The sequence below is a fragment of the Pseudonocardia sp. TRM90224 genome, from assembly GCF_021245725.1.
Taxonomy (GTDB): Bacteria; Actinomycetota; Actinomycetes; order Mycobacteriales; family Pseudonocardiaceae; genus Pseudonocardia.
Map to the genome: position 1 here is coordinate 169,644 of NZ_JAJGSX010000015.1, position 55,677 is coordinate 225,320.

The window sequence follows — 55,677 nt, forward strand, 5'->3', positions numbered from 1 at the left end:
CTGACGGCGCTCGCCAACGACGTCGGCTTCGAGACTGTGTTCGCGCGGCCGCTCGCCGCCGCCGGCCGCGAGGGGGACATCGCGTTCGGGCTCTCCACCAGCGGCGGCTCCGCGAACGTCCTGCGCGGGCTGGCGGTGGCGCACGAGCGCGGGCTGCTCACCGTCGCGCTCGCCGGATACTCGGGTGGTGCGATGGCCGAGGCGGCCGCCCGCGGCGGGATCGACCACCTATTCGTGATGCCGTCGGCGTCGGTGCACCGCATCCAGGAGGCCCAGACGACGACGTACCACGTGCTGTGGGAGCTGGTGCAGCGCGCGCTCGGCCCAGGCTGAAGGCATGGTTGAGACGGCCGTCAGGGCACGCATCCGGGTCAGCGGGATCGTGCAGGGTGTCGGGTTCCGGCCGTTCGTGCACGGGCTCGCCGAGGAGCTGGGCCTCGCGGGATTCGTCGGCAACGACGAACTCGGGGTGATCATCGAGGCCGAGGGCTCCGGCGCCGCGCTGGCCGCGCTGCTCGTCGCGCTGCGGGAACGGCCGCCGCCGCTCGCGCTGGTCAGCGCGGTCGCCGCCACCGACATCCCGGCCGTCGGCGACACCGCCTTCGCGATCGCGGCCAGCTCGGCGGGCGGGCGGCGGGTCGCGCTGGTCCCTGCCGACACCGCCACCTGCGCCGACTGCCTTGCCGAGCTGCGCGACCCGGCCGACCGGCGCTACCGGCACCCGTTCATCACCTGCACGAACTGCGGACCGCGGTTCACGATCATCACCGATGTGCCCTACGACCGGGCCGCGACGACGATGGCTGCGTTCCCGATGTGCGCGGCCTGCGCCGCGGAGTACCACGACCCGCGCGACCGGCGGTTCCACGCACAGCCGGTGAGCTGCCACGAGTGCGGCCCGCGGCTGCGGTGCAGTGTTCCCGGTGACGATCCCGGTGACGATCCTGTTGCGGCGGCCGCCGGTGCGCTGCGCGCCGGCGCCGTGCTCGCGGTGAAGGGGATCGGCGGGTTCCACCTGGCCGCACTCGCCGGCGACGAGACCGCGGTGGCCGCGCTGCGGGCGCGCAAGCACCGGGAGGACAAGCCGTTCGCGGTGCTGGCGCCCAGCGTCTCGGCGGCCGGTGAGCTGGGTGAGGTCGGGCCGGTCGAGGCGGCGGAGCTGGTGTCGCGGCGGGCACCGATCGTCCTGCTGCGCCGCCGGAACCGTGCACGGCTCGCGGCGGCGGTCGCACCGGGCAACCGGCACGTCGGCGTGCTGCTCCCCTACACCCCGATCCACCACATGCTGCTTGACGAGGTGCGTGAGCCCATCGTCCTCACCAGCGGGAACGTCTCCGACGAGCCCATCGTCCACCGCGACGGCGACCTCGGGCGCCTCGCCGGGATCGCCGATGCCGTGCTCACCCACGACCGTCCGATCCGGACCCGCGCCGACGACTCGGTGGTGCGGATCGTGCGCGGAGCCCCGTACCTTGCACGCCGGTCGCGCGGGTTCGCGCCGGAACCGGTCGAGCTCGCCGTCGCCGCCGATCGGACGGTGCTGGGGTGCGGCGCCGAGCTGAAGAACACGTTCTGCCTGCTGCGCGGCAGCACCGCGGTGCCGTCGCACCACATCGGCGACCTGGAGAACGTCGAGACGCTCCGGGCCTTCACCGACGGGATCGCGCACCTGTCGCGGCTGCTCGACGTCACGCCGGAGGTCGTCGCGCACGACCTGCATCCCGAGTACCTCTCCACGAAGTGGGCGCACGACCAGGAGGGCGTCGAACTGGTCGGGGTGCAGCACCACCACGCGCACCTCGCGTCGTGCCTCGCCGAGCACGGCGTTGCCGGCCCGGTGATCGGGATCGCCTGCGACGGGCTCGGCTACGGCACCGACGGGGCGCTCTGGGGCTGCGAGGTCATGGACGTTTCGCTGGCCGCGTTCACCCGGCTCGTCCATCTGGAGCCGGTCGCGCTGCCCGGCGGCACGACGGCGATCCGGCAGCCGTGGCGGATGGCCGTCGCGTGGCTGCGGGCCGCCGGTGTCTCGCTGCCCGCCTTCGACGCGCGACTCGGAACCCGGACGGACCCGGTGCGGCGGCTGCTCGACTCCGACGTGCCCGTCCCGTCGACGACCAGCGCGGGCCGGCTGTTCGACGCGGTGGCGGCGCTGGTCGGCGTGCGCGACGCGGTGACGTACGAGGGGCAGGCGGCGATCGAGCTGGAGCAGCTCGCCGACCCGTCGGTGCCCTCGGGCTACCCCACGGCGGGGCTGTGCGGCGCGGACCTGATCCGCGGGGTCGTCGCCGACCTGCGCACGGACGTCCCCGCCGCGGTCGTGGCGGCCAGGTTCCACAACGGGCTCGCCGCGGCGCTGGTCACGTCGGCGACGGGCGCGGCCCGCTCGCACGGCCGGGACACGGTCGCGCTCTCCGGCGGGGTGTTCCAGAACCTCCTGCTGCTGGAACGCGTCCGCACCGGGCTGGAGGCCACGGGGCTGCGGGTGCTCGTGCACTCCCGCATGCCCTGCAACGACGGGGGCATCAGCCTGGGGCAGGTGGCGGTAGCGGCGTCGAGGTGACACGCGACCCAACTTCCCCACCGTTTTGGGCACATGCGCGCTCCGCGGGCGCGCAGCCACCCAAAACGGTGGGGAAGTTGGACGACGTGTCGAACGTCCCCACCGTTTTGCCTACCTACAGGCCCTCCAGGGCGTGCAGGTTGGCAAAACGGTGGGGAAGTTCGGGGTCGCTTCATCTCGAGCGCAAAGCGTCCCGGATCGTCGTGGCGATGCGGTCGGGGTCGCTCCAGATGTCCCGCTTCGTGAAGCGGTACATGCGCCAGCCTGCGGCGACGAGCCGCGTGTAGCGGCCCGTGTCACTCAGCACCGCGTTCGGGTTCGTGTGGACGGCGCCTTCGTACTCGATCCCGATGCGCTCCTCCGGATAGGCCAGGTCGAGCCATACCGCACGGCGTTCCTCGTCGTCGAGCACGGCATGCTGCACGGCCGGCGTGGGCAGCCCTCGCAGGACGAGCACCAGCCGCAACCGCGTCTCCATCGGAGAGCCCGCCCGAGCGTCCGCGAGCGCTACGGCGTCGCCGATCCTCCGGCGGTGCCGGGCGCCCGGGTAGCGGTCCGAGAATTGAAGGATCTTCGCAGGATCGAACCGGCCGTGGTTGGCGAGCGCGTCGATCGCCACGACGCGCTCGACCACATCCGGACGCCATCTGCCGAGGTCGAACGCCGTCCGCAGCGGCGTGGTCACGACAACACCGGAGCATCTCTGCATCTCGTCGGCTGCGAGGCGGGAGTGGTGAACGATCAGCCCACGCGTGGACGTGCGCGGGCCGCCACTCGTCACGACGACTTCAGCGGGAGCACCGGGCGGTGCGCACGACGCGCCCAACAGCTCCGCCGCGGACAACCCGCAGAGCACACCCCGCTGGTCCGTGAGCAGGAACGCGGCCCGCGAGCGCAGGGCCAGATCGGGCGGCGCTGTTGAGCGCGGCACGTACGTATCGGTGCAGAGGCGCACGAACCGCGGCCCGCGCAACGCGCGCCGTGTGACCAGGCCGGCCGCGACCGCTCGGCTTCCACGGAACACAGCCGGCCAACCCGGCACCGACGTGGCGGCCCGCTCGACGGTCGACATGGGACTCAGAATCGCGGCCGCGGCTCTGCCGCGGGCCCGATTCGACACAATGGGCCGCCGAGATTGACCTCAGAGCCGGATCGGCAAGATCAAAGGGCGCTGTGGTTCATCTCGGCGCGCAGCCAGTCGTACCACGCCCCGAGCCCTTCCTCCGCTGTTGCGCTGAGCTGCAGCACCTCCACCCCCGCCCGCGCCCGCCGGGCGCACTCGACGAAGAACCCCACGTCGAAGGGGACGTACGGCAGCAGGTCGGTCTTGGTCAGCACGACGAGGTCGGCGGTGCGGAACATGTGCGGGTACTTGAGCGGCTTGTCTGCTCCTTCCGTCACCGACATGATCACGACCCGGGCGGCTTCGCCCAGGTCGAAGAGGGCGGGGCAGACGAGGTTGCCGACGTTCTCCACGAACAGCAGGGAGCCCTGTTCGGGGGCGAGCGCGCGCAGCCCGGCGGCCACCATGTCGGCGTCGAGGTGGCAGCCGGCGCCGGTGTTGATCTGGATCGCCCGCGCGCCGGCGGCGCGGATGCGTTCGGCGTCGAGCAGCGTCTCCTGGTCGCCCTCCAGCACGGCACACGGCAGGTCGGCGCCCAGATCGCGGATCGTGCGTTCCAGCAGCGTCGTCTTGCCCGCGCCGGGCGAGCTCATCAGGTTCAGCGCCGTGACGCCCCGCGCCGCCAGCCACTGCCGGTTGCGGGCGGCGAGGTCGTCGTTCTTCGCCAGCAGGTCGACCTCGATCGCGACGGTGGTGGTCGGGTGCGGATGCGCATGCCCGTGACCGTGCCCATCACCGGGCCCGTGCCCGTGTGCCGGGTCGATCACCCGCACGCCTGGCCCGTCGGAGCATCCGCAGGTAGCGCACATGCCCGGTCCACCTCCACTTCCACGATCCGCAGGTCCGTCCCACCCGTCACGGCGACGTCGGCGCTCCCGCAGTCGCACAGCGGTAGCACCTCGGCCGTCGTGAAGTCGGCCCCGCACGCCCTGCAGTGCGCGCGCCCGGTCGGCTCGTCGATCTCCAGCTCGGCGTCCTCGCAGGTGGTGCCGGCCGCGATCATCTCGAAGCAGAACCGCACGGCGTCCGGCACCAACCCGGAGAGCTTCCCGACCTCCAGCCGGATCCGCCGCACCTTCGCCGCGCCCATCCGCTGTGTGATGGTCGAGACGACGGTCCCGGTGATCGCCAGCTCGTGCATCAGCAGATCCGCGGCAGCGGGTCGCCCACCAGCAGGTCGACGATGCGCGTGCCGCCGAACGCCGTGCGCAGCAGCACCAACCCCGGCGGGTCGTCCTTCACCGTCCCGATGACGGCGGCGCCGGTGCCCAGCGGGTGCGCCCGCATCGCGGCGAGCGCGGCGACGGCGTGCGCCGGATCCACGACGGTGACGAACCGGCCCTCGCACGCCACGTAGAGCGGGTCGATGCCCAGCAGCTCCGACGCCCCGTTGACGACCGGTCGCACCGGCAGCGCCGCCTCGTCCAGCACCACCGCCACCTGCGCGGCGACGGCCACCTCGTTGCAGATCGTCGCGACCCCGCCACGCGTGGCGTCGCGCATCAGCCGCACCCCACCGCCGGCGGCGTCGAGCACGGCGGCGCTGATCTCGTGCAGCGGCGCGGTGTCCGACTCGATGTCGGCGGAGATGTCCAGCTCGCCGCGGGCCAGCATGACGGTCACGCCGTGGTCGCCGATCGGGCCGGAGACCAGCACGGTGTCGCCGGGCTGCGCGGCCGCGGCGCTGAGCACCACCTCGCGCTCCAGCGCCCCGACGCCGGCCGTCGTGATGTAGCAGCCGTCGGCCTTGCCGCGCTCGACGACCTTCGTGTCGCCCGTGACGATCTGGACGCCCGCCGCCCCCGCGGCTGCGGCCATCGACGCGACGATCCGCTGCAGGTCGGCGACCGGGAACCCTTCTTCGAGGATGAACCCGCACGACAGGTACAGCGGGCGGGCCCCGCACATCGCGAGGTCGTTCACGGTGCCGTTGACGGCCAGGTCGCCGATGTCGCCGCCGGGGAAGAACAGCGGCGAGACGACGTACGAGTCGGTCGTGAAGGCCAACCGACCGGCGGCGGTGGCCAGCTGCGCGCCGTCCTCCAGCAGTTCCAGGGTCGGGTTGCGGAACGCGTCGAGGAACACCGCTTCGATCAACGTCTGGCTCGCCTTGCCGCCCGCGCCGTGCGAGAGCGTGATCCGCTGCTCCTTCATCTTCGGTTTGCGGGCGCGCGCCTTCGCGATCCTGGCGAGCACCTGCTCCTCGCGGGTCAGGTGCTCGGCGCCGGCGTGCGCGGCCACGGCCTCCTCGGCCCAGTTCGCCCGCGTCGGGATGCTGGACCCGAGATCCTGGCTCATGTCCGGGTCGCCTCCTTCACCCGGTCGCGGCTGAACCGGCCGAAGTTGTAGTAGGCGGCGCAGGCGCCCTCGGACGACACCATGCAGGTGCCGATCGGCGTCTCCGGCGTGCACGCCGTGCCGAACACCTTGCACTCCCACGGCTTCAGCACGCCCTTGAGCACCTCGCCGCACTGGCACGCCTTCGGGTCGGCGACCCGCACACCCGGCAGCGCGAAGATCCGCTCGGCGTCGAACCGCGCGTACTTCTCGTTGATCCGCAGCGCCGAGTGCGAGATGAACCCGAGCCCGCGCCACTCGAAGTGCGGCCGCAGCTCCATCACCTCGTTGATCACCTGCAGCGCCTTGGTGTTGCCGTCCCACGGCACCACGCGCGCGTACTGGTTCTCCACCTCGCAGCGGGCCTCGGCGAGTTGGCGCAGCAGCTGGTACACCGACTGCAGGATGTCGAGCGGCTCGAACCCGGCGCAGACCAGCGGCTTGCCGGCGTCCCGCGCGATCCACTCGTACGGCCGGCAGCCGATAACCGTGGAGACGTGGCCGGGACCGATGAACCCGTCGAGGCGCAGGTCGGGCGAGTCGAGGATCGCCTTGATCGCCGGGATGATCGTGACGTGGTTGCAGAACACCGAGAAGTTGTCGAGGTGCTCCGCGGCCGCACGCAGCACCGTCATGGCGGTGGACGGCGCGGTGGTCTCGAACCCGATCGCCATGAACACGACCCGCTTGTCCGGGTTCTTGCGAGCGATCTTCAACGCGTCGAGCGGCGAGTAGACCATCCGGATGTCCGAACCGGCCGCCTTCGAGTCGAAGAACGACCCGCGACCACCGGGCACGCGCAGCATGTCGCCGAACGTCGTGAGGATGACGTCGTCGCGCTCGGCGATCGCGATGGCGTCGTCGACGCGCCCCATCGGGATCACGCAGACCGGGCAGCCGGGGCCGTGCACCAGCGACACCGTCTCGGGCAGGTAGTCCTCCAGCCCGTGCTTGTAGATGGTGTGCGTGTGCCCGCCGCAGACCTCCATGAACTTGTAGTGGCGGCCCGGTTCGCACAGCTCGGCGATCTTCGTGGAGAGCACGCGGGCCATGCCGGCGTCGCGGAACTCGTCGACGAACCTCACGTGATGTCACTGGCCGCGAGGGCCTCCAGCTCGTCGGTGTAGGCGTCGCCGAGGCCCATCAGGAACTCCAGCGACGCCTTCGCCTCCTTCTCGTCGATCTTCGAGAGGGCGAAGCCGACGTGGATCAGGATCCAGTCCCCCGGCTCCAGGTCGAGCTGCCCGTCCTCCCGCAGCAGCCCGATGTTCACGGCCCGCTTCACACCTTCGACGCTGACCATCGCGAGGTCCGACTCCTGCCCGGACGGGTCCGCCATCAGCTCGATCACCTCGCCCGGTATGCCCAGACACATGGCGCCTCCCCCTACATCTCGCTGAGTTCCCGGTACCGGGTGATCTCGCCGCGCGACGCGACCGCCATCCCGACGGCCGCCGCGGCGACGACCAGCAGCACGAGCAGGGCAACCTTGCGCATCATCGGACCGCTCCTTCGGAGAGCAACGACGTGACCAGCTCCTGCACCGTGATGACGGCGGTCGCCACGGCGTCGGACACGGGCGGGCTGAGCCCCATGCCCTCCCCCAGCTCCGCCGGCTCGCAGCCGACGACGAGCACCCGCCCGACGGGCCGCTCCGCGATGCCCATCGCGGCGGCCAGGCCGTCGAGCAGGTCGAGCACGGCCGCGGGGTGCATGCCGTGCCCGTCGAGCTGTGCCGTTCCTTCATGAGGCGCGTCGAGGTCGTGTTCGAGCGCGTAGACGGTGCCGGGGGCGCCGCCGCGCTGCGTGACGTCGACGATCACCAGCGCCGCGTAGCCGTCGAGCAGCTGGTAGGCGAGGTCGAGGCCGCGGATGCCGGTGTCGACGACCTCAACGTCGGCGGGCAGCCCGCCCTCCGCGCGCAGGGCCCGCACCACCTCGACGCCGAACCCGTCGTCGGAGTTGAAGACGTTGCCGATCCCGGCCACGAGCACCGTCACGGGAGCACCTCCGCCCCACACTGCGCCCAACTCTCCCGCGCACTCTCCGTGACCGGTGGCGAGTTCAGGAAAGCCACTTTCCTGTCCTGAGAGTTCAGGAAAGTGGCTTTCCTGAACCCCCACGCAGCATGGAAGGTCACGGTGGGTGACGAGCGGAGGTCGTGCGTCATTGGACGACCTCCAGCTCGTCGGGCCGGAAGTAGCGGAAGCGCCCGTGCGCGAGCTGCAGCTCCGCGGCGGGGTCGCCGTCGATCGAGACGGCGACGTGCACGCCGCCGTCGACGTCGTGCACCACGGCCTGGACGGTGGCCGCCATGCCGTCGAGGAAGCGGTCCTGCGCGTCGACGCTGCGCCCCGGCCGCAGCAGCACGTGGCTGCCCTTGGCCACCGGAACACCGTCGACCAGCACCGAGTCGGTCTCCGGGTCCACCGACGCGTCCTGGCCGGGGTCCCACCACGGCAGCTGCTCCGGCGGTCGGACGCCCGGTGCGTCACCGCCGAAGACGGGCACCTCGCAGGACGATCCGGCCGGGCGCAACGAGCGGATCGCGCCGTGCAGCCGTTCCAGGATCTCCGGCGGCATCGCGTCGATCGCGTCGATGATCCCGGCGGCGCGCGGGTCGGTCGCGCGGGCCTCGGCCTTCTCGTCGTCGGTGAGGACCATCGTGCGCAACGTGAGGATCTCGTCGTTCTCCAGGCCGTCGAACAGGTTGGTCGGGCTCTCCGGCGCGATCTGCGGGTGGTCGGCCAGGATGATCGGCGAGGAGAGCACGAGGTCGGTGCGCTCCTCGGGGCCGGCCAGCACCGGCCAGGTGTGCTCGTTGACGCACTCGGCGACGGCGGGGCGGGCCCATTCCGGCGGGTCTGTCGGCGAGAGGAACGCGCCCGGCCGCGCCGCGATGATCGTGTGCGCGGCGATCAGCGACCGGCGCAGCACCTCCTCCCGCGGCGCGCCGGCAGCCCCCGGGCTGTCGTTGACGACGTCGACACGAAGCCGGTGCACCAGGTAGGGACCGGGCAGGTCGGTGCAGGAGACGACGATGCGGCCGGTGACCGGCCAGGTCTCGCGGACGATCACCCCGGCCCCGTCGGGCAGCAGCTCGGTCTTCGTGCCGCCGGGCAGCGAGATCGGCACCGTCACCCGCCCGGTCAGCAGGTCGGCGACCGCCAGCTCGGTGTCGATCTCCCGCGGCAGGCCTTCCTCGAACCGCAGGTGGCGGGTGCCGTCGACGATCAGCGCGTCCACCGCGTGCCCGGCGGCGGTCCGCGGCGACCGGGTCTGCAGCTGCAGGCAGCGCAGCCGCACGAAGAGCCGCGCGTTGCCGCCTCCGGGTTCGAGCAGGCACTCCGTCCGGTTGCGGGTGGGTTCGCTCTCGTCGGCCGCGGGCGTCAGCACCCCGAACTGCCAGCGCACGCGGTTCTTCTGCGCCGAGGCCCGGTACGGGTAGAGCAGGTAGCCCTCGAAGAGCACGGCGTCGGCGACGGCTTCCACGTCGGCCACGTCGGGATCGGTGATCATGCCCCGGCCTCCTTCAGCAGCCGTTCAATCGTGTCGTCCCAGTTCGGGATGGTGCGCTCGGAGCGGTAAGCGGCCAGCGCGTCGAGCGTGCTGCGGCTGATCCGCACCCAGGTGCTGTCGGGGAAGTGCTCGTCCATCGCGGCCCGCCAGGTCGCCACCGGCAGCCGGAACGTCGCGTCCTCGTGCCACGACACCAGCCCGACCTGCACACCGGACGGCCCCGCGTAGAACACCGTCCCCGAGAAGAGCAGCCGCAGCGGGACGGCCTCGCCGGGCTCCAGCGCGTGGAAGTACTTGGTCGCGGAGATGTCCAGGTCGTAGGTCAGCGGGACGGGCACGGCCGTCGACGTCGAGCCGGTGAATCCCGCGACGGTCGTACCGACCGTGGCCAGCTGCAGCGGGTTGAGCGTCTCGCCCCAGCGGTCGCGTTCACCGAACAGGTCGACGAGCCGGGCCGCCTCGGCCGAGGTGTACGCGCGGCCGCGCGGCTCGATCCGGATCTGGGTGCGCAAGGCGATCGAGTGCACCTGGCGGCCGGGTTCGTCGTCGATCCCGATCCCGAACACGAGCGTCGGCCCGGCTGCGTACGGCTCGGGCGCGGCGTCGAGGCAGGCGAAACGCAGCACGTCAGGCCTCCCGGGTGAGGGATCTGGCCTGGTCGTGCAGATCGGCGAAGAACGCGTCGATCGCCGCCCACGCCTCGCTGCCGCCGTCGAACCCCTTCCAGTGCAGCCGGACCAGCCCGACCAGCCGGTAGCAGGCGTCGATCGGGACGAGCAGGCACGTGTAGGACCGGTCCGCGTCGCGACGGACCAGCAGCGCCTCGACATCGGGCGCCATCCGCGCGGCGAGCCGCCCCGCGCCGACCCCCGACCCCCACGCGTCGAGCCCCAGCTCGCTCTCGGTCGCACCGGCCGGGCTCGGGTAGCACGCGATGATCGCGTCCTGCGCCGAGTTGCGCAGGAAGAACGCCATCCCCACGGGGATCTGCAGCTCGTCCCACTGCGCGTCGGTGAGCGTGAAGTCGGGGTCGGACAGGTACCGGTCGGGGACGCGCCGGTACTCGCCCGCCCCCGCGCCCGGGTTGTCGAACAGGAACCCGCAGGGACCGCAGGCGCAGAGCATCCTGCGGTCCGTGACGTGCACCAGGTGCGGATGCACCCCCGGGATCGGCGTCGCGCACAGCTCGCAGACCTCCGGCGCCGGCCCGCTGTCGGCCGGCTCCTGCAGGAACCTGCGCAGCCCCGCGAGCCCGCCCGTCACCCCGCCGGTCACGTGGTCCGCACCCCGATCTGCAGCAGCGGCTTCCCGGCCGGCACCGCGTCGAACACCACGCCGGCGACCTCCGGCGCCAGCTCGGAGATCGCCGTCGCCACGACGTCCTTCACGGTGTCGGTGCCGCAGCCGCCACCGGCGATCTCGACGTGCACCTGGCCGGCGGGGTCGATGCCGGTCAGGCGCAGGCCGCCGCCGTGCGAGCCGAGCCGGCGCACGGCGGTGTCCATCGCGTGCGCCAACCGCTGCTCGACGGGTACGGGATGCAGCTCGTGCAGCGCCAGCAGGCCCGCGACCAGCGGATCCGCCGCCATGCGGTGCACGAGCGTCTCCCCACCACCGGCCTTCACGATCGAGACGATCTGCTCCAGCCCGGTGCCGTAGAACCGCATCAGCACACGCACCAGCTCCTCGGCGGCATGCCCGACGGCCGGGCCGCCTTCGGTGCTGATCCCGTCCAGCAGCTCCTCGATGCGCCCGGCCAGCCCCTGCGGGTCCAGGTCGGTGGACGCCATCTCAGATGGTGTTGAGCATGGACGGCGATGTCATGCGGTGCAGCGGTTTGCCCTGGCCCGTGTACATGTGCACGCCGCACGGCAGGCACGGGTCGAAGCTGCGGACCGCCCGCATGATGTCGATGCCCTTGAAGTCGTCGCCCCTGCTCTCCTCGAAGATCGGGGTGTTCTGGACGGCGTCCTCGTAGGGCCCCGGCGTGCCGAAGGAGTCGCGCACGCTGCTGTTCCACGGTGTCGGCGGGTACGGGTGGTAGTTCGCGATCTTCCCGCCGCGGATCACCATGTGGTGCGAGAGCACCCCGCGCACGGCCTCCGTCCAGCCGCAGGACAGCGCCTCGTCGGGCACCGTGAACTTCTCCCACGTCTTCGTGTTGCCGGCCCTGACCTCGGCGAGCGCCTTCTCGATGAAGAAGAGGGCACAGCCGGCCGCGTAGGCCTGGAAGTACGTGCGGGCCCGATTGCGCTCGATCGCGTTGGACAGCGGCTGCCCCTGGCGGTCGTGCGGGATCTTCCACTCGAAGCTCACCTCGGGACGCAGCACTGTGCGCGGCAGGTTGATCTGCACGCTGTGCCCGGTCGCCTTGACGAACTCGATGTCGACGAGCCCGGCGAGCGCCGTCGCCCAGAGCCGCGCCAGCGGGCCACCGCCGGTGTCGAGCGCGAGGTGGTCGGTGCCGTCGAACCAGCGCGGCGACATCGTCCAGCTGTACTTGTCGTCGAAGTCGCGCTTCTGCGGCGCGGGGATCGTGTGCTGGTTCCACGGGTGGCGACGGTCGACCTGGTTGCCCAGCGGGTCGTGCGTCGCGAACATCTCCTGGTCTTCCCAGTCGCGGTAGAACGAGCTGCCGAGCAGGATCCGCAGCCCCAGGTTGATCTCCACGAGGTCGTTGGTGACGAGCTGCCCGTCGACGACGACGCCGGGCGTCACGAACATCTTGCGGCCCCAGCCGGTCATGTTCCGGTAGGTGAAGTCGCAGTGGTCGGGGTCGTTGAACGCACCCCAGCAGCCCAGCAGCACGCGGCGGCGGCCGACGTCCTCGTAGCCGGGCAGCGCCTCGTACATGAAGTCGAAGAGGTCGTCGTGCATCGGCACGACCCGCTTCATGAACTCCACGTACCGCATGAGCCGGGTGTAGTAGTCGGTGAACAGCTGGATGGTCGCGACCGTGCCGACGCCGCCCGGGTAGAGCGTGGAGGGGTGCACGTGGCGGCCCTCCATCAGGCAGAACATCTCGCGCGTGTACCGGCTGACCTGCAGCGCCTCGCGGTAGAAGTCGCCGGTGAACGGGTTGAGGGCCCGCATGATGTCGCCGATGGTCTTGTACCCGTGGTCGGCGCCGTGCGGGGCCTCGGTGCGGTTGGCCTGCTCCAGCACGCCCGGGTTGGTCTCCGCGATCATGCGCTCGCAGTAGTCCACCCCGACCAGGTTCTCCTGGAAGATGTTGTGGTCGAACATGTACTCGGCGGCCTCGCCGAGGTTGATGATCCACTCACCGAGGTGCGGCGGACGTACCCCGTAGGCCATGTTCTGGTTGTAGACCGAGCACGTCGCGTGGTTGTCGCCGCAGATGCCGCAGATGCGGCTGGTGATGAAGTGCGCGTCCCGCGGGTCCTTGCCCTTCATGAAGATCGAGTAGCCGCGGAAGATCGACGAGGTCGAGTGGCACTCGACCACGCGCTGCTGCGGGAAGTCGATCTTCGTGTAGATCCCGAGGCTCCCGACGATGCGGGTGATCGGGTCCCACGACATCTCGGTGAGGCCGGCCTTGTCGGTGTTGGAGCTTGCGGACTTCGGCGCTGTGGTGGTCATCGACGCGTCCCCCTACCAGGACTTCTTGTAGCCGGTCGTCAGCTCCCGGCCCGTCTTGCGCCAGGTCGGTTCCTTGTCGAGCTTCCGTTCCGTGATCGCGCGCAGCCGGCGGATGATGCCGCCGTACGCGCCGCTCGCAGCGCCGGAGACCATGCTGCCGGGCGGGGCGTCCATGAACGGCATGAACTTGTCCGGGAAGCCCGGCATCGTGCAGCCGATGCAGATTCCGCCGACGTTCGGACAGCCACCGACGCCGTTGATCCAGCCGCGCTTGGGCACGTTGCACTTGACGACCGGCCCCCAGCAGCCGAGCTTGACCAGGCACTTCGGCGAGCCGTACTCGCTCGCGAACTGGCCCTGCTCGTAGTAGCCGCCGCGGTCGCAACCCTCGTGGACGGTGGCACCGAAGAGCCAGGTCGGACGGCCGGCCTCGTCGAGCGGGATCATCGGCGCCGCGCCGGTGGCCTGGTAGAGCAGGTAGAGGATCGTCTCCGACAGGTTGTCGGGGTGGATCGGGCAGCCCGGCACGTTGACGATCGGGATGCCGGCGCCGGTGGTGAAGTCCCAGCCGAGGTAGTCGCGCACGCCCATCGCGCCGGTCGGGTTGCCCGCCATCGCGTGGATGCCGCCGTAGGTGGCGCAGGTGCCCACCGCGAGGACGACCAGGGCTTTCGGGGCGAGGCGGTCGAGCCACTCGCTCGTCGTCATCGGCTGGCCGGTCTCGGGGTTGTTCCCGAAGCCGCACCAGTACCCCTCCGGCTTGATCTTCTCGTTCGGGATCGACCCCTCCACGACCAGCACGAACGGGTCGAGCTCACCCCGCTCGGCGCGGAAGAACCACTCGATGAAGTCGTTGTTGCCCCCGACCGGCCCGTTGTCGAAGTCGATCAGCGGCCAGTGCACGGCGATCTTCGGCAGGCCCGGGAGCGCGCCGAGCGCGATCTCCTCGATGCTCGGCTGGGTCGCCGCCGTGAGCGCGACGGAGTCGCCGTCGCAGCTCAGTCCGGCGTTGATCCAGAGGATGTGGACGGTTGGCGCCTCGGCCTCGGTGGTGGACATCGGCGGACCCCTCGGAGGCGTCGCCCCGTAGGACGACGCCGGTCGGCGTGGTGGTCCGCCTTTGATAACGGCGGGCGCTGAACGAGGTAAGTGACGGCGGCTAGGTGCGCGCGACACCCAGCGCACCGTCGACAACGACGTTCTGGCTGTTGTGAGCGCTAACAAACAGCCAGAAGGTCGTTGTCGACGGTCGACCCGGGGCCGGCGGTACCTTGGTGCCGAAGCGATCGTGCTGAAGCGATCATGCTGAAGCGATCGTTCGGAGGCGGGGTAGCCCTGTGAGCAACGTAGAGGTCCGTCCGCAGGTGGTTGCGTGCACAACCGACGCCGAGCGGTCGGCGCCGGAGGTCCTCGTGCCGCGACTGGTGCCGCTCGGCGGTCCGCGCGCCCAGCCCGTGCGGCGCACGCTGCCGCAGCGGGCGCGCTCGCTGATCGGGGCGTGGTGCTTCGCCGACCACTACGGCCCGACGGTGATCACCCCGGAGACCCGGATGGACCTGCCGGGCCACCCGCACACCGGGCTGCAGACGGTGTCGTGGCTGTTCGCGGGCGAGCTGGAGCACCTCGACACGATCGGCACCCGCTCGGTGATCAAGGCCGGCGAGATGAACCTGATGACGAGCGGGCGTGGCATCGCCCACTCCGAGTTCACGACGCCCGGGACCACGACGCTGCACGGTGTGCAGCTGTGGGTCGCGCTGCCCGACCACGACCGGTTCACCGAGCCGCAGTTCGAGCACTACACGCCCCCGGCCGTCGAGGTGGGCGGCGCGCGGCTGCGCGTCTTCCTCGGCTCGTTGATGGGTTCGACGTCGCCGGTGCGCACGAGCACTCCCCTGCTCGGCGCCGAGATGATCATCCCGGCCGGATCGACGGCGACGATCACCGTCGCCCCCTCCTTCGAGCACGGGATCCTCCTCGACACCGGCGAGGTCGCCGTCGACGGCGTGCCGGCCACCGCACCGGAGCTGCTCTACGTGCCGTGCGGCACCGACACCCTGTCGATCACAACGGGGAACGAGCAGGTCAGAGCGCTGCTGCTGGGCGGCGAGCCGCTCAACGAGCGGATCATCATGTGGTGGAACTTCGTGGGCCGCACGCACGACGAGATCGTGCGGTTCCGTGCGGAATGGCAGGAGCAAGTCCGGGGCGACCATCGCGCCGACGGGCCGTACGGGCTCTTCCCCGAGCGGTGGGCGGACGTGCTTGCCGATGTCCTGCCGGCGCCGGAGCTGCCGAACGCCCAGTTGAAGCCGCGCCCTTGACCCGGCAAGAGAGTAACTGATTTAGTCAGTAGGTGACTCGAACCGAGCCGACACTCTCCGAGCGTCTCGCCGACGACATCGTCGAGATCATCAGGACCGAGAACCTCTCCACCGGCGACGTGCTGGCGTCGTCGCGCGACCTCGCCCGCCGCTTCTCCGTCACCACCCCGACGGTGCGCGAGGCGCTGCGCAGGCTCGAGGCGACCGGCGTCGTGGAGTTCCGGCACGGTTCCGGCACCTACGTCGGCCCGGGGATCGACCGCAGGCTGCTCGCCAACCCGCACCGCCCGCAGGTCGACAGCGCGGCGGTGCTGGAGCTCGTCGAGGCCCGGCTCGTGCTCGAGCCGTCGATCGCGGCCGCTGCGGCCCGTGCGCGCGACGCCGACGGGCTCGTCCAGCTGGAGGCCGCGGCGTCCAACGCGCTGCACCCGCCGGACGGCGACCTGCGCCCCGCCGTGCACTTCCACGTCGCGCTCGCCGCCACCAGCGGCAACGCGCTGCTGCGCGAGACGGTCGAGGCGCTGCTGCACGTCCGCGTCCAGGAGCAGATCGAGATCCGGCACCGCTACGACAACCGCACGCGCGACCACGCCGAGCACCTGGAGATCCTCGACGCCGTCCGCGCCGGTGACGCCGATCGCGCACAGCGGCTCACGCAGGAGCACCTCACCGCGATCCGCGAGGCGATCACGTCATGAGCACGCCGACCCTCGCGCCGCTCACCCTCGCGACCATGACGACCGTCGAGGCGGCCGCCGCGGTCACCGCCAGCCCGCTGGTGATCCTGCCCGCCGGCGCGTTGGAGCAGCACGGCACCGGGCTGCCGCTCGGCACCGACACCGTCCGCGCCGAGCACGTCGCGCAGCTGGTCGCGCAGCGCCTCGACGGCGGCGCGGTGATCGGCCCGACGATCCCGGTCGGCGTCTCACCCCACCACATGGGCTTCGCCGGCACAGTCACCCTTACCACCAGCACGTTCGCCACACTGGTCCGCGAGTACGTCGACAGCCTCCACGCGCACGGCTGGCGCCGGTTCCTCGTGATCACCGGGCACGGCGGCAACGGCGCGGCGCTCTCGACCGTTGCGCAGGACCTGCTCACCGCCCGCCCCGACGTCGAGTTCGCCTGGACCCCGCTGACCCCGCTCGCCGCCGGCGTCGTCGCCGACATGGCCGTCAGCGAGGTGCACGGCCACTCCGGCGAGGCCGAGACCGCGCAGATGCTCGCGCTCGCCCCGCACCTCGTACACCCCGACCGGCTCACCGCCGGCACCACCCGCCGCGCCGAGCTCGACCCGCTCAGCGCGCTCGCCCGCCGGCCCGGTGCACCCAACCTGACGGTGCGCTACGACCGGCTCGCACCCACCGGCGTCCTCGGCGATCCGCGCCGCGCGACCGCCACCGACGGGCTCGCGATCGTCGAGGCGATCGTCGAGGCCATCACCGCATTCGCCACGGACTGGCTCAAGACCTAACCGCACGACGGATATCTGCACGAAGGCGGTGGCGCGGGGGCGCCGTCGCCCGCTCGAACCTGCCCTCTTCCGGCTTCCGCAAAGGAACAACGATGTCCCTCCCCCGCCCGGTAATGCGCGCAACGATCGCGCTGGTCGGCGCGGCAGTCGCCGCCACGCTGGTCGCCGCCCCGGCCGCGGCCGACACCCCAGCCCAGGTCGCAGCCCAGGCCGCGAAGCGCCCCGCAGGCTGCGGCCAGGCCGCGCCGCAGCAGCCCGGCACGAGTGCCCGCCACACCATCCAGAGCGGCGGCCGCGACCGCACCTACCAGCTGCACCTGCCGGCCGACTACAACCCGCACCGCCCGTACCCGCTGATCGTCGCCTACCACGGGCGCGGCAACACCGGTGCCGGCACCGAGGAGTTCTCGAAGCTCTCCACGCTGCCCGCCGTCGTCGCCTACCCGGACGGTGTGATCGGGACGGGCGACGGCGACCGGCAGGCCTGGCAGGGGGCGCCATACTCGGCGCCCGGTGTCGACGACGTCGCCTTCACCAACGACCTGCTCGACCGCCTGGAGGCGACCGTTTGCGTCGACGACCGGCGCGTCTACGCGACCGGCAAGTCGAACGGGGCCGGCTTCACCGGAATCCTCGCCTGCCGGCTCGCCGACCGGATCGCCGCGATCGCGCCGGTCGCGGGCGCGTTCTACCCGACGGGCGAGGACTGCCGCCCGTCCCGCCCGGTGCCGGTGATCGAGCTGCACGGCACGGCCGACGCCACCATCCCGTACCCCGGCGACGCCGACCGCGGGCTGCCGGCGATCCCCGACTGGGTCGCCGCATGGGCGAAGCGCGACGGCTGCCGCGTCCAGACGCCTCCGAAGCGGATCGAGCCGGACATCACGACGACCCGCTGGGTCGGCTGCTCGCGCGGCGCCGAGGTGCAGCACGTCGCGGTCGACAACGGCGGCCACACCTGGCCCGGCGCCGACATCTACAGCGGCGGCGGGGTCACCACCCAGACCATCGAAGCGCACGAGGTCATCTGGGACTTCCTGCGCAGCCACGTTCTCGTCCGGCCGTGAACGAGCGAGGAGGAACCGTGACCAGCACAGAACCTGAAGTGCCCACGAAAGACACGGACCGGCTGCCGCGCATCGTGCGCGCGATGGCCGTCGTCGAGCGGTGGGGCAACGCGCTCCCCCATCCGTTCTGGCTGTTCTGGCTGCTCTCGGCGGTGCTCGCGGTGATCAGCGCCGTGCTCGCCGGCATCGGCGTCTCGGTGGTGTCGCCGAGCGACAACGAGGTTGTCGCCGTCCGCAGCCTGCTCAGCGGCGACGGGCTGGCGATGGCGGTCTCGACGATGGTCGAGAACTTCGCCGAGTTCCCGCCGATGGCCACGATCGTCGTGGTGATCATGGGCGTCGCCGTCGCCGAGCGCAGCGGGTTCCTCGCCGCGTCGATGCGGGTCGGGGTCGCGCGGGTGCCGGCGGGCTGGGTGGTGTTCGCCGTGGCGTTCGCGGGGACGGTCGCGCACGTCGCCTCCGCCGCCGCGTACATCATCCTGGTGCCGCTGGGCGGGCTCGCGTTCCGCGCGGTGGGCCGGTCGCCGATCCTGGGCATCGTCGTCGCGTACACGGCGATCGCGTCGGGCTACGACGCCAGCCCGATCCCCACGCCAAACGACGCGATCTTCGCGGGGATCACGACGGCCGCGGCGCAGATCGTCGACCCGAGCGTCGTCGTCACGCCGGTCAGCAACTGGTTCTTCAACATCGCGTCGTCGGTGGTGCTCGCTGCGGTGATCACCGTCATGACGCGGCTGGTGCTGAGCAAACGGCCCGACCTCGACCCCGACCCCGACGCGCCCGACGACGACCTCACGCAGCTCACCCTCGCGCCGCGCGAGCGCACGGCGCTGCGGCTGGCCGGGATCGCACTGCTCGTCGCCGTGCTCGTGGTGGTGGCGATCGTGCTGCCGGAGTCGTCGCCGCTGCGCGGTGAGGGCGGGAGCATCGTCGACTCGCCGCTGCTCGACGGCATCGCCGCCGTGGTGGCGTTCCTGTTCGGACTGACCGGCATCGTCTACGGCCTGCGATCGGGCTCGATCGCCAGCCTGCGCGACGTGCCCCGGCTGATGCTCGAAGGCATCAAGCAGATGGCGCCCGTGCTGGTGCTGTTCTTCGCGATCGCGCAGTTCCTCGCCTACTTCGACTGGACGCACGTCGGCGACGTGCTCGCGGTCTCGGCGGCCGAGCTGATCCGGACCACCGGCGCACCGATCGTCGTGGTGTTCCTGCTGGTGCTGGTGCTGCTGACGCTCGTCAACATCATGGTCACCAGCGGTTCGGCGATGTGGTCGATCGCGGCACCCGTGCTCGTGCCCATGCTGATGCTCGTGGCGATCCCGGCGGAGACGACCCAGGCGCTGTTCCGGATCGCCGACTCCGGCTCGACCGCGATCACGCCGATGAGCCCGTACTTCATCATGGCGCTCGGGTTCCTGCAGCGTTATCGCAAGTCGGCGGGCATCGGCACGCTCGCGTCGTACACGCTGCCGCTGGCCGTCGCGATGACCGTGGTGTGGACGGCGCTGTTCCTCGTGTGGTGGGCACTGGGTATTCCCCTCGGCCCGGGCGCCCCCGTGCGCTGAGCGCGCGCGATCCCCCACGGGCGGGACGCGGCTCCCCCGAAATCGGGGAGCCGTGTCCCCGCCCGATGACCATGATGGTCCGATGCCCGACATCGGCCCCTTCCTAGTCAGTGCACGATCGTTCGACGAGTACCGCGCGATGTTCGCGCTGACCGATGCCGACCTCACAGGCCGCGTGCTCGACTGCCCCGGCGGCGCGGCCGCGTTCGTCGCAGGCGCGGGCGAGCGCGGCATCGACGCCGTCGCCGTCGACCCGGTCTACGCGGGCGACCGCTCCGGGCTGGGCGAGCAGGCGGTCGCCGACGCCGGCCGCGGCAACCGGTTCATGCTCGACCACGCGCACCGGTTCGTCTGGACGTGGTTCCGCGACCCGGACGACCACCGGCGCCGCCGCGAGGAGGCGGCCACGGCCTTCGCGGCCGACCTGCGAGCACGTCCGGAGCGGTACGTCGCGGGCGCGCTGCCCGCCCTGCCGTTCCCGGACCGGGCGTTCGATCTGGTGCTCAGCTCGCACCTGCTGTTCACCTACGGTGAGCGGTTCGACGACGAGTTCCACCTCGCGGCGCTGTGCGAGCTGGTCAGAGTGTCACGCGTGGAGGTCCGGCTCTTCCCGCTGCTCGGCCACGTCGACGGCGAACCCCACCCCGGGCTGGACGCGCTCCTCGGCCGGCTCGCCGAGCGCGGCATCCGGTCGGACGTGCGGCGCGTCGAGTACGAGTTCCAACGCGGCGGCGACGAGATGCTCGTCCTCACCCGGCCTTGACCCACCCCGCCCCGCCGCCCACCCCCGCAACTTGCCCACCGTTTTGCCAACCTGCACGCCCTGCAGGGTCTGCAGGTTGGCAAAACGGTGGGGAAGTTCTGCCGGCACGACCCGCTGAACAGGTGCCGACCTGCACTGACAGTGAGTGGACAGAGTCCTAACAGTGGGCATCTTCATCCTTGACCCATGTACGCATCCGGACCGTCACGAAAGCCGGCTGACGGGGTCCCACGAGCGAGGAGCATGTCGACGATGCCGGAGCTTTTCGGACAGAAGATCCGGGCCCGTCGCCAGCACCTGGGCTGGACGCAGGCCGAGCTGGCCACGCACACGGGGTTGAGCCAGCGCTCGATCCGCAACATCGAGCTCGGCGCCGTGGCGCCGCACGCGGCTTCGGTCCGCAGGTTGACGGCTGCGCTCGGGATGGACGGCACGCCGCGGTTCCAGATCAACATCCTGGGCCACCTGCAGCTGCTCGGCGCGGCCGGGGAGATCCGGCTGACCTCACCGATGCTGCACTCGCTGCTCTGCCTCTTCGCCCTGCAGGGCAACCAGAAGGTCGGCCGGGGCGAGATCGTCGACACGCTCTGGGCCGACCACCCACCGCCCAGCGTGATCAACCTCGTGCACACCTACATCACGCGCCTGCGCAGGCTCTTCGACGCCGAGCGCCGCTCCACCACCGCAACCCCGACACTCGACGTCCTCTCCGGCGGCTACATGCTCACCGTCGCCCCGGAGTGCATCGACGCCGGGCGCAGCGCGGCGGCCACCGATGTGGCGTGCCGCCACCAGGCGCGGGGCGATCACGCCGCGGCGGCCGCCGCCTACGCCGACGCGCTCGACGCGTGGCGCGGACCGGTGCTGGCCGACGCGCCCTCGGCGCTGCGCAGCCACCCGGCAGCGGTGGCGCTCTCCGAACGCCGGCTCACCGTCGCACTGCGCTACGCCGACGCCGCGCACGCCGCGGGCGACTGCGGGGCGGCCATCTCGCGGCTGCGGTCGGTGATCGCCGACGAGCCGCTGCACGAGGCCCTCATCGCCAAGCTGATGATCGCGCTCGCCTGCAGCGGCCGCCGGGCCAACGCGCTGACGCTGTTCGAGAGCATCCGCACCGAGCTGGCCGAGAACCTCGGCGTGCGGCCGGGCCAGGAACTCCAGTCGGCGCACATGCACGTGCTCGGCGCGTAGCCGAGCACGTGCACCGACTCAGCCGGTGATCGAGGGGCACACTCCGATGTCGGTGGTGTCGTACTGGCTGCTGCCCCGCAGGTCGTTCCACTGGTCGCCGGGGAAGGCATACACATTGCCCTCGTGGCCCTGGAAATAGCAGCCGGTGAATCCGCCGTTGTTGAACAACGCGACGAGCTTCAGGTAGACCTTGTCGTCGAGCTGCACCTTCACGCCGTCGGCCGGCTCCCACGTCATGTCCGGCGGCAGGCTGGTGTCGACGGTCGCCCACATGCAGAGCTTGCCTTCCGGGCAGTTCCACGGTTCGGCAGCTGATGCCGGCGCCGCAAATGCCAAAGCACAAAAAGCAAGCGCGCCCGCCAACAAAAAAGACACGGAGCGCCCAGCGCGAGAAAGCACGTCAAATCCCCCCGAATTGCTTCGACAACCAATTCGGACGCTACTACGCGCCGTAGGACCTCGCAACACGGCGGATCTCCGCAGCTCCACGGATGTCCGGCCGGGGTGCGGCTCGTACGGTGTGCGCGTGCAGCCCCTCCTGACCGGCGATCCCACCGAGGTCGGCGGGTTCGTCCTCGACGGCCGGCTCGGCGCCGGCGGGATGGGGGTGGTGTTCCGCGGGCACGCCGCCGACGGCACGCGGGTCGCGGTCAAGCTGATCCGAGAGGAGATCGCGGCCGAGCCCGACTTCCGCGCCCGCTTCCGCCGCGAGGTGCGCGCTGCGCGGGCGGTCGGGAGCGGCTGCACCGCGAAGCTGCTCGCCGCCGACGCCGACGCGCCCCGTCCGTGGCTCGCCGTCGAATTCGTCGACGGCCCCTCGCTCTCCGACGCCGTCGCGCTGCACGGCCCGCTCGCGCCACCTGCCGTGCACGCGCTGGCGGCCGGGCTCGCCGAGTCGCTCGCCGCCATCCACGCCGCCGGGGTGGTGCACCGCGACCTCAAACCGGCCAACGTCATCCTCGGCCCGGACGGGCCCAAGGTCATCGACTTCGGCATCGCTGCCGTGCCCGCCGCCACCAGCGCGACCCGCAGCGGGCTCGTGATCGGCAGCCCCGGCTACATGTCCCCCGAACAGATCACCGGGGCGGGCACCGGGCCGCCGTCCGACGTCTTCTCGTGGGGCCTCACGATCGCCTTCGCCGCGACCGGCCGCCCGCCGTACGGCACGGCCGACCAGCCGGAGTCGCTGCTCTACCGGGTCGTGCACGGCACGCCCGACCTCGACGGGATGCCGGCCACGGTCGACGTCGCGGTGCGGGCCGCCGTCGCCCACGAGCCGTCGCAGCGCCCGACACCCGACGGCCTGCTGCGCCTCCTGCTGCCCGGCGCGCGCGATCCGTACGCCGCGGCGACGACCGTGCTGCGCGACGTCTGGCCGAACGCGGTACCGCTGCACGCGCCCAGGCCTCGGACGTCGCGGCGGCGGCTCCTCGCCTCCGCGGCCGCCGTCGTGCTCGTCGCCGCGGCCGCCACCGGTGGCTACGCGATCGCAACCGGCTCACCGGCGACGCCGCAACCGCAACCGACCGCTGCGCCCGCGCCTGCGCCTGAAGTTCCCCGCTTCACCGGCCCGATCGACACCGCCGCCGAGGCCAGTGCTTTCGGCGAGTTCCTGTTCCAGCACGACGGGTCGGTCGTCTACGCGGACGTCCAGCGCGTCGAGGACGGCCCCACCGAGCAGGACCACCTCACGCTGGAGGACGAGTGCCCGCTTGGCGAGCCGCGCCCGGCAGGCGGCTGCGGAGGGACGAACGTCGTGCTCGCCGACGTGGGACCCGCGACCGACAGCATCCACGCCTCGGACGGCGGGTTCCGCACCCTGCGCGGCCACTTCGCGGTGACCGCCCTGCCCGGGATCCAGATGGGCTACCTGTCCGTTCGGCTACGCGCGGTGCCGGCTACCGAAGTTCGGTGAACCGCCGGCGGCTCCGATACGTGTAGGAAGTGCGGACGCACCCGGAGATCACCCGGAGGTCATCATGACATCGATATCGCGGTCGAGCGGCTCACACCGAACCGGTCCCGAACACAGCAGCCCGGCGTTCATCTGGAAAGCGCTCAGCGCGCTCCTGCTGCTCGCCATGGCCGTGATCCACGTCTACCTCGTGTTCGACGGGGTAGGCGGCATCCTCGGCGTGCTGTTCATCCTGAACGGGATCGGCGGGCTCGTGCTCGCGATCGCGATGCTCGCCACCCGCGGCACGCTGCTCACGATCTCCAGCGTGCTGAGCCTGCTGTTCATGGCAGGCACGCTGCTGTCGCTCGTGCTCGCGCTGACCGTCGGCCTGTTCGGGATCACCGAGACGCTCGACTTCACCCTCGTCCCCACGACGCTCGTCGTCGAGACCGTCGGCACGCTCGTCCTCGCCGTCACGACCGCGCTCACGATGCGGGCTCGGCGGACGTAGCACCCCCGAGGGCGCGACGCACGCGTTGCCAGGAAAGCCACTTTCCTGTCCAGTGGCGCCAGGAAAGTGGCTTTCCTGGCAACGTCTGCGTTGCGCGTGCGGCTCAGGTGCGCCGCCGTGGACGAGCAACCCCGCGGCCGGCCCGGGCCGTGGGGGCCAGCTGGAGTGTGTGCGATGCGCCAGCGAGGGCAGGAAAGCCACTTTCCTGCCTTGTGAGGGCCGGAAAGTGGCTTTCCTGCCCTCCCCTGGGGTGCACGGGGAGGGCGGGGCGCCCTTGCCGAGGCGTCAGCGGGCGAGCGCGTCTTCCATCCCCCGCAGCACCAGCCGCGCCGCGATGGGGCCGGCGTTGAGGTACCACGCGTCGTCGTCGACCCGCACCGCGCGGCCCTCGGCGACGGCGGGGATGCGCTTCCAGAGCTCGCTGCCCATGATCTCCGGCGCGTCACCTTGCACGCCGTAGAACAGGCGGCCGCCGTCGCCCTTCGCCAGCTCCTCGGTGCTGATGTCCTGCGACGTCGACGTGAAGGTCTGCGCCGGCGGCCGCGGCAGGCCGGCGTCCTGCGCGATCGAGCCCGTGAACGACGGCACGCCGTACACGCGGATGCGGTCGCCGGTGATCCGGAGGAAGGAGACGGTCGTGGCGCCGCCGGCGCGGTCGCCGAGCGCGGCGGCGTCGGTCGCGAACGTGTCGAGGATCTGCTGCGCCTGCTGCGCGCGCCCCAGCGCGTGCGCGACCAGCAGGAAGTCCTGCTTCCAGTTCACGCCGGTGCCTTGGGTGAGGACGGTGGGCGCGATCGCGGAGAGCGCCGGGTAGAACTCCTCGACGCCGGCCTTGTTGCCCAGGATCAGGTCGGGATCGACGCGGGCGATCGCCTCGAGGTTCGGCGAGTCGCGCAGCCCTAGCACCGTCATCGTCGCGAGCGCGTCGGCGCGGTCGGGGAAGGCCTCGGAGAGGTAGCGCGGCGTGGGTGTGACGACGTCGGCGGCGATCGTGGTGCCGACGGGTGTGACGCCGAGCGCGAGCAGGCCGTCGAGCTGACCGGTGCTGAGCACGACGACCCGCAGCGGCGCCGCCGGGATCTCGGTGACACCACCGAAGTGCGTGACGGTGCGCGGGAACACCCCGTCGGGGGCGGGGCTGCCCATCCCGGCCGGGACGGTGCGTGGCGCAACCCACTGCTGATCGCCGGTGGCCGGGGCGGGGGTGGGTGGGGTCGACGGCGCGGCGGCGGGAGCTCCACACGCAGCGAGCACGACCGCGATCGATAACAGGACAGGAAGGAAGGTGAGCCTCACCTGCATATTCCATCAGGTGCCTGCGCGGCTCAGTCGTCCGCATCCCTCAGCTTCAGCACCATCCGCACGACGTACTCCACAGCCGACTCGAACACGCCTCCGCGCAGCTCGTCGCGCACCGCGAGGTTCTGCGACGCCAGCTGGAGCACCTCGTCCGGGCCCGCCCTGCGCACGACGAGCGCGGCGATCTCCTCCAGCTCCAGGCCCGGGTGGTCGATCCGGGTCAACGCGAAGGCGACCACCAGCTCCTCGTCGGTCACCGCACCCCCGCGGCGCCCGCTTCGGCCTCGATGAAGGCGATCAAGGCATCGACCGCTGCGGCGTACACGCCGTCGTCGGTCACCCCGACCAGCGCGCTCGCGTGCTCACGCGTCGCGGGGAAGTCGGCGTGCGGCATCCCGGCGTAGACGCGCGACCACGCGGTCTCGTCCTTCTCTACGATCTCCGGCGGCAGCGTCCGCACCGTGGCCGCCATGCCCCCGAGCGAGAGCAGCGTGTCGACGAACAGCCGGTACAGCAGCGCGGCGCGCTCCGTCGGGAGGCCCAGCGGCGCCAGCGCTGCGAGGATCAGCTCGACGACCTTGCGCTCGGCCGGACCGCCCGTGACGCGCGCGAAGATCATGCTGAACACCGCGGGCCGCACCTCGACCTGACGCTGGAACGCTGCGGCGACGGCCCGCAGCACGTCGCGCCAGTCCCCCTGCGCGGAGCGCACCTGCTCCAGCACCGACCCGATCATGCGGTCGCCGACGGCGAGCACCAGCTCGTCCTTGTCGCGGAAGTACCGGTAGAACGCCGTCGCGTCGACGCCCATCTCCTTGCCGAGCCTGCGCAATGTGAGCGCGGCGGGGCCCTCGCGTTCGGCAAGATCGAGTGCGGCCGTGACGATGGTGTCCGCGCTCAAGGTCGGCGCTCTGCGTCCGGCGTTCTCCACCCCCGCATCGTCCCACCACCACGCTCTACCCCTCGGGAGGGATCCACGTGACCGACACCGCCGTGACCAGGGTGTTCCGCGGAGGGCCGATCTTCACTGCCGACGCCGCCGGCACGATCGCCAGCGCGGTCGCCGTGCGGGACGGGCAGATCGTCGCGGTGGGCGGCGATCGCACGGTCGAGCCGTACCTGGGCGCAGCCGACGAGGTCGTCGAGCTGGACGGCCGGCTGCTCGTGCCCGGTTTCGTCGACGCGCACGTGCATCCCGTGATGGGCGGGCTGGAGCGGATCCGCTGCGACCTCGCGGAAGCCGCGACCCTGCGCGACTACCAACGGATCATCCGCGACCACGTCCGTCGACACCCCGACGAGGAGTGGGTGCTGGGCGGCGGCTGGTCGATGGACGCCTTCCCCGGCGGCCGCCCGGCGCGCGACCTGCTCGACGCCGTCGTCGGCGACCGGCCCGCGCTGCTGCCCAACCGCGACCACCACTCCAGCTGGGTGAGCACCGCGGCGCTCCGCAAAGCAGGTGTCGACCGGCTCACCCCGGACCCGCCCGACGGCCGCATCGAGCGCGACGCCGACGGCGAGCCGACCGGGCTGCTGCACGAGGGCGCCGCCGAGCTGGTGCGCGCGGTCGCGCCGCCGGACACCCAGGAGGACTTCGACGCGGCGCTGATCGAGGGCCAGCGCTACCTGCATGCGCACGGCGTGACGGCGTGGCAGGACGCGTGGGTCGAGGTCCTGGCCGCCGGGCCCGGCGTGCACGAGGCCTACCTGCGCGCCGAGCGGGACGGGCGGCTCACCGCCACCGTCTCGGCAGCGATGTGGTGGGAGCGCGGCTGCGCGCCGGAGGGCGTCGCCGAGCAGGTCGCGCGGCTGGTCGCGGCAGGCCGGACGGGCCCGGCCTACCGCGCCGGCACCGTCAAGGTCATGCAGGACGGCGTGGTCGAGACGTTCACGGCGTCGATGCTGGAGCCCTACCTCGACCGCTGCGGCCACCCGACGGGCGATCGCGGCATCGGGTTCCTCGACGCCGAGCTGCTCTCCGCGGTCACGACCGCGCTCGACGCAGCCGGCCTGCAGGTGCACTTCCACGCGATCGGCGACCGCGCCGTGCGCGACGTGCTCGACGCCGTCGAGGCGGCCGGGCGGGCCAACGGCACGGGCGGGCTGCGCCACCACGTCGCGCACCTGCAGGTCGTGCACCCCGACGACCTCCCGCGCTTCCACCGGCTCGGCGTCACCGCCACCATCCAGGCGCTTTGGGCCGCGCACGAGCCGCAGATGGACGAGCTCACGCTGCCGTTCCTCGGGGAGCCGCGCGCGACGTGGCAGTACCCGTTCGGCGATCTGCACCGCAGCGGGGCGCCGCTCGCGATGGGCAGCGACTGGCCGGTCAGCACCCCCGACCCGATGGCGGCGATCCACGTCGCGGTCAATCGGATCGACGGCGCCGCCCCGGCCGGGACGCCCCCGCTCGGACCCGAGCAGGCGCTGCCGCTGGCCGTGGCGCTGCGGGCCTACACCGCCGGGTCCGCGGCCGTGGCGGGGTTCCCGGACACCGGATCGATCGTCGTCGGGCGCACCGCCGACCTCACGCTGCTCGACCGCGACCCGTTCACCCTCCCGGTCGGCGAGATCGCCACGACGGGGGTGGAGCGCACCTACGCGCGTGGGGTCGAGGTGCACCGCGCGGGGTAGCGGAGCCACACCCGCGTCGACCGGTGGCCGGGTGACTGCCTGGAAAGCCACTTTCCCGGCGTGTGGGGCCGGGAAAGCCACTTTCCCGGCACTCTGTGCGCCCCGCATCCGTCGCCCGCCCACGCGACCGGTGAGCAGGCCCGGATTCACCGGCGCGCCGCGGGCCGCGGTGCACGGAAGGGCAGGAAAGCCACTTTCCGGCCCTCACAGGGCAGGAAAGTGGCTTTCCTGCCCTCACCCCGACGCGCCCCGGACGCACGCACGGCCCTCACACCCTGTGCAGCTCCACGTGCGCGGCATGCAGCGCCGGCACCCACATCGTCTCGTTCAAGGCGACGGCGCCCTCCACGTGCAGGCGGTTGGTCGCCAGCACGACGGTGGCGCCGTGTTCGGGCAGCACGGCGACGGTCGTGCCGGTGAATCCGGGGTGCCCGTAGGCGGTGGCGGTGCAGGTGCCGACGGTCGTGCTCCACGAGCGGAAGCCCCGCGACTGGCCGGGGTCCGGACCGGCGGCCAGGTATGCCGCGAGCACGTCGGGCCGCCACGGCCGGCCGCCGGCGCAGAGGGCCTGCCCGAAACGCAGCAGGTCCTCGACCGTGGAGAACAGCCCGGCGTGCCCGGAGACGCCGCCGAAGGTGTGGAAGGCGTTGCCGTCGTTCACCTCGCCGACGATCAGGTGCTCGCGCCACCCGTCGAAGTCGGCGGGCCCGCGCGGCACCGGGTGCGGCTCGCCGGTGGCGAGCATCCGCCGCTCGATGTCGTCGCCCTGCGAGCCGGCCGCGACGCCGTCGGCGCCCGAGGTGGAGGCCGAGTCGCCGACCGGCGCGGCGAACGCCGTGTGCTCCATGCCGACGGGCCGCAGGACCAGCTCGGCGACCGCGTCGGCCAGCCGGCAGCCGGTCACCGCCTCCACCACCTGCCCGAGCAGCATGAACCCGATGTCGGAGTAGTGCCGGCCCGAGCCCGGCTCGTAGCGCAGCGGCAGCTCGCGGGCCAGCCGCCTGCCCTCGTCGGCCCGCTCGCCCTCGTCGACGCAGCGGGCGTCGCAGTAGGACGGCCACCAGTCCCACAGGCCGGCGCGGTGCAGCAGCAGGTCCTCGACCGTCGCGTCCGCGACGAAACCGGGCAGGAACCGGCCGACCCGGTCGTCGAGCCGGACGTCGTCCGCCAGCGCCATCAACGAACCGGTCGTGGCGACGACCTTGGTGATCGACGCCATGTCGAAGCTCGTGCCCGCCGTCAACGGCAGACGAGCGCCGAAGACCTGCCGATCGCCGGCGACCACGATGTCGTCGACGCCGCCGCCGCGCACCGCGAGGCATATCCCCGGCGCCGAGCCGCGCAGCCCGTCGACCGCGGTGTCCAGGGCGGTCATGCGAAGTGGCAGGCGGCCCGGCGCCCGCCTGCGTCGGCGCTGTCGATGGCGCTGTCGATGGCGCTGTCGATGGCGCTGTCGATCACGCGCAGCTCGGGCACCGTCGAGCGGCAGACGTCCTGCGCCAGCGGGCAGCGGGGGTGGAACGGGCAGCCGGAGGGCGGGTCCGCCGGGTCGGGCACCTCGCCGGCGACGGTGGCCGTCAGCGGTGCCGCAACCGTCGGGTCGGGCACCGGGACGGCGTCGCGCAGGCCGCGTGTGTAGGGGTGTCGCGGGTCGTCCAGCACCTCCCGCCAGCCGCCCTCCTCCACGACCTTCCCGAGGTACATGACCGCGACGCGGTCGCTGATCTGGCGGACCATCGCGACGTCGTGGCTGATGAACAGGTACGCCAGCGACAGCTCGGCACGCAGCCGGACCAGCAGGTTCATCACCTCGGCGCGCACCGAGACGTCCAGCGCGGAGACCGGCTCGTCGAGCAGCAGCACCTGCGGCTCCACCGCGAGCGCACGCGCGATCCCGACCCGCTGGCGCTGCCCACCCGACATCTCGTGCGGCAGCCGCTCGGCGAACGCGGCGGGCAGGCCGACCAGGTCGAGCAGCTCCGCGACCCGGCCCGGACGCTTTCCGGGCGAGCCGATCCGGTGCACGGCGAGCACCTCGGTGAGCGCGGCACCGACCCGTTGCCGCGGGTCCAGCGACGAGTACGGGTCCTGGAACACCATCTGGATGCGCCGCCGCTGCGCCCGCAGCGCCGGCCCGCGCAGCCCGGTGAGGTCGACGCCGTCGAGCACGACGCGGCCCTCGGTCGGGTCGACGAGCCGCACCAGCACCTTCGCGAGCGTCGACTTGCCGCAGCCCGATTCGCCGACGATCCCGAGCGTCTCGCCCGCGTCCAGGCGCACCGACACCCCGTCGAGCGCGTGCACCTGCGCGTCGGATCCGCGCACGGGGTAGCGCTTGACCAGGCCGGCGGCGTCGAGCATCACGCGCTCCACTCGTGCGGCGGCACCCAGCAGGCGGCTCGGCCCGCGGCCCGGTCCACGAGCGGCGGCGGCATCGCGCAGACGTCGCGCGCCTGCGGGCACCGCGGCCGGAACGCGCAGCCCTCGACGTGCTCCGACGGCAGCGGCGGCCGCCCCGGGATCTGCGCGAGCGGCGCCCGCTCGCCCGTCGGGTTCGGCAACGACGCCAGCAGCCGCTCGGTGTACGGGTGCTGCGGCGCGGCGAACAGCTGGGCCACCGGGGCGTCCTCGACGACGTGCCCGCCGTACATCACGACCACCCGCTCGACCAGCCGCGCGACCACCCCGAGGTCGTGGGTCACCCAGATCGTCGCCATGCCCATCTCCTGCTGCAGCTCGGCGACCAGCCCCAGGATCTGCTGCTGGATGGTGACGTCGAGCGCCGTCGTCGGCTCGTCCGCGATCAGCAGCGCCGGGCGCAGCGCCAGGGCCATCGCGATGACGACCCGCTGCCGCATGCCGCCGGAGAACTCGTGCGGGTAGGCCCGCACCGTCCGCGCTGGATCGGGGATGCCGACCCGCGCGAACAGCTCCAGGCATCGCGCGGTCGCCTTCCCCTCGTCGACGCCGTGCACCAGCAGCGCTTCCGTCACCTGGTCCCCGACCCGCATGAACGGGTTCAGCGACGTCATCGGGTCCTGGTAGACCATCGCGATCTCACGGCCGCGCAGCGAGCGCATCTCCGGCTCGCGCAGCGCGGCGAGGTCCTGGCCGCGGAACCGGACGTGCCCGCGGCTGATGTGCAGCGGCTCGCCGAGCAGCCGCATCAGGGCGAGCATCGTCACCGACTTGCCCGAGCCGCTCTCCCCCACCACACCGACGGTCTCGCCCGCGCGCAGCGTCAGGTCGATGCCGTGCACGATCTCGACCGGATGCTTCCGACCGGCCGCGACGGCGAGGTCGTGCACCTCCAGCACCGGCGAGTTCATGTAGCCACCGTGAGCCGCAGCGCCGTCGGTGTGGCGACCGGCGCCGGGAGCCGCAACGGCCCGGCACCGGGCGTGATCGTGCCCAGCACCCTCGCGCCGGTCGCGCCGGTGGCGCTCGGCAGGGTGGCCGGCACGCCGTGCAGCGTCTGCCAGCCGATCAGCGCGAACGCGATCGCCTCCTTGTCGGCTGCGGGCGCGCCAAGCTCGTCGGACCGCGTGATCCGCACGCCGGGCAGGCGGTCGGCCGTCATCCGCAGCAGCGTCGGGTTGGCCGCGCCGCCGCCGGAGACGACGAGGGTGGCCACACCGGCCGCGGCCACCGCGTCGGCGACCGTGCGGGCGGTGAGCGCGGTGAGCGTCGCGATCAGGTCGGCCGGTTCGACGGGCCGGCCGTGGCGGGCGAGCGCCTCGCCGAGGTAGCCGTCGTGGAACAGCTCCTTGCCGGTGCTCTTCGGCGCGGGCAGGGCGTAGTACGGCTCCGCGAGCAGCGCGGCGAGCAGGTTGTCGTCGACGTGCCCGCGCGCGGCGATCGCGCCGTCGACGTCGAACCCGGCGGGGTGGGCGCCCGTGCGCAGGACCGCGGCGTCGAGCAGCGCGTTGGCCGGGCCGATGTCCCACGCCAGCGGCCCGCCGGCCGAATCCGGCACCGTGACGTTGGCGATGCCGCCCAGGTTGAGCGCAGCCGCCCGCCCCGGCAGCCCTGCGAGCAGCAGGGTGTCGAGGTAGGAGACCAGCGGCGCGCCGTGCCCGCCCGCGGTGATGTCGCGGATCCGCACGTCGGAGACCACCGGGACGCCGAGCCGCTCCGCGATCCACGCCGGCTGCCCCAGCTGCAACGTGCCGAGCGCGTGCACGCCGCGCACCCAGTGGAACACCGTCTGGCCGTGCGAGCAGACGGCGTCGACCGGTCCCATGCCCGCGGCAGCGGCGGCGAACGCCTGCCCGATCAGCGTGTCGAGCTCGCACACCTCGGCGAGCGTCGTCGGGGCCGGCGGCAGCGCGGCCCGCAGCCGTTCCCGCAACCGCGGCTCGTACGGCGTGCTCGACGTGGCCGTGACGTCGCCGTGCAATACATCGCCCTCCAGCGTGAAGCTGACGACGGCCGCGTCGATGCCGTCGTGCGAGGTCCCGGAGATCATGCCGAGGACGTTCACGGCGCACCCTCCATCGCGGCACCCTCCAGCACTGCCCGCAGGCGCCCGCCCACGGACGCCAGCTCGGCGAGCGCCGCCTCCTCGTCGAGGCCCTTCTCGATGCGCAGGATCGCGAGCTTCACCCGCATCCCTGACGCTTCGAGAGCGGCGGCGGCCTCGCCCGCCGACGCGCCGGTCACCCGGCTCACCATCCGGATCGCGCGCTCGCGCAGCTTCGCGTTGGTGACCGTCAGGTCGACCATGAGGTTCCCGTAGGTCTTGCCCAGCTGGACCATCACGATCGTCGAGAACATGTTGAGCACGAGCTTCTGCGCGGTGCCGGCCTTCAGCCGGGTCGATCCGGCGAGCACCTCGCCGCCGACCAGCACCTCGATCGCGTGCTCGGCGGCCGCGCTGAGCACCGCGCCGCTGTTGCAGGAGAGCCCGACGGTCAGCGCGCCGCGCGTGCGCGCCTCGGCCACCGCCGCGACGACGTACGGCGTCCGGCCGCTCGCCGCGAGCCCCAGCACCGAGTCGGCCGGGCCCACCTCCTCAGCGAGGATCGCGGCCCGCCCGGCGCCCTCGTCGTCCTCGACGCCCTCCTGCGCGGTGAACATCGCCGCGTCGCCGCCCGCGATGATGCCGCGGACCAGCTCCGGCGGGGTCCCGAACGTCGGCGGGCACTCGGACGCGTCGAGCACGCCCATCCGGCCCGGCGTGCCGGCGCCGACGTACAGCAGCCGCCCGCCGGCGCGCATGCGCACGGCCACGGCCTCGATCGCCGGCACGATCTGCGGCAGCGCGGAGTGCACCGCGCGCGGCACCTCCGCGTCGGCCGCGTTCATCAGCGCCGCCAGCTCCGCGACGCTCGCCGTGTCGATCGCGGCGTACCGCGGGTCGACGCTCTCGGTCACCGGCTCGATCACGAATTGCCTCCCCCTCGTGGGTCGAGCGCGTCGCGCAGGCCGTCACCGAGGAGGTTCAGCCCCACGACGAGCGCGACGATCACGACTCCCGGCGCGGCCATCGACCACCACGCCACGTTCACCAGCACCCGCGCTTCCAGCACCATCGCCCCCAGCGACGGCGCGGGCGGCGGGGTGCCGAGCCCCAGGAAGCTCAGCGACGCCTCGGTCAGCACCGCCCACGAGAGCGAGAGCGTCACCTGCACGATCAGGATCGGCGCGATGTTCGGCAGCACGTGCCGCGCGAGCGTCCGCAGCGGCGAGAAGCCGAGCACCGTCGCCGCTTGCACGAACTCGGCCTCGCGCAGCGCCAGCACCGGGCCGCGCGCGACCCGCACGAAGATCGGCGTGTAGACGGTGGCGATCGCCGCGGCGACGGTCAGCCAGGTGCGGTCGAACGCGGAGGCCAGTGCGAGCGCCAGCAGCAGCGGCGGGAACGCGAACAGCACATTGGTCACACCCAGGACCACGCGGCTCGACCACCCGCCGAAGAAGCCGGCGACCACGCCGGCCGCGGTGCCGACGGCGGTTGCGATCGCGACCGCGACCACGGCGACCAGCAGCGAGCTCGCGGCGCCGCCCGCCGCGCGCGCGAACACGTCGCGGCCGAACTGGTCGGTGCCGAACCAGTGCTCACCCGACGGGCCGCGCAGCCGCTGCGCCGGCACCTGCGTCACGGCGTCGTGCGGCAGCACCCCGAGCAGGCTCGCGAGCGCGGCGAGCACCACCAGCCCGACCAGCGCGGCGCCGATCACGCCCGTGCGGCTGCGCAGTGTGCGGCGCAGGATCGTGTGCCGTCCGGGCGCGACCCGCCCGACGTCGACGACGGCCGTCACGTCGCACGCACCCGTGGGTCGACCACCCGGTACAGCAGGTCCGTCGCGAGGTTGACCAGCACGAACGTCACCGCGATGACGAGCACGGTGCTCTGCACGACGGCGTACTCCTTCTGCTGGATGCCGATCAGCACCTGCCGTCCGATGCCCGGCACCGAGAAGATCTGCTCGACGACGACGGCGCCGCCGAGCAGGTAGCCGAACTGGAGCCCGGTCATCGTCAGGATCGGCACGAGCGCACCGCGCAGCACGTGGCGCACCTGCAGCCGCCGCGGCGGCACGCCCTTGCCGCGCGCGGTCCGGACGAAGTCGAGCGTGCGCGTCTCCAGCAGCGCGGAGCGGGCCGTCCGCATGATCGGCGCGGCGAGCCCGAAGCCGAGCACGAGGGCGGGCATCAGCATCTGCTGCAGGTTGAGCGCCGGGTCGGCGACGAGCGGCGCGAACTGCTCGGCGTTCGGGTTGTAGCCGAGGAACCGAGCCGCGACCGCCAGCAGCGCCGAGCCGAGCAGGAACGCCGGCACCGAGAGGCCGGCGAGCGCGACGGCCTGACCTGCGGCGTCGCGCGCCGAATCGGGTCGCGACGCCGAGAGCATCGCGGCGCCCACGCCCAGCACCAGCCCCACGACCAGCGACAGCACGGCGAGCTCCAGCGTGATCGGCAGCGAGTTCGCCGTCATTTCCAGTACCGACCGGCCGCTGCGCTCGGAGGCGCCGAGGTTGCCGGTCAGCACCGAGCCGAGCCACGTCCAGAACTGGACGACGAGCGGCTGGTCGAGCCCGTAGTACGTCTCCAGCGCCGCGCGCTGCGCGGGGGTGAGCGCGGCCGCCTCAGTGCCGAGGGTGGCCGTGATCTGGTCGCCGGGGATCGCCCGCAGCATCACGAACACCAGCACGGCGACGCCGGCGAGTGTGAACAGTGCTTCCAGCAGGCGCCGGACCAGCGGATGCCCCAGCGTTCCTCTCAGGATCATGAGCCGCCGACGGCCGTAGTGCGCAGGAACTTCAGCGAGGCGTTCGGCATCGGGGTGAAGCCGGTGACCCCGGAGGTCGTTGCGGTGTAGGTGAAGCTCGTGAACAGCCAGACCCACGCGGCGTTGCGTTCCAGCTCCTGCGAGAGCCGCGCGTAGACGGCCTTGCGCGCCGCCGGGTCGGCGAGCGCCTTGCCCTCGGCGAAGAGCTGGTCCAGCTCCGGTGAGCTGTAGCCGGCGACCTTGTTGAGGTTGCCGGTGCTGGTGAAGTAGCGCCCGTACATGCCGTCCGGGTCGGGACGGCCACCGTTGAGCGCCACCGCGCTCTGGAAGTCGGCGGCGACCCACCGGTCGACGAACGCGCCGGACTCCAGCACCTCCAGGTTGAGCGTGATGCCCGCCTCGGCGAGCTGCGCCTGGATGTTGGTGGCCTCGTTGACCGAGGTGGCGTACTCGCCCTGCGACACGATCGTCGAGATCGTCAGCCCGCCGCCGTGCCCGGCGGCTTCGAGGTGGCGGCGGGCCGCGGCGACATCGCGCTGCGGGCAGGGCCGTGCGGCCGGGTCGGAGCGGTAGGCCGGCGACGTGATCGGGCCGGTCACCTCACCCTCGCCGAGCGCGGCGGTGTCGAGCACCTGCTGGCGGTCGATGGCGCACTGGATCGCGAGCCGGACGTCGAGGTTGTCGAGCGGCGCCTTGCGCGCGTTCAGCTGCAGTGCGTGGTAGGAGAGCTGCGGGGTCTTGGCGACGGTGATGCCGGAGCCCTCGGCGCTCTGCGCGACCAGCGGGTCGTCGAACGCGGCGAACTGGACGCTGCCGGCCTGCAGCGCGGACACGATGGACGTCTCGTCGGGGATGACGCGGAACTCCAGCGTCGGGAGCTTCGGCGCGCCGCCCCAGAACGTCGGGTTCGCCGCCAGCTTGATCGACTCGTTGGGGCGGCGCTCGACGAACGTGAACGCGCCGGTGCCGTTGGGCTTCGCGGTGAGCGCCTGCTCGGCGTCGTCGCTGGAGAGCATCGCGAGGTTCACCGAGGCCAGCGCGGCGAGGATGCCGGCATCCGGACCGGAGAGGCGCAGCACGACGGTGCTGGCGTCGGGCGCGTCGACACCCGTGACCGAGGCGAGGCTCGCCCTGGCGACCGCGCCGGTGGCCTCCGCCTTGATCCGCTCGAGCGACGACTTCACGTCGGCGGAGTCGAACGCGCTCCCGTCGGCGAACGTCACACCCTTGCGCAAGGTCAGCGTGACGGCCTTCCCGTCGGGGGCGACCTGCCACGACTCGGCGAGGCCCGGGACGACCTCCAGCGCGGGGTCGAGCTCGGTGAGCGTGCTGTAGAGCTGCTCCACGACGTTCACGGCCTGGAACTGGGTGGCCTTCCAGGGGAACAGGGTGTCGGGGTCGGAGGTCGCGCCGACCACGAGACCGCCGCCCGCGGACCCGCCGGGCGCACCACCGCCGGACCCCGCCCCCGAGCACGCCGTGACGAGCACCGCCGCCGCCACGGCGAGTGTGCCCAGTGTCGTGCCCGGTCGCCGCCACATACCGCCCCGTCGCATGCCGGACACCGCATCACAGCGCTCATCAGAGGTCAAGAGTTACCGGGCAGGCCGTGATCAGATGTAACTAATTATCGCTAGGCTCTCCGCCATGAGCTCCGGGACCGCACACGGCGCGCTCGTCCGCATCCGCGCCGCACTCCCGTCGATGCGTCCGGCGCAGCGGCGGGTCGCGGAGGCAGTGCTCAGCGACCCGGAAGGCGTCGCGCAGCTCTCCATCAGCAGGCTCGCCGAGCACTGCGAGACGTCGGTCGCCACCGTCATGCGGTTCTGCCGCTCCGCCGGCTTCGACGGATACCCCGAGCTGCGGTTCGCGCTCGCCAGCGAGACCGGCCGCGCGGCCGGCGCCGCCGACGGCGTACCCGTCTCCCCCGACATCGACCGCGACGCCTCGCTCGCCGACATCGTCGCCACGATCGCCTCCAACGACGCCGCCGCGATCAAGGACACCGCCGCGACGCTCGACCTGGTCGCCCTCGCCGCCGCCGTCGACGCCGTCGCGACCGCCCGCCGCATCGACGTCTACGGCATCGGCGCCAGCGGGTTCGTCGGCCAGGATCTCCAGCAGAAGCTGAACCGCATCGGTCTGCTCGCCTTCGCGTGGCCCGACCCGCACGCCGCCATCACCTCGGCAGCGCTGCTGGAGCCCGACTGCGTCGCGATCGCGATCTCGCACACCGGCACCACCACCGACACCGTCGACGCCCTGCGCGCCGCCGGCCGCTCCGGCGCCCGCACCGTCGCGATCACCAACTTCGAGCCGTCGCCGCTCACCCGCCACGCCGACCTCGTCCTCACGACGGCGGCCCGCGAGACCACCTTCCGCTCGGGCGCCATGGCCAGCCGCATCGCCCAGCTCGCCGTGATCGACTGCCTCTTCGTCGGCGTCGCCCAACGCTCCTACGACCGCACCATGTCGGCCCTCAGCCGCACCTACCAGGCCGTCCAGTCGCGCCGCGAGCCGTCCTGACGCGACGGGCCGACAAGGGCCGCACGGCAGGGAGTGCCAGGAAAGTGGCTTTCCTGGCACTACAGGACAGGAAAGCCACTTTCCTGGCACCCCCGCACCGCCTGGGCACCCTTACTACGGAGGCGGAGGGGCCGCCCTCACACCTCGCGCCGCGCGGCCCGCCGGCCCGACCACAGCAGCGCGGTGCTCGCCGCGAAGCTGACGAGGTGCCCGATGCTGATGCCGGAGCCCTGGAAGCGGTGGCCGGCGGCGCCGGGGAGCACGTGCGACGCGGTCAGCGCCACCGCGGCGCCGATGGGGACTGCCGGGGCGACGAGCGGGGCGGCCCAGCGCGGGTAGGCGGTCTCGCCGGTCCGCACGGCCGCGACGATCATCGTCGACGCCGCGAGCGTCGTGGCGGCGAACGGAACGTAGGACAGCCCGGTGATCCGCGCGGCCGTTCGGGCCTGCGCGATCAGCCGGGCCCGGACGGCGGGATCGCTCGGGGCGGAGTCCTCCAGCGCCTTCCAAGCCTCGCCGGCGTAGGCGTAGGAGCCGTGGATGAACGACGCCCACGTCCAGCCGGCGGCCATCACGAGCGCCGGCGGGAGCGCACGGCGCCGTCCCGCCGGCTCCAGCCCGGTGTAGAGGTGCCACACGGCGGCCAGGTAGAGCGGCGTCGGCAGCACACCGGCCATCGCGCCGGCGACGAGCCGGTTCGTCGACGACGGCACCATCCACAGCGCCTCACGCCCCGCACCGGGCACGTCCTTGAGCTCGGGATGCTCGTCCGGTTCCGCCTTCGCGCCGAAGAGCAGGACGTCGCCGGCGATGTAGGACAGGGAGGCCGCGACTCCGGCGAGCCCCGCCCATCGGACCAGGCGGTTGCGACGAACGCTCATTCCGGCAGCGTAAATGACCTTCGAAAGACCGCGGGACGCACCCCGAAAGTGAAAGTGATCCGCGTCACACAAGCGCAACGATCCGTCGAACGGGAGCGTCAAGGTTAGCGGAAGGTTAGAACGCACGACCGGGCTTCATGCCGGTTGTGATGTGCACGTGAAAGTGGAGGTACCCGGTGCCGCTCCCCTCGGTCGACGTGGCGATTCCCTGCTACCGCTATGGGGAGATGTTGCCGACAGCGGTGCAGTCCGTTTTGTCGCAGGACGGCGTCGATGTCCGCGTGCTGATCATCGATGACGCATCGGGCGACGGGAGCGCGGATGTCGCGCGCGAGCTGGCGGCGTCCGACCCGCGGATCGAGGTCACCGAGCACGAGACCAACCGCGGGCACATCGCCACCTTCACCGAGGGCGTGATCGATTGGGCGAAGGCCGACTACACGCTCCTGATGTCGGCCGACGACGCGCTCACGCCAGGCGCGCTGCGCAGGGCGACCGCGGTGATGGAGGCCGACCCGCGCGTCGCGCTGGTCTACGGTGCCGCGATCGACTGGTTCGGGGAGATGCCCCTCCCCGAGGCGCGCACCGGAGCGGGCGGGACGGTCGTGCACAGCGGGCACGACTGGATCAAGGCGCTGTTCGCCAGGGGAGCGAACCCCGTCTCGTCGCCGGCGGCGGTCACCCGGACGTCCGTGCAGAAGGTCGTAGGGGGCTACGACCCGCAATTGCTGCACACGAGCGACCTCGACATGTGGATGCGCGTGGCGCTGCACGGTGACGTGGGGTTCGTCGCCGGCGCCGACCAGGCGTACTGCCGTGGGCACGCGGCGAACATGTCGGTCGCGTACGAGGACAGCGACGGTGGCGTCCGCGACCTGCGGATGCGGCTCGGAGCATTTCTCGCCCTGCTGGAGAAATCGGCACTGCTGGAGTCGGGCAACAGGCTGCCCGACGTGGCGCAGCTGGAGCGGACGGTGCGCCGGCAGCTCGCCACCGACGCGCTGCTGCGGGTCGCCCGCTCCTACGACAAAGGCACCTACAGCGACGCGGTCGCCGTGCAGCTCGTCGCGTTCGCGGCGGAGACCGTCGGTGATCTCGGCACGCTCCCGCAGTGGTGGGCACTGCGGGTCCGGCGGGCGATCGGGCCGAACGTCATGCCCAAGCTCCGCTATTTCGTGCTCCCCGCCGTCACCCGCCGGATCCGGCAGGTCGGCAGGGATCGTCAATTGGTTCAACGGGGGGTATAGGAAAGTGTTCGTCCGAGGGGGACTCGTCGACGAATGGGATGAACTGGCCGAACGTGTATCGGCCGACCCGTTCTGTCGACCGGGATGGTTTTCGGCATGGTGGTCGGTGTTCGGGAGCGGCCGGCCGACGATCCTGCAGGTGCGTCGGGACGGCCGTCTTGCCGGCGTGCTGCCGATCGCGCGGCGCAACGGCCGCTCGTCGAGCATCGACAACTGGCACTCGTTCCTCTACGGACCGCTCGCCGAGGACGCCGACGCCGCAGCCGAGCTGATCGAGCAGGCGATGCGGGCGGGCCGGATGACGGTCGAGCTGGGGCATCTCCGCTCCGCCGACGCCGACGTCGCGATGGGCATCGCCGAGAAGGGCGGCTTCACGGTGAAGCGCTCGGTCATGCAGCGCTCCCCGTACGTCGCGATCTCCGGCACGTTCGAGGACCACATGGCCGGGCGCGCCTCGCGGTTCACCGCGCGGCTGCGCCAGCTGCGCCGCAAGCTCGACAAGGCCGGCGACGTCAGCTTCGAGGTGCACGACGGCAGCGCCATCAGCACGGCGACCGGCAGCGAGTCGCTCGACACGCTGCTCGCCGAGACGTTCCGCGTGGAAGGGCTCGGCTGGAAGTCGCAGAACGGCACGGCGATCCTGTCCGACCCGCGCACCGCCCGCTTCTACACCGAAGTCGCCCGCTGGGCGGCGCGCGAGGGCCTGCTGAGCATCGCGCTGCTCCGGCTGTCCGGCCGGGTGATCGCGGCCGAGTACGCGCTGGTCGACGGCCGCTCGCACTACGGGCTCAAGGTCGGGTTCGACCCGGAGTTCCGCACGTTCGGCCCCGGTTTCATCCTCGCCAACGAGCTGATCGCCCGCTCGTTCGACCGCGGCCTCGAAACGTTCGAGTTCACCGGCTCCGCGACGGAGGAGAAGATGCGCTGGACCGACGAGGTCCGCGAGATCGCCCACGTCAGGGCCTTTCCCGCCACGGTGGCCGGCAACGTCGCCCGGCTCGGCAGGGCGGGTGTCGCCGCGACCCGCAGGGCCCGCACGATGACCGGCCGCCTCGGCAACGCCCCGGCCGTCGCGGCGCTGCGCAGCAAGGTCGGGGCCAGGATCGGTCATGCGGGGATCGGCGGTGCGGGCACCACCCCCGCCGTCGTGCCCGCACCCACCCCTCCGCCCGAGCGGATCGACGTTCCCCAGCAGCGGGAGAAGGAGAAGGTCGCGAAGCGGTGACCCGGATCGGGCTCACCGCAAGGGTCCGCGCGTCGTCGCAGCGCGCCGTAGAACCGCCGGTGCTCGACGGGCTCTCCGCGACGCTGCGGCGCGGCGCGGCGTACTCCGTGATCGCGATGGTCGCCGTGCAGGTCATCTCGTTGGCGCAGACCCTCGCGCTCGCGAACCTGCTCACCAAGGACGAGCTGGGGCTCTACATCGCCGGCACCGTGCTGACCGGCTTCCTGGTCAGCGTCTCGGAGGGCGGGCTGCGCGGCGCGCTCGTCCAGCGCGAGACCGACGTGGCACGCGCGGCCGACACCGTGTTCTGGGTGTCGGGCGGCACGGGGTTGCTGCTCGCGCTCGGCGCGCTCGCCGTCGCGCCCGTCGTCGCGTGGTGGAACAGCAGCGCCGCGGCGGGGCACATCGCCGCCGCAGCCGCGGGCACGTTGCTCATCCACAGCCTCACCAACGTCCCCGACGGCCTGCTGCAACGGCAGCTCGACTTCCGCAGGCGGCTCGTCGTCGACCCGGCGAAGACCGTCGTCTACGCCGGCACGACGGTGGGCCTCGCAGCCGCGGGGTTCGGCGTCTGGTCGCAGGTGATCGGCAACTACGCCGCGATGCTCACCTGGCTCCTGCTCACGTGGGGCATGGCCGGCTGGGTGCCGGGCTTCGCGAGACCGTCCTACCGGCTGTGGCGCGAGATGGCCCGCTACGCGTTCCCGCTCATGCTCGAGGGTGTGGTGTTCCGCATCCAGGGCGCGGTCGAGACGCTGATCGTCGGGAAGGCGTTCTCGCTCGACGCGCTGACGCAGAAGCAGTACGCGCAGCGGCTGGCACTGCTGCCGGGCAACGCGCTCGTCCAGGTCGGCTCCTACGTGCTCTTCCCCGCCATGGCTCGGTTGGCGGCGGAACCCGTGCGGCTCGCCAACGCGTTCCGGCGCGCGCTGCAGTGGTCCTGGATCGGGGCGGTCGCCGTGGCCGGGCTGACCATCGCGGTCGGGGCGCCGACCGTCGTGCTGCTGTTCGGCGCCGGGTACCACGACGCGGGGCTCGCGTTCGTCGCCATGGCGGGCTTCGGGCTGGGTGTTGCGCTGCAGGCGGCCGGCAGCGAGGTCATCAAGGCGACCGGGCACACGCGCCTGCTCAACTGGACGACGGCCGCAAGCATCACGTTCGGCATCGGGCTGCTCGTCCTGCTGCTCCCGCTCGGTCTCGTCGGCGTCGGGCTGGCCGTCTCGGCGACCGAGCTGCTCGTCGGCGTGATCGTGCTGGTGCTGACCACGCGGGTGCTGGCCCTCCCCGCGGCGCAGCTGTTCCGCGTGCTCGCCCCGCCGCTGCTGGCCGGAGCGGCCGCGACCGCCGTCGTGATGCAGGCCGGCAGTGCAACCACGGCCATCGACCTGCACACCAGCGCCTGGATGCTGGTGACGATCGCCGCGGACACGTCGCTGTTCGTCCTGCTCTTCGCCGCCGGGATGGTGCTGCTGGCGCCGTCGCTGGTGCGGCGGGCCATCAGCTCCGTGATCCGCCACATCTACCGCCGCATCGCACCCGCCGATGGCATCGAACGCCGCGACCGAGAGCTCGACCGGCCGACCGTCCTCATCCCCGTCGCCGGCTCCGACGACGGGCTGGCGCTGCGCGCGTACGGGAACGAGGAGTGGGTCTCGCCGGTGGCCCGGACGCTCCCCCTGCACACGATCGAGGAGACTCACCGCCATGACCGTTGACCACCAGCCCGCCGCACGGATCGCGTGCGTCGGGGGCGGGCCGGGAGGGCTCCTGCTCGCGATCCTCGCCATCCAGCTGCCGGACGTCGAGTCCGTCACCGTGTACGAGCGATCGCCGGAGGGCGTCACGTACGGCTGGGGTGTGGTGTTCTGGGACGACCTGCTCGACCAGCTGCGTGAGCACGACGCGCCCACCGCCGAGCTGATGAAGGCGGCCGCGTTCACCTGGCACCACCAGGTCATCGACGTGGAGGGTGGCGACCCGGTCGACCTCGGGGGCCACGGCTACGCGATGGGTCGGCGCGCCATGCGCGGCCTGCTCACCGAGCGGGCCCGCGCACTGGGCGTCGAGATGCGGTTCGACCAGGCGGTCGGCGACGTCGCCGAGCTCGACGGGTACGACCTCGTCGTCGCGGCCGACGGGGTGAGCAGCGGCATCCGACAGGCCGAGCCCGCGTTCGGCACCAGCATCGAGCGCGGCCGCAACAAGTACATCTGGCTGGGCACCAGCAAGGTCTTCCCGTCGTTCACGTTCCCGTTCGCCCGCACGGGCGCCGGCTGGCTGTGGGCGCATGCCTACGGCTACAGCGACGACGCGAGCACGTTCGTCGTCGAGACCACGCCGGAGACCTGGGCTGCGCTCGGCTTCGACACGCTCGGGCCGGACGAGACCGCGCGCGAGCTGGAGCGCATCTTCGCCGCCCAGCTCGACGGCCACGAGCTGCGCATGCCGACCGGCGTCCGCGAGGGCACGCCGTGGCTGGAGTTCCAGACCGTGCGCAACGTCCATTGGCAGCACGGGAACGTCGCGCTGCTCGGCGACGCCGCGCACACCACGCACTTCACCATCGGCTCCGGCACCCGCCTCGCCCTGCAGGACGCGATGGCGCTCGCCGCCGAGCTGGGCACGCACCGGGCCGCCGCGCCCGCGCTGGCCGCGTACGAGCACAGGCGTACCGCCGAGCTCGCGCCCGTCGCCGCGGAGGCGGCGGCGAGCGCGCTCTGGTTCGAGGACATCAACCGCTACATCAACCGCGAGCCGCGGGCGTTCGCCCAGCTGCTGATCAACCGCAGGCGGCTGCTCGCCCGCCGTGCCCCGGCCGCCTACATCGGGCTGCGCAAGCTCCGCAAGGCCGCGGCGGCCGCACCCATCCCGGCCCCGGCCCGGGCCGCGATCCGGAAGGTGAAGGCGCTGGCGCGCTGAACCCGCCCACCGTTTTGCCAACCTGCAGACCTCCGAGGGCGTGCAGGTTGGCAAAACGGTGGGCAACTTCGGGTCAGGTGAGCAGGCGCAGCAGGGCGGTCACCGCGGCGGCGACGAGCATCGCGGTGAGGATCGAGCGGCGCGCCGCGAGCAGCACGATCCCGGCGGCGACGCCGGCGAGCGCGGTCAGGGTGTGCTGCATCGGGACGTCGTCCCCCGCCGGCCAGAGCAGCAGCACCACCATCGCGGCGATCAGCGCCGGACCGGTGTCGAGCAGCGCCGTCCGTACCCGGCTCGGCAGCTCGCGCCCGCCGATCACGAGCGGCGCCACCACCCGGAACCCGATCGACACGACCGCGAGCAGCACGATGGTCAGCCAGACGTCCGTCACGACCGCTCCCCCATCACAGCGCCGGCCAGCACGCCGCAGAACGCCGCGAGCAGGATCGGGATGCCGGGCGTCAGCACCGGGGTGAGTGCCACCGCGACCAGCACGCCGACCACGGCCAGCACCCAGGCCCGTCGATCAGTGAGGTGCTCGCGCAGCAGGCCGATGAAGAACACCGGGTAGGCCGCGTCGATCCCGAAGGCCGCGGGGTCGCCGACGGTCGAGCCGAGCAGCGCCCCTGCGGCAGTGCCGAGCGTCCACCCGGAGAGGCTCATCAACCCGCACAACGTCAACAGCCGGACGTCGAACCGCCCGTCGCCGCGGTGCGCGACCGCCCACGCCGCGTCGGTGATCAGCAGCGACCGCCCGATCCGGGAGCGGAGCGACCCGCCGAGCGCCGGCGCGACCGTCGTACCCATCAGCAGGTAGCGCGCGTTGAGCGCGGCCGCCGTGCCCACCGCGGCGCCCAGCGAGCCGTGCTGGCTCATCACCGCCAGCGCACCGTATTGCGCGCTGCCGGAGTAGACGAGCAGCGACATCACGATCGGCGCCACGACGCCCATCCCCAGCGAGACGGCCAGCGCCCCGAACGCGAGTCCGTCGACGACGTCGGCCGCCGCCACCGGCAGGACGACCTTCAGCCGGTCGGTGCGTTGCTGTTCGGGCATGCCGTCACCTCCATCCCGGTGGCGCGCCCCGCGAACGCGAAGGCGAGGGCGGTCCCCGCCGCGAGCGCGGCGGCGAACCCGTAGCCAAGCTCGAACCCCGCGACGTCGGCTGCCGGTCCGCCGCCGAACGCCGCGGCGTACCCGGCGGCGAGCGGTGCGACGGCCGCGACGCCGAGCGCGGTCCCCAGCTGCGTGCTCGTCGAGAGCAGGCCGGCAGCGAGGCCCGCCCGATCACCGGCGTGCGCGGTGCCGCGCGCTGTCGACGCGACCGTTGCCAGCCCCGACCCAAACCCGAGCAGGACGAACCCGGCCAGCATCGTCGGAAGGGCCGGCGCGTCGGGGGCGATCGCGATGAGCGCGACCGCTCCGGCCGCGACGGAGAGCAGGCCGACCGGCATCGCCCGAGCACTGCCGATGGCGGCGACGACGGCCGGCCCGAGGATCGAGCCCGCGATCACCGCGAGGTTGAACGGGGGAAAGAGCAGTCCCGCCTCGACGGGCGGAAGACCCAGCACGTTCTGCGCGTGCAGCACGCTCAGGAACATCGCCGCGGTGACGCTCGCGCCGAGCACCGCCGCGACGACGTTCGCCGGGGCCACCCCCGGCCGGCGCAGCAGCGCGAGATCGATCAGCGGACCGGGTCTGAGCCGGTCCGGTCCCCGGCCGCGGAGCCGCCGTCGGCCCAACAGCACCACGGCGACGCAGACCGGCACGTTCACCAGGAACACCCATCGCCAGCCCACCGCACCGGTGATCACACCACCGAGCACCCAACCGCTCGCGCCACCGCCCGCCGCCGCGGCGGTCCACCAGCCCAGCGCGCGTGGCCGGTCGAGCGCCACGACGAGCGCGAGCCCGGCCGGCACGGCCATCGCAGCTGCGCCACCTTGGCCCACACGCGCCGCGAGCAGTACCGCGGCCGAGGGTGCGAGCCCGCACACCAGCGAGGCCAGCGCGAACAGGCCGGTGCCCACGAGGAAGATCCGGCGCGCGCCGAACCGGTCCGCCATGCGTCCGCCGGCGAGCAGCCCGAGGCCGAGCGCGAGCGTGTAGGCGTTCGCGACCCAGCCCAGCCCGGTCGTCGAGAGCCCGAGATCGGCCCCGATCACCGGGAGCGCGATGGCCACGACCGTGACGTCGAGCACGACGACGACCTGGGCGAGGCAGAGGAGAGCGATGACCATGCCCATGGCTAGCCTCGCAGTGTTACCTTTAAACCTCCAGAAAGGGGAAACAGTTGGCCACCGACCCGGTCCCCACGGCGAGCAGCATGCGGCTCGACGGCGGCCACCCGGCGCTGGACCTGGTCAACACCGTGCACGCCGAGGTCGACGGCACGGTCGTGCACGACGTCCTGCGCACGCCGCAGGACGTCGTCGTGCTCGCGCACCGGCTCGGACTGGTCGCGGCGGACCACCCGACCGGCGAGGCGGCGCTGGCCGATGCACGATCCCTGCGCGACGCACTCACCGACGTCCTGACCGATATCGCCCCCGACGCGGTGGCCGTGGTGCAGCAACATCACCGGGCCGCGATGAACGCGGCCCGGCTGGTCCGGAGCGGCGACGTGTTCGAGCACCGGTGGGCCGCGGACGAGCACACACCGGTGCACCGGTGGGCCGTCGCCGCCGTCGACCTCCTGACCGGCCCCGACCTCACCCGTGTGCACCGCTGCGACGGCTGCAACTGGCTGTTCGTCGACCGCTCACGCGGCACCGGGCGGCGCTGGTGCTCCATGGTCGACTGCGGCACCACGGCGAAGAAGCGCCGCTACGTCCAGCGGCGGCGGGAACGCAGGGGCGGACGCGGCAACCCTGACGTTTGATCGAGCCTCGTGCCACCGGTGGTCAGGACGCTGTGATCGCCAGTACGGAGCTGCCGTGGTTCACGTAGCCGACGTTGTCGTAGGCAGCAACTCCGCCGAAGGAACCGCTCCCCACCGACCAGAGCTGCTTTCCCGTTGCAAAATCGAGGACCCGCATCTCGGTGCGCGCTGGAAGGCAGATGATCCCGTCCCCGAAGACCAGCTGCGCGGATCCGGTCGGCTCGTCCTCGAAGGTCGCGTCGACATCGACCGACCAGCGCTCCGCGCCGGTCGTGTCATCGAGGACCAGCAGCCTGGAGTCCTCGGTTCGGACGACCACCCCGGAGACACCGGCCCGCAACGCCCGAACCGTATCCGACCGTTCCCAGAGAATCCGACCGGTCGCCGGATCGAGTGCACGAAGGGCACCAGCAACGGCGCAGTACATCGGCCCAGGTCCAGCGCTCAGCGCCGCACACGAGCTGTAGCCCCCCACGTCCCGGCTCCATCTGACCCGACCGGTACTGGCGTCCAGCGCCTCAACCCTCGATGAGTCGGCGCGACTCACCACACAGGAGCTTTCGTGGGCGTGCACGCCATGGCTCACCAACTCGAACGGCACCTCTGTGCGCCACACCTCGGCACCGTAGGACTCATCCAGCCCTACGAGAGCATCCGGCGTCGACACGACCACGACGGCCCCGGCGGCAACGACGTTGCTCGTGACGGCGGATTCCAGTGGCCGAGACCAAGCCCGCTCCCCGGTTCGGATGTCGAAAGCGGCCAGCTCTTGGCCGCCGACTGCAATCACCCTGGTACCGAGAACAAATATGCTCGGTGCATAGCCATTGGCACGCGGTACGGCGGGCACAGTCCAACGCACCCCTCCCGATCTGCGGTTCAGCGCGGAGACCTTGGAGGAGCCATAGGTGTACAGCGAGAAGTCATCCACCGCGAACGGCCCGTTGTCGACGTCGGTCTGCCAGATCACGCGCGCCGACCTGAGCGGGAGCGAGGGTCGGAACGCCGCGAAGATCCCGCCGGTGATCCCTCCGGCGGCCACCAAACCGCCGCCGACGATCAACGCCCGTCGCCCGATCCGTCGACGAGGCGGGTCGACCGAGGCTCCGGAGGCGCTCGGAAGCTCGACGGTGTGCGGAACGGACGACCCCACCGCCGTCGCGACGACCGTCTTTCGGACGGGCTCGAACTCCCGCGCCAGGTCGGCAGCGCTCGGCCGGTCCTCGGCGCGCTTCGCAAGGCACGCGCTGAGGCTCAGCCGCAGGATCTCCGGAACGTCGCCGAGGTCGGGCTCGTCGCGGCTGATCCGCAGCATCAGCACCACGGGCGTCGCTTCGCCGAAGGGATGCCGCCCTCCAGCCGCATACGCGAGCAGCACGCCGAGCGAGAAGATGTCGGACGCCGGGCCGGCCTCGTGGCCGTCGACCTGCTCCGGCGACATGTATCCCGGCGTCCCGATCACCGCGCCTGTTCCGGTCATCCGCGTTGCGTCGACTGCTCGCGAGATCCCGAAGTCGATCAATCGAGGGCCGTCGTCCGCCATCAGCACGTTGGACGGCTTCACGTCGCGATGTACCAGACCACCTGCGTGGATGCCTGCCAGCGCGGACGCCAGCCCGTGGCCCAACCGCCGCACCGCGGCAGGTTCGAGTCTGTTGTACCGGTCGAGCACGTCGGTCAGCGACGGCCCCGGCACGAACTCGGTCGCCAACCACGGCGCCGCTGCCTCGGCATCAGCATCCAGCACCGCGGCCACCCACGGACCGCGCACCAGCCTGCTGACCTCGACCTCTCGCCGAAAGCGCTGCCGGAACTGGGGATCGTGCGCCAGCCCGGGATGCACGACCTTGACCGCTGCCTGCCTGCCCTGCGGGTCCTCCCCGAGGAAGACCTGACCCATCCCACCCGCGCCGAGCCGCCCGACGATCCGATATGCACCGATCTGTCGCGGATCGTGATCGACGAGCGGATCCAACTCCGCGTCCCCCACGCGCGTCTCCCCCACTCGCGAAGACTACGTAGGACGTGCGAGCCCGGTCGCGACCGGGCATGGCCCTCGGCGGGGGCCGCTGCCGTCAGCCGCCCTGGTCCCCCGGCTCGAGCCGGCCCTCGGTGTCCTCTTCCGTCGTCCGGCCCACAGGGCGGTCGGCGCCCTTCGTGTCGACGTCGTCGCGGTCGGGGGCCTGGTCCTCCGCGCGGCCGCCGCGGCTCTCCCCGACCCCGAGGGCGGGCTCGGGTTCGGTGTCGGTGGCCGAGACGCCGCCGCGCTCCTCGTCGGAGACCTCCGGGGCCGCTCCCGGCTCCGGGGCGTTGGGCGCGTCGAACGCCTTGGGCGCCGTGTTCTCACCCGGGGCGCCGCGTTCCTCGTCGTAGGGCGGCACCGGGACCTGCGGGCTGTCGGCGTGCTGGTCGTCGCTGACCATGGCCGTACCTCTCTTTTCGATGGATACGCCACGAATACCCGCCGCACCGGATGTGAACCACGTCACGCCGCCCGGCGCTCGGCCATCAGCGCGAGCCGTTGCAGCGACTCCGCGTTCCGCATCCGGATCAACGGGTCGCGCACCACGGACGGCAGCAGCGTGCCGGGCCCGGCGACGGCGTCCTCGCGGAGCACGATCTCGCACCCGCCCGCGTCGGCCGGCGCGAGCTCGATGACGATCTCGGCCTCGCCCATGGGCCACGCCTTCCCGCGCAGCACCAGCAACCGCGTGGGCTCGCAGCGTCGCACGACGGTCTGGTCGTCGATCATCGTGGGCCACGGCCCGACGGAGTGGTTCAGCACGGCGCCGACCGCAGGCCAGTCCGCACTGACCGAGCGCATCCTGGCGGCCCCGACGACCCAGCAGGGGTACGTCCACCCGTCCGCGAGCACGGCCCACACGGCGTCCGGGCTCGCCGCGGTGACGTGCCGCGTGGTGGGCAGCGCTGCTGGGCGGGATGCTGCTGGGCTGGATGCTGCTGGGCTGGATTCGGTGGCCATCCTTGGATCTACCCCTCACAGCGGGTCGCACACACGGGCTGCTCCGTCCGCGCAGGTCAGCCACCCGGCCAGCGCAGTCAGCGCCTGCTCCGTCGACGCAGCGCAGATCTCCTGCGGTCCGCCGTCCAGCTGCATCTCGGTCACGCGCGGTGGACGGGTGCCGTCGTCGACCGCGATGAAGACGGTCCCGGGCCGGCGACCGTCCTGCGGGTCCGGCCCACCGGCGCCGGTCACGGCGACCGCGACATCCGCCCCCAGCAGCCGCCGGACGCCGCTCGCCATCGCGCCGGCGGCCTCGGCACTGACCACCGGCCCGTCCGGCACGCCCAGCACCTCGTGCTTCACCGCGCTCGAATACGCCACCAGCGCACCGCGGAACCACGTGCTCGCGTCCCGCGCCCTGGCCAGCGCGCTCGCGACGAGACCACCGGTGAGCGACTCCGCGACCGCGATGGTCCGTCCGGACGAACGGGCCCGCTCCGCGACGGCGCCTGCGACCCGGTCCACCCTGTCATCGACGTCGGACATCCGACGTCCATACCCGCGCGGCGGGCCGTCCAACCATGGTCAGGACCGCGATTCGTCCCAGGTGGAGCGGGGTATCCGAGCCAACCGTTGCCTGCCGACGTCGTGAGGAAATCCCATGATCATGCTGTGTCCGCCCGGCGTCTACCGTCCGCAGCGCGATACCGCCGTGCTGGCAGGAGCCATGGAGAGGGGTGGCCTCGCGCGCGGCCGGACCGTGCTGGACGTGGGCGCGGGCACCGGTGCGCTGGCGATCGCCGCGGCGCGCGCCGGTGCCGCCTCGGTCACGGCGATCGACCTCTCGATGCGATCCGTGCTCACCACCTGGACGAACAGCCGCCTGCACCGGGCCGGTGTCAAGGTGCGCCGTGGAGATCTGTTCGAACCCGCCCGGCGCGGCCGCTACGACCTGGTGCTGGCCAACCCGCCGTACGTCCCGGCCGCGACGGCCGTGCTGCCGCGCCACCGCATCGACCGGTGCTGGGACGGCGGTCCGGACGGGCGGGCGGTGCTCGACCGGATCTGTGCGGGCGTCGCCGACGTGCTCAGCCCGAGCGGGACGCTGCTGCTGGTCCATTCGGCGGTGAGCGGGGTGGAGACGACGATCGCGCGGCTCGCCGACGGCGGCTTGACGGCCCACGTCGTCGAGCGGGTGCGGATCCCGTTCGGCCCGGTGATGCGGGCGCGCGCCGCGATGCTGGAGCTGCGCGGGCTCGTCCAGCACGACGAGACGATGGAGGAGCTGGTGGTGGTCGAAGCGAGCCGGGACGGTGTTGCGGCATGACGGTGGTCGGACCGCTAACGGAGATGTCCGGCCTGGACGACGCCGCGGTCGTCCGGGCCTGTCTGACGGAAGCGATACCGCGGCTGCCACCGTGGCTCGGGTACGACGAGGTCGGCTCGCGCCTCTTCGAGGCGATCACCGAGCTGCCCACCTACTACCTCACCCGCTCCGAGACCGGCCTGCTGCACCGGCACGCCGGCGAGATCGCCGACCTCGTGGAGGGCGAGCGGATCGCGGAGCTGGGCAGCGGGAGTGCGAAGAAGACGCGCCTGCTGCTCGCGGAGTGCCAGCGCCGCGGCCCCACCACGTACGTCCCGATCGACGTCAGCCAGGAGATGCTCGCCGACAGCGCGGAGGCGCTGCGCACGTCCGTGCCCGGCCTGCAGGTCACGGCGCTGTGGGGGCGGTACGAGGCCGGGCTGCACTGGCTGCGGCACAACAGTGGCCCGACCGTCGTCACCTTCCTCGGCTGCAACCTGGGCAACACCACCCCTGACGAACGTGCCGCGTTGCTCGACGACATCGCGGCGACGCTGCGACCGGGCGACGGGTTCATGGTGTCGGTCGACCTCGACAAGTCGCCGGCGCAGATGGAGACCTGCTACAACGACCCTCCCGGGTACTCGGCCTTCGCGCAGTTCCGGCTCAACCACCTCGTCCAGCTCAACGAGCGGTTCGGCTCGGACTTCGACGTGGGGAAGTTCTACCCGCGCGCCCGCTACGACTCGCCGACCCGCACGGTCGAGGGCCACCTCTACGCGTCGGAGGACCAAGAGGTGTCCGTCCCCGCGCTCGACCTCACGGTGTCGGTGCGGCGAGGCGGCTCCGTCAACGTCGGGTTCTCGGCGAAGTTCGACCGCGCCACGCTAGTCACCGACCTCGCCGGGCGCGGCCTTCGGCTGCGGGCCGAGTGGCTCGACCCGCAGTGGGAGTACGGGATCTTCCTGTTCCGCAAGCGCTGAGGCGCGCCCGGTTGCGCGCGCGAAGGCAGGAAAGCCACTTTCCGGCCCTCACAGGGCGGAAAGTGGCTTTCCTGCCCGGCCCCGGCCCCGGCCCCGACCACGAGCCGGCCCGGACGGGGCGGTTAGTCGGGGACGGGCTTGCTCGGCAGCGGCTCCACCGCCGGCCCTTCCAGCACCGCGCCGGTCACGTCGAAGCGCGAGCCGTGGCATGGGCAGTCCCAGCTGCGCTCGGCCGCGTTGAACCGGACCAGGCAGCCCAGGTGGGTGCAGCGCAGGGAGACGGCGTGCGCGATGCCTTCGTCGTCGCGGTAGACGCCCGTCCGGTCCGTCCCCGAGCGGACGACCCTCGCCTCACCTGCGGGGATCTCCGTGGTCGAGCGCACCTGCCCGGGCGCCAGCCGGTCCCCGACCATGTCGACGGCGACCCCGGCGTTCATGCGCGCGAGCGACGGCAGCCCGCGCGGAGACACCCGGTGCGGGCTGAACACCAGCGAGTCGCCGGTGCCGCCGCCGATGCGATCGGCGATCATCGTCGCGGCCATCGTCCCGCCGGTGAGGCCCCACTTGGCGAACCCGGTCGCCACGTGCAGGTGCCGCGAGACCGGGGTGTAGCTGCCGATCATCGGGGTCTGGTCGTAGGGCACCGGGTCCTGCGCCGACCAGCGGTGGGTCACCTCCGTGACGTCCCAGTGCTCGCGGGCGTGCTCCTCCAGCCGCAGGTAGGCGTCCTCGTCGACGCCGCGCGCTCCGGCGGCGTGCCCGGAGCCGCAGACGATCATCAGGTCGCCCGCCGACCGGTACGACCAGGTCGGGCTGCCTGCCGTGATGGCCAGCGAGCGGCTGTGCCCGGCGCGCACCCGCGCGGCGACACAGTAGGAGCGCATCACCTCCAGCCTCGCGAAGTAGCCGCCGCGGTCCCAGATCGGGACGTGCGTCGCGACCACCACGTCGGCGCCGGTGAGCGTGCCGTGGTCGGTGTCGATGCGCACCGGCGAGCCTTCGTGCAGCCGCAGGGCCCTGGTGTGCTCGTAAACGGCGCTGCCGTCGCCGTCCACGGCGGCCGCGAGGCCGAGCGCGTAGCGGGTGGGGTGCAGCTCGACCTGATCGTCGAGCCGTGCCGCCCCGATCGTCGGGTAGGGCAGGTCGACATCGTCGGTCATCGTCACGGGCAGGCCGGCCGCGCGGGCGCAATCACTCTCGGTCTGCACGTCGGGCAGATCGGCCGCGGCGACGGCGACCGTCAGCGCCGGGCGGCGCCGCAGCTCGCACTCGATGCCCTCCTCGACGGCGAGCGCCGCCACCCGCTCGACGGCCGCGGCGCTGAGCCGCGCGTAGGCGTGGGCGACGTCGGCACCGCGGTACTGCTGGATCGTCGTGAGGCGGGTGGCCTGCAACGCTGTCACCTTCGCCGTGTTGTTGCCCGTCACGCCCGCGCCCACCCGGCCGGCCTCGATCACCCCCACCCGTGCGCCTTGGCGCTTGAGCAGCAGGGCCGTCGTGAGACCGGTGATGCCGCCGCCGATCACCAGCACGTCGAACGCACGTGCGGCGGTCGGCACCGGGTAGCCCGTGTCGGGCAGGGCCTCGAGCCAGAGCGATCCCTCAGCCGTGGTCGTCGACGTCGATGACATGGCTCCCGATACCCGCGCACCGCCCGACCCAACCCCAGAGCGCGACACCCCGAAGTGCGTGCGTTCCGCACGTGTTGCCAGGAAAGTGGCTTTCCTGGCGCCACAGGACAGGAAAGTGGCTTTCCTGGCACCCGGCGCAGCCGCGGGGCCGGCGGTGGCGGAGCGGGTGATCTCCGTGTGAGCGCCGTGTACGCGCCGTGAAATGTGCGCGGCCGAGGCTCGTCGCTATGCCGCACGCGCCGCGTTTCGCCCTGCCCCCCGCCGGGGCAACCCACCATGGTTGGCTCGACCCGACGATCGGAGCACGGCCATGACGACACTCACCGCCGACGCCGTCGTGGTCGGCGGAGGCCATCACGGTCTGGTGGCCGCGGCCGTGCTCGCCGACGCGGGGTGGGACGTCTGCCTGCTGGAATCCACCGACGTGCTCGGCGGCGCGGTCCGGTCCGAGGAGCGCCACCCGGGGTTCGTCACGGACGTGTTCAGCGCGTTCTACCCGCTCACGGCGGCGTCGCCGATCATGCGTTCGCTCGACCTGGAACGCCACGGGCTGCGCTGGGCGCACGCCCCGAGCGTGCTCGCGCATCCTCCGCGCCCCGACGGCGCGCCCGCCGCCGTCCTGTACCGCGACCGCGACCGCACGGCGGCTGCCCTGGCCGAGCACGACCAGCACGACGGCGAGGCGTGGCTGCGGCTCTGCGACCAGTGGGACGCGATCGGGCCCGCCTTCCTGCGGACGATCTTCACGGCGTTCCCGCCGCTGCGCGGCCCCGTCGACCTCCTGCGCCGCATCGGCACCGCGGAGGCGCTGCGCTTCGCCCGCTTCCTGGCGCTGCCCGCCCGGCGGATGGGCGAGGAGCTGTTCAGCTCGGAGGCCGCGCGCCTGCTGCTCGCCGGCAACGCGGTGCACGCCGACGCCCCGCCCGACGCCACCGTCAGCGGCGTCTTCGGCTGGATGCTGGCGATGCTCGGGCAGAACTACGGCTTCCCCACCCCGGTCGGCGGCACCGGCCAGCTCGCCGCGGCGCTCGCGAGCCGGGCCCGCGCGGCCGGGGCGGACCTGCGCACCGGGGAGCACGTCGAGTCCATCGAGGTCAGCGGCGGACGTGCGGTCGCGGTCCGCAGCGCGAGCGGGCTGACGGTCCGCGCCCGGCGCGCGGTGATCGCCGACGTCTCTGCGCCACTGCTCTTCGGCGACCTGCTGCCGGCCGACGCCCTGCCCGCCAGGCTCCGCGCGGACCTCGAGCGCTTCGCCTGGGACACCGCCGTCGTGAAGATCAACTGGGCGCTGGACGGACCGGTCCCGTGGCGGTCTGCGGGCGTCTCCGGTGCCGGCACCGTCCACGTCGGCGCCGACGAGCTCGGCCTGGCCCGCTGGTCGGCCGACATCGAGTCGCGCACGCTGCCGACATCGCCGTTCATGCTGCTCGGCCAGATGACGACGGCCGACCCTGCCCGCTCACCGGAGGGAACGGAGAGCGTCTGGGCCTACACGCACCTCCCGCGCGGGATCTCCGACGACGACTCCGCGGAACAGCTCGCCGGGCGCATGGAGGCGGTCGTCGAGGAATTCGCGCCCGGTTTCGGCGCGCGCGTCCTGCACCGCGACCTGCAGCGCCCGTCCGACCTGCAGGGCGCCAACCCCAACCTCATGCACGGCGCGGTCAACGGCGGCACCGCGCAGCTGTTCCAGCAGCTCGTCTTCCGGCCGGTGACGGGGCTTGGCCGGGCCGAGACCGTGATCGACGGCCTGTACCTCGGCAGCGCGTCCGCCCACCCCGGCGGCGGCGTGCACGGCGCCTGCGGCTGGATCGCGGCCCGTGCCGCGCTGGCGCAGCACGGGTCGCTCGGCTGGCTGCGCAAGCGGATCACCTCCGCGGCGCTCGACCTCGTCTACCGAGACCCGGCCTGACGTTTGCCGGTGCTCGGCGCGGGCATCCTGGTGCGTGCAACGTCCACGTCGCGTCACCCTCACCGACGACGGTCCCGTGCTGGTCAGCGGCCCGGTC

The 55,677-nt window shown here is 72.4% G+C and carries 55 protein-coding genes (1 of these 55 cut by a window edge); 21 read left to right on the plus strand and 34 right to left on the minus strand.

The features are described 5' to 3' along the window. Nucleotides 1-333 carry the 3' portion of a D-sedoheptulose-7-phosphate isomerase gene (locus LL648_RS21995; protein ID WP_232664516.1) on the plus strand. 321 nt of this gene lie to the left of the window's left edge, so the window shows 333 of its 654 coding nt (coding positions 322-654); its start codon lies beyond the left edge, outside the window; its stop codon occupies nucleotides 331-333. Between the two features lie 4 nt (nucleotides 334-337). After that, the gene (gene hypF / locus LL648_RS22000) at nucleotides 338-2,563 is read left to right on the plus strand and encodes a carbamoyltransferase HypF (protein ID WP_232664519.1); all 2,226 of its coding nucleotides are present in this window, start codon (nucleotides 338-340) and stop codon (nucleotides 2,561-2,563) included. Nucleotides 2,564-2,735: 172 nt separating this feature from the next. Here the strand turns inward: hypF and LL648_RS22005 are convergent, their stop codons facing one another. The 13 genes from LL648_RS22005 to LL648_RS22065 all read right to left on the minus strand — a co-directional run bounded on the left by LL648_RS22005 (nucleotide 2,736) and on the right by LL648_RS22065 (nucleotide 14,201). Beyond that, nucleotides 2,736-3,635 carry an endonuclease domain-containing protein gene (locus LL648_RS22005; protein ID WP_232664520.1) on the minus strand — a complete coding sequence of 300 codons (900 nt, stop codon included), beginning with the start codon at nucleotides 3,633-3,635 and terminating at the stop codon, nucleotides 2,736-2,738. An 89-nt stretch (nucleotides 3,636-3,724) separates the two neighbouring features. Then, nucleotides 3,725-4,495, minus strand: coding sequence for a hydrogenase nickel incorporation protein HypB (gene hypB, locus LL648_RS22010; protein WP_232664521.1), 771 nt, complete (start codon nucleotides 4,493-4,495; stop codon nucleotides 3,725-3,727). Next, a complete protein-coding gene (locus LL648_RS22015) occupies nucleotides 4,450-4,827 on the minus strand; it encodes a hydrogenase maturation nickel metallochaperone HypA/HybF (RefSeq protein ID WP_232664522.1) in 378 nt (125 codons plus the stop codon). Before LL648_RS22015 ends, hypB begins: the two co-directional genes overlap by 46 nt. Further along, nucleotides 4,827-5,840: a hydrogenase expression/formation protein HypE gene (gene hypE / locus LL648_RS22020; protein WP_232664612.1), complete on the minus strand. Its 1,014-nt coding sequence runs from the start codon at nucleotides 5,838-5,840 to the stop codon at nucleotides 4,827-4,829. Before hypE ends, LL648_RS22015 begins: the two co-directional genes overlap by 1 nt. 140 nt (nucleotides 5,841-5,980) lie before the next feature. Further along, nucleotides 5,981-7,108 carry a hydrogenase formation protein HypD gene (gene hypD / locus LL648_RS22025; RefSeq protein ID WP_232664523.1) on the minus strand — a complete coding sequence of 376 codons (1,128 nt, stop codon included), beginning with the start codon at nucleotides 7,106-7,108 and terminating at the stop codon, nucleotides 5,981-5,983. Continuing rightward, nucleotides 7,105-7,398: a HypC/HybG/HupF family hydrogenase formation chaperone gene (locus tag LL648_RS22030; RefSeq protein ID WP_232664524.1), complete on the minus strand. Its 294-nt coding sequence runs from the start codon at nucleotides 7,396-7,398 to the stop codon at nucleotides 7,105-7,107. The genes hypD and LL648_RS22030 overlap by 4 nt, the downstream gene beginning before the upstream one ends. A gap of 121 nt (nucleotides 7,399-7,519) precedes the next feature. Beyond that, nucleotides 7,520-8,017, minus strand: a complete 498-nt coding sequence (locus LL648_RS22035) for a hydrogenase maturation protease (RefSeq protein WP_374112089.1) — start codon at nucleotides 8,015-8,017, stop codon at nucleotides 7,520-7,522. Between the two features lie 172 nt (nucleotides 8,018-8,189). Further along, on the minus strand, nucleotides 8,190-9,542 hold the full coding sequence (locus LL648_RS22040) for a hypothetical protein (RefSeq protein ID WP_232664527.1): 1,353 nt from the start codon (nucleotides 9,540-9,542) through the stop codon (nucleotides 8,190-8,192). Further along, nucleotides 9,539-10,168 (minus strand): DUF6084 family protein, encoded by a 630-nt coding sequence (locus tag LL648_RS22045; protein WP_232664528.1) that lies wholly within the window; start codon nucleotides 10,166-10,168, stop codon nucleotides 9,539-9,541. Before LL648_RS22045 ends, LL648_RS22040 begins: the two co-directional genes overlap by 4 nt. A gap of 1 nt (nucleotide 10,169) precedes the next feature. After that, nucleotides 10,170-10,817 (minus strand): DUF5947 family protein, encoded by a 648-nt coding sequence (locus LL648_RS22050; RefSeq protein ID WP_232664529.1) that lies wholly within the window; start codon nucleotides 10,815-10,817, stop codon nucleotides 10,170-10,172. Beyond that, nucleotides 10,814-11,332 carry a NifU family protein gene (locus tag LL648_RS22055; protein WP_232664530.1) on the minus strand — a complete coding sequence of 173 codons (519 nt, stop codon included), beginning with the start codon at nucleotides 11,330-11,332 and terminating at the stop codon, nucleotides 10,814-10,816. The genes LL648_RS22050 and LL648_RS22055 overlap by 4 nt, the downstream gene beginning before the upstream one ends. Nucleotide 11,333: 1 nt before the next feature. After that, nucleotides 11,334-13,142, minus strand: a complete 1,809-nt coding sequence (locus tag LL648_RS22060) for a nickel-dependent hydrogenase large subunit (RefSeq protein ID WP_232664532.1) — start codon at nucleotides 13,140-13,142, stop codon at nucleotides 11,334-11,336. A gap of 12 nt (nucleotides 13,143-13,154) precedes the next feature. Next, nucleotides 13,155-14,201: a hydrogenase expression protein HypE gene (locus LL648_RS22065; RefSeq protein WP_232664533.1), complete on the minus strand. Its 1,047-nt coding sequence runs from the start codon at nucleotides 14,199-14,201 to the stop codon at nucleotides 13,155-13,157. A gap of 278 nt (nucleotides 14,202-14,479) precedes the next feature. Here LL648_RS22065 and LL648_RS22070 point away from each other — a divergent pair, with 278 nt between their 5' ends. The 7 genes from LL648_RS22070 to LL648_RS22100 all read left to right on the plus strand — a co-directional run bounded on the left by LL648_RS22070 (nucleotide 14,480) and on the right by LL648_RS22100 (nucleotide 21,529). Next, a complete protein-coding gene (locus LL648_RS22070) occupies nucleotides 14,480-15,466 on the plus strand; it encodes a pirin family protein (RefSeq protein ID WP_232664535.1) in 987 nt (328 codons plus the stop codon). Between the two features lie 32 nt (nucleotides 15,467-15,498). Then, nucleotides 15,499-16,164, plus strand: a complete 666-nt coding sequence (locus LL648_RS45310) for a FadR/GntR family transcriptional regulator (RefSeq protein ID WP_232664543.1) — start codon at nucleotides 15,499-15,501, stop codon at nucleotides 16,162-16,164. Beyond that, entirely contained in the window at nucleotides 16,161-16,940 is a 780-nt protein-coding gene (locus LL648_RS22080; protein ID WP_232664545.1) for a creatininase family protein, read from the plus strand. The genes LL648_RS45310 and LL648_RS22080 overlap by 4 nt, the downstream gene beginning before the upstream one ends. A 92-nt stretch (nucleotides 16,941-17,032) precedes the next feature. Continuing rightward, nucleotides 17,033-18,007, plus strand: a complete 975-nt coding sequence (locus LL648_RS22085) for an alpha/beta hydrolase family esterase (protein ID WP_232664546.1) — start codon at nucleotides 17,033-17,035, stop codon at nucleotides 18,005-18,007. An 83-nt stretch (nucleotides 18,008-18,090) separates the two neighbouring features. Beyond that, complete coding sequence (locus LL648_RS22090; RefSeq protein ID WP_232664613.1) at nucleotides 18,091-19,575, plus strand: AbgT family transporter; 1,485 nt, start codon at nucleotides 18,091-18,093, stop codon at nucleotides 19,573-19,575. An 82-nt stretch (nucleotides 19,576-19,657) separates the two neighbouring features. Then, nucleotides 19,658-20,338, plus strand: coding sequence for a methyltransferase domain-containing protein (locus tag LL648_RS22095; protein ID WP_232664549.1), 681 nt, complete (start codon nucleotides 19,658-19,660; stop codon nucleotides 20,336-20,338). Nucleotides 20,339-20,590: 252 nt separating this feature from the next. Continuing rightward, complete coding sequence (locus LL648_RS22100) at nucleotides 20,591-21,529, plus strand: BTAD domain-containing putative transcriptional regulator (RefSeq protein ID WP_232664550.1); 939 nt, start codon at nucleotides 20,591-20,593, stop codon at nucleotides 21,527-21,529. 18 nt (nucleotides 21,530-21,547) lie between these two features. Here the strand turns inward: LL648_RS22100 and LL648_RS22105 are convergent, their stop codons facing one another. Next, entirely contained in the window at nucleotides 21,548-21,904 is a 357-nt protein-coding gene (locus LL648_RS22105; RefSeq protein WP_232664551.1) for a hypothetical protein, read from the minus strand. Between the two features lie 151 nt (nucleotides 21,905-22,055). Here LL648_RS22105 and LL648_RS22110 point away from each other — a divergent pair, with 151 nt between their 5' ends. After that, nucleotides 22,056-23,444: a serine/threonine-protein kinase gene (locus tag LL648_RS22110; protein WP_232664552.1), complete on the plus strand. Its 1,389-nt coding sequence runs from the start codon at nucleotides 22,056-22,058 to the stop codon at nucleotides 23,442-23,444. Between the two features lie 64 nt (nucleotides 23,445-23,508). Then, nucleotides 23,509-23,937, plus strand: a complete 429-nt coding sequence (locus LL648_RS22115) for a hypothetical protein (protein ID WP_232664553.1) — start codon at nucleotides 23,509-23,511, stop codon at nucleotides 23,935-23,937. 285 nt (nucleotides 23,938-24,222) lie between these two features. Here LL648_RS22115 and LL648_RS22120 read toward each other — a convergent pair whose 3' ends face one another. Genes LL648_RS22120 through LL648_RS22130 form a run of 3 tightly spaced genes read right to left on the minus strand, consistent with a single transcriptional unit; the run spans nucleotide 24,223 to nucleotide 26,167 of the window. Further along, nucleotides 24,223-25,233 carry an ABC transporter substrate-binding protein gene (locus tag LL648_RS22120; protein WP_232664554.1) on the minus strand — a complete coding sequence of 337 codons (1,011 nt, stop codon included), beginning with the start codon at nucleotides 25,231-25,233 and terminating at the stop codon, nucleotides 24,223-24,225. 29 nt (nucleotides 25,234-25,262) lie between these two features. Next, nucleotides 25,263-25,493, minus strand: a complete 231-nt coding sequence (locus tag LL648_RS22125) for a hypothetical protein (RefSeq protein ID WP_232664555.1) — start codon at nucleotides 25,491-25,493, stop codon at nucleotides 25,263-25,265. Then, nucleotides 25,490-26,167 (minus strand): TetR/AcrR family transcriptional regulator, encoded by a 678-nt coding sequence (locus tag LL648_RS22130; RefSeq protein ID WP_232664557.1) that lies wholly within the window; start codon nucleotides 26,165-26,167, stop codon nucleotides 25,490-25,492. Before LL648_RS22130 ends, LL648_RS22125 begins: the two co-directional genes overlap by 4 nt. A gap of 47 nt (nucleotides 26,168-26,214) precedes the next feature. Here LL648_RS22130 and LL648_RS22135 point away from each other — a divergent pair, with 47 nt between their 5' ends. Further along, complete coding sequence (locus LL648_RS22135; RefSeq protein ID WP_232664558.1) at nucleotides 26,215-27,870, plus strand: amidohydrolase; 1,656 nt, start codon at nucleotides 26,215-26,217, stop codon at nucleotides 27,868-27,870. Nucleotides 27,871-28,138: 268 nt separating this feature from the next. Here the strand turns inward: LL648_RS22135 and LL648_RS22140 are convergent, their stop codons facing one another. Genes LL648_RS22140 through LL648_RS22175 form a run of 8 tightly spaced genes read right to left on the minus strand, consistent with a single transcriptional unit; the run spans nucleotide 28,139 to nucleotide 36,660 of the window. Further along, on the minus strand, nucleotides 28,139-29,245 hold the full coding sequence (locus LL648_RS22140; RefSeq protein ID WP_232664560.1) for a serine hydrolase domain-containing protein: 1,107 nt from the start codon (nucleotides 29,243-29,245) through the stop codon (nucleotides 28,139-28,141). Continuing rightward, nucleotides 29,242-30,231, minus strand: a complete 990-nt coding sequence (locus LL648_RS22145) for an ABC transporter ATP-binding protein (RefSeq protein ID WP_232664561.1) — start codon at nucleotides 30,229-30,231, stop codon at nucleotides 29,242-29,244. The genes LL648_RS22140 and LL648_RS22145 overlap by 4 nt, the downstream gene beginning before the upstream one ends. Then, complete coding sequence (locus LL648_RS22150) at nucleotides 30,231-31,199, minus strand: ABC transporter ATP-binding protein (protein WP_232664562.1); 969 nt, start codon at nucleotides 31,197-31,199, stop codon at nucleotides 30,231-30,233. The genes LL648_RS22145 and LL648_RS22150 overlap by 1 nt, the downstream gene beginning before the upstream one ends. Next, the gene (locus LL648_RS22155) at nucleotides 31,196-32,353 is read right to left on the minus strand and encodes an anhydro-N-acetylmuramic acid kinase (protein ID WP_232664563.1); all 1,158 of its coding nucleotides are present in this window, start codon (nucleotides 32,351-32,353) and stop codon (nucleotides 31,196-31,198) included. Before LL648_RS22155 ends, LL648_RS22150 begins: the two co-directional genes overlap by 4 nt. Then, nucleotides 32,350-33,258: an N-acetylmuramic acid 6-phosphate etherase gene (gene murQ / locus LL648_RS22160; RefSeq protein ID WP_232664565.1), complete on the minus strand. Its 909-nt coding sequence runs from the start codon at nucleotides 33,256-33,258 to the stop codon at nucleotides 32,350-32,352. The genes LL648_RS22155 and murQ overlap by 4 nt, the downstream gene beginning before the upstream one ends. Next, complete coding sequence (locus LL648_RS22165) at nucleotides 33,255-34,133, minus strand: ABC transporter permease (RefSeq protein ID WP_232664566.1); 879 nt, start codon at nucleotides 34,131-34,133, stop codon at nucleotides 33,255-33,257. The genes murQ and LL648_RS22165 overlap by 4 nt, the downstream gene beginning before the upstream one ends. Continuing rightward, a complete protein-coding gene (locus tag LL648_RS22170) occupies nucleotides 34,130-35,104 on the minus strand; it encodes an ABC transporter permease (RefSeq protein ID WP_232664568.1) in 975 nt (324 codons plus the stop codon). Before LL648_RS22170 ends, LL648_RS22165 begins: the two co-directional genes overlap by 4 nt. Next, nucleotides 35,101-36,660: an ABC transporter substrate-binding protein gene (locus LL648_RS22175; RefSeq protein WP_232664569.1), complete on the minus strand. Its 1,560-nt coding sequence runs from the start codon at nucleotides 36,658-36,660 to the stop codon at nucleotides 35,101-35,103. The genes LL648_RS22170 and LL648_RS22175 overlap by 4 nt, the downstream gene beginning before the upstream one ends. Before the next feature lie 91 nt (nucleotides 36,661-36,751). Here LL648_RS22175 and LL648_RS22180 point away from each other — a divergent pair, with 91 nt between their 5' ends. Beyond that, complete coding sequence (locus tag LL648_RS22180) at nucleotides 36,752-37,630, plus strand: MurR/RpiR family transcriptional regulator (RefSeq protein WP_232664570.1); 879 nt, start codon at nucleotides 36,752-36,754, stop codon at nucleotides 37,628-37,630. A gap of 137 nt (nucleotides 37,631-37,767) precedes the next feature. Here LL648_RS22180 and LL648_RS22185 read toward each other — a convergent pair whose 3' ends face one another. Continuing rightward, nucleotides 37,768-38,511 (minus strand): DUF6796 family protein, encoded by a 744-nt coding sequence (locus LL648_RS22185; RefSeq protein WP_232664571.1) that lies wholly within the window; start codon nucleotides 38,509-38,511, stop codon nucleotides 37,768-37,770. A gap of 176 nt (nucleotides 38,512-38,687) precedes the next feature. On the opposite strand from LL648_RS22185, the gene LL648_RS22190 reads away from it, so the two are divergent. From LL648_RS22190 to LL648_RS22205, 4 genes are all read left to right on the plus strand, one after another. After that, nucleotides 38,688-39,758 (plus strand): glycosyltransferase family 2 protein, encoded by a 1,071-nt coding sequence (locus LL648_RS22190; protein WP_232664572.1) that lies wholly within the window; start codon nucleotides 38,688-38,690, stop codon nucleotides 39,756-39,758. Between the two features lie 106 nt (nucleotides 39,759-39,864). Next, nucleotides 39,865-40,983 carry a GNAT family N-acetyltransferase gene (locus LL648_RS22195; protein ID WP_232664573.1) on the plus strand — a complete coding sequence of 373 codons (1,119 nt, stop codon included), beginning with the start codon at nucleotides 39,865-39,867 and terminating at the stop codon, nucleotides 40,981-40,983. Further along, the gene (locus LL648_RS22200; RefSeq protein ID WP_232664575.1) at nucleotides 40,980-42,698 is read left to right on the plus strand and encodes an oligosaccharide flippase family protein; all 1,719 of its coding nucleotides are present in this window, start codon (nucleotides 40,980-40,982) and stop codon (nucleotides 42,696-42,698) included. The genes LL648_RS22195 and LL648_RS22200 overlap by 4 nt, the downstream gene beginning before the upstream one ends. Continuing rightward, a complete protein-coding gene (locus LL648_RS22205; protein WP_232664577.1) occupies nucleotides 42,688-43,902 on the plus strand; it encodes an FAD-dependent monooxygenase in 1,215 nt (404 codons plus the stop codon). Before LL648_RS22200 ends, LL648_RS22205 begins: the two co-directional genes overlap by 11 nt. Before the next feature lie 73 nt (nucleotides 43,903-43,975). On the opposite strand, the gene LL648_RS22210 is transcribed toward LL648_RS22205, so the two are convergent. From LL648_RS22210 to LL648_RS22220, 3 genes are read right to left on the minus strand one after another with little or no spacing between them, the layout of a single operon-like run. Then, a complete protein-coding gene (locus LL648_RS22210; RefSeq protein WP_232664578.1) occupies nucleotides 43,976-44,293 on the minus strand; it encodes an AzlD domain-containing protein in 318 nt (105 codons plus the stop codon). Beyond that, on the minus strand, nucleotides 44,290-44,958 hold the full coding sequence (locus tag LL648_RS22215; RefSeq protein ID WP_232664579.1) for an AzlC family ABC transporter permease: 669 nt from the start codon (nucleotides 44,956-44,958) through the stop codon (nucleotides 44,290-44,292). The genes LL648_RS22210 and LL648_RS22215 overlap by 4 nt, the downstream gene beginning before the upstream one ends. Next, complete coding sequence (locus LL648_RS22220) at nucleotides 44,928-46,142, minus strand: MFS transporter (RefSeq protein ID WP_232664581.1); 1,215 nt, start codon at nucleotides 46,140-46,142, stop codon at nucleotides 44,928-44,930. Before LL648_RS22220 ends, LL648_RS22215 begins: the two co-directional genes overlap by 31 nt. Before the next feature lie 53 nt (nucleotides 46,143-46,195). Between LL648_RS22220 and LL648_RS22225 the strand changes: the two genes are divergently transcribed. Beyond that, on the plus strand, nucleotides 46,196-46,783 hold the full coding sequence (locus LL648_RS22225) for a CGNR zinc finger domain-containing protein (protein ID WP_232664583.1): 588 nt from the start codon (nucleotides 46,196-46,198) through the stop codon (nucleotides 46,781-46,783). Nucleotides 46,784-46,805: 22 nt separating this feature from the next. On the opposite strand, the gene LL648_RS22230 is transcribed toward LL648_RS22225, so the two are convergent. From LL648_RS22230 to LL648_RS22245, 4 genes are all read right to left on the minus strand, one after another. Then, the gene (locus LL648_RS22230; protein WP_232664585.1) at nucleotides 46,806-48,788 is read right to left on the minus strand and encodes a protein kinase domain-containing protein; all 1,983 of its coding nucleotides are present in this window, start codon (nucleotides 48,786-48,788) and stop codon (nucleotides 46,806-46,808) included. A 70-nt stretch (nucleotides 48,789-48,858) separates the two neighbouring features. Continuing rightward, nucleotides 48,859-49,206: a hypothetical protein gene (locus LL648_RS22235; protein ID WP_232664586.1), complete on the minus strand. Its 348-nt coding sequence runs from the start codon at nucleotides 49,204-49,206 to the stop codon at nucleotides 48,859-48,861. 62 nt (nucleotides 49,207-49,268) lie between these two features. Next, a complete protein-coding gene (locus LL648_RS22240; RefSeq protein ID WP_232664588.1) occupies nucleotides 49,269-49,766 on the minus strand; it encodes an SRPBCC family protein in 498 nt (165 codons plus the stop codon). Nucleotides 49,767-49,781: 15 nt separating this feature from the next. After that, complete coding sequence (locus LL648_RS22245; RefSeq protein ID WP_232664590.1) at nucleotides 49,782-50,294, minus strand: CinA family protein; 513 nt, start codon at nucleotides 50,292-50,294, stop codon at nucleotides 49,782-49,784. Between the two features lie 115 nt (nucleotides 50,295-50,409). On the opposite strand from LL648_RS22245, the gene LL648_RS22250 reads away from it, so the two are divergent. After that, the gene (locus LL648_RS22250; RefSeq protein ID WP_232664592.1) at nucleotides 50,410-51,075 is read left to right on the plus strand and encodes a HemK2/MTQ2 family protein methyltransferase; all 666 of its coding nucleotides are present in this window, start codon (nucleotides 50,410-50,412) and stop codon (nucleotides 51,073-51,075) included. Further along, a complete protein-coding gene (locus tag LL648_RS22255; protein WP_232664593.1) occupies nucleotides 51,072-52,037 on the plus strand; it encodes an L-histidine N(alpha)-methyltransferase in 966 nt (321 codons plus the stop codon). Before LL648_RS22250 ends, LL648_RS22255 begins: the two co-directional genes overlap by 4 nt. 122 nt (nucleotides 52,038-52,159) lie before the next feature. Here the strand turns inward: LL648_RS22255 and LL648_RS22260 are convergent, their stop codons facing one another. After that, the gene (locus LL648_RS22260) at nucleotides 52,160-53,668 is read right to left on the minus strand and encodes an FAD-dependent oxidoreductase (protein WP_232664595.1); all 1,509 of its coding nucleotides are present in this window, start codon (nucleotides 53,666-53,668) and stop codon (nucleotides 52,160-52,162) included. A gap of 310 nt (nucleotides 53,669-53,978) precedes the next feature. Between LL648_RS22260 and LL648_RS22265 the strand changes: the two genes are divergently transcribed. Next, the gene (locus LL648_RS22265) at nucleotides 53,979-55,580 is read left to right on the plus strand and encodes a phytoene desaturase family protein (RefSeq protein WP_232664596.1); all 1,602 of its coding nucleotides are present in this window, start codon (nucleotides 53,979-53,981) and stop codon (nucleotides 55,578-55,580) included. Nucleotides 55,581-55,677 lie beyond the last annotated feature (97 nt).

Coding starts and splice junctions, on each gene's coding strand:
- LL648_RS22100 (WP_232664550.1), top strand. CDS start 20,591: ATGCCGGAGCTTTTCGGACAGAAGATCCGGGCCCGTCGCCAGCACCTG.
- LL648_RS22090 (WP_232664613.1), top strand. CDS start 18,091: ATGGCCGTCGTCGAGCGGTGGGGCAACGCGCTCCCCCATCCGTTCTGG.
- LL648_RS22040 (WP_232664527.1), bottom strand. CDS start 9,542: ATGATCACCGATCCCGACGTGGCCGACGTGGAAGCCGTCGCCGACGCC.
- LL648_RS22245 (WP_232664590.1), bottom strand. CDS start 50,294: ATGTCCGACGTCGATGACAGGGTGGACCGGGTCGCAGGCGCCGTCGCG.
- LL648_RS22265 (WP_232664596.1), top strand. CDS start 53,979: ATGACGACACTCACCGCCGACGCCGTCGTGGTCGGCGGAGGCCATCAC.
- LL648_RS22085 (WP_232664546.1), top strand. CDS start 17,033: ATGTCCCTCCCCCGCCCGGTAATGCGCGCAACGATCGCGCTGGTCGGC.
- hypF (WP_232664519.1), top strand. CDS start 338: ATGGTTGAGACGGCCGTCAGGGCACGCATCCGGGTCAGCGGGATCGTG.
- LL648_RS22220 (WP_232664581.1), bottom strand. CDS start 46,142: ATGGTCATCGCTCTCCTCTGCCTCGCCCAGGTCGTCGTCGTGCTCGAC.
- LL648_RS22240 (WP_232664588.1), bottom strand. CDS start 49,766: ATGGCCACCGAATCCAGCCCAGCAGCATCCAGCCCAGCAGCATCCCGC.
- hypB (WP_232664521.1), bottom strand. CDS start 4,495: ATGTGCGCTACCTGCGGATGCTCCGACGGGCCAGGCGTGCGGGTGATC.
- LL648_RS22260 (WP_232664595.1), bottom strand. CDS start 53,668: ATGTCATCGACGTCGACGACCACGGCTGAGGGATCGCTCTGGCTCGAG.
- LL648_RS22215 (WP_232664579.1), bottom strand. CDS start 44,958: ATGCCCGAACAGCAACGCACCGACCGGCTGAAGGTCGTCCTGCCGGTG.
- LL648_RS22030 (WP_232664524.1), bottom strand. CDS start 7,398: ATGTGTCTGGGCATACCGGGCGAGGTGATCGAGCTGATGGCGGACCCG.
- LL648_RS22015 (WP_232664522.1), bottom strand. CDS start 4,827: ATGCACGAGCTGGCGATCACCGGGACCGTCGTCTCGACCATCACACAG.
- LL648_RS22115 (WP_232664553.1), top strand. CDS start 23,509: ATGACATCGATATCGCGGTCGAGCGGCTCACACCGAACCGGTCCCGAA.
- hypE (WP_232664612.1), bottom strand. CDS start 5,840: ATGAAGGAGCAGCGGATCACGCTCTCGCACGGCGCGGGCGGCAAGGCG.
- LL648_RS22095 (WP_232664549.1), top strand. CDS start 19,658: ATGCCCGACATCGGCCCCTTCCTAGTCAGTGCACGATCGTTCGACGAG.
- LL648_RS22205 (WP_232664577.1), top strand. CDS start 42,688: ATGACCGTTGACCACCAGCCCGCCGCACGGATCGCGTGCGTCGGGGGC.
- LL648_RS22055 (WP_232664530.1), bottom strand. CDS start 11,332: ATGGCGTCCACCGACCTGGACCCGCAGGGGCTGGCCGGGCGCATCGAG.
- LL648_RS22145 (WP_232664561.1), bottom strand. CDS start 30,231: ATGCTCGACGCCGCCGGCCTGGTCAAGCGCTACCCCGTGCGCGGATCC.
- LL648_RS22250 (WP_232664592.1), top strand. CDS start 50,410: ATGATCATGCTGTGTCCGCCCGGCGTCTACCGTCCGCAGCGCGATACC.
- LL648_RS22180 (WP_232664570.1), top strand. CDS start 36,752: ATGAGCTCCGGGACCGCACACGGCGCGCTCGTCCGCATCCGCGCCGCA.
- LL648_RS22060 (WP_232664532.1), bottom strand. CDS start 13,142: ATGACCACCACAGCGCCGAAGTCCGCAAGCTCCAACACCGACAAGGCC.
- LL648_RS22255 (WP_232664593.1), top strand. CDS start 51,072: ATGACGGTGGTCGGACCGCTAACGGAGATGTCCGGCCTGGACGACGCC.
- LL648_RS22065 (WP_232664533.1), bottom strand. CDS start 14,201: ATGTCCACCACCGAGGCCGAGGCGCCAACCGTCCACATCCTCTGGATC.
- LL648_RS22185 (WP_232664571.1), bottom strand. CDS start 38,511: ATGAGCGTTCGTCGCAACCGCCTGGTCCGATGGGCGGGGCTCGCCGGA.
- LL648_RS22150 (WP_232664562.1), bottom strand. CDS start 31,199: ATGAACTCGCCGGTGCTGGAGGTGCACGACCTCGCCGTCGCGGCCGGT.
- LL648_RS22170 (WP_232664568.1), bottom strand. CDS start 35,104: ATGATCCTGAGAGGAACGCTGGGGCATCCGCTGGTCCGGCGCCTGCTG.
- LL648_RS22175 (WP_232664569.1), bottom strand. CDS start 36,660: ATGCGACGGGGCGGTATGTGGCGGCGACCGGGCACGACACTGGGCACA.
- LL648_RS22080 (WP_232664545.1), top strand. CDS start 16,161: ATGAGCACGCCGACCCTCGCGCCGCTCACCCTCGCGACCATGACGACC.
- LL648_RS22005 (WP_232664520.1), bottom strand. CDS start 3,635: ATGTCGACCGTCGAGCGGGCCGCCACGTCGGTGCCGGGTTGGCCGGCT.
- LL648_RS22235 (WP_232664586.1), bottom strand. CDS start 49,206: ATGGTCAGCGACGACCAGCACGCCGACAGCCCGCAGGTCCCGGTGCCG.
- LL648_RS22140 (WP_232664560.1), bottom strand. CDS start 29,245: ATGACCGCCCTGGACACCGCGGTCGACGGGCTGCGCGGCTCGGCGCCG.